Annotated in this window: 49 protein-coding genes (1 of these 49 only partly in view); 19 read left to right on the top strand and 30 right to left on the bottom strand. The window is 65.0% G+C overall.

What is annotated here, in order from left to right; genetic code table 11:
* Positions 1 to 117 precede the first annotated feature (117 nt).
* From J6525_RS03345 to J6525_RS03305, 9 genes are all read right to left on the bottom strand, one after another.
* Complete coding sequence (locus J6525_RS03345) at positions 118 to 513, bottom strand: RidA family protein (RefSeq protein ID WP_038382134.1); 396 nt, start codon at positions 511 to 513, stop codon at positions 118 to 120.
* Between the two features lies 1 nt (position 514).
* Entirely contained in the window at positions 515 to 1,354 is an 840-nt protein-coding gene (locus J6525_RS03340) for an enoyl-CoA hydratase family protein (protein WP_193375388.1), read from the bottom strand.
* Between the two features lie 11 nt (positions 1,355 to 1,365).
* Entirely contained in the window at positions 1,366 to 2,145 is a 780-nt protein-coding gene (locus J6525_RS03335; protein WP_225642053.1) for an SDR family NAD(P)-dependent oxidoreductase, read from the bottom strand.
* The gene (locus tag J6525_RS03330) at positions 2,142 to 4,457 is read right to left on the bottom strand and encodes a bifunctional salicylyl-CoA 5-hydroxylase/oxidoreductase (protein WP_225642052.1); all 2,316 of its coding nucleotides are present in this window, start codon (positions 4,455 to 4,457) and stop codon (positions 2,142 to 2,144) included. The genes J6525_RS03335 and J6525_RS03330 overlap by 4 nt, the downstream gene beginning before the upstream one ends.
* 350 nt (positions 4,458 to 4,807) lie before the next feature.
* Complete coding sequence (locus tag J6525_RS03325; RefSeq protein ID WP_225642087.1) at positions 4,808 to 6,343, bottom strand: sugar ABC transporter ATP-binding protein; 1,536 nt, start codon at positions 6,341 to 6,343, stop codon at positions 4,808 to 4,810.
* A gap of 11 nt (positions 6,344 to 6,354) precedes the next feature.
* The gene (locus J6525_RS03320; RefSeq protein WP_225642051.1) at positions 6,355 to 7,476 is read right to left on the bottom strand and encodes an SMP-30/gluconolactonase/LRE family protein; all 1,122 of its coding nucleotides are present in this window, start codon (positions 7,474 to 7,476) and stop codon (positions 6,355 to 6,357) included.
* Positions 7,476 to 9,608 (bottom strand): ABC transporter permease, encoded by a 2,133-nt coding sequence (locus tag J6525_RS03315; RefSeq protein ID WP_312009726.1) that lies wholly within the window; start codon positions 9,606 to 9,608, stop codon positions 7,476 to 7,478. The genes J6525_RS03320 and J6525_RS03315 overlap by 1 nt, the downstream gene beginning before the upstream one ends.
* 295 nt (positions 9,609 to 9,903) lie before the next feature.
* Positions 9,904 to 10,929 carry a sugar ABC transporter substrate-binding protein gene (locus J6525_RS03310; protein WP_028331499.1) on the bottom strand — a complete coding sequence of 342 codons (1,026 nt, stop codon included), beginning with the start codon at positions 10,927 to 10,929 and terminating at the stop codon, positions 9,904 to 9,906.
* Positions 10,930 to 10,999: 70 nt separating this feature from the next.
* On the bottom strand, positions 11,000 to 12,025 hold the full coding sequence (locus J6525_RS03305) for an ABC transporter permease (protein WP_225163682.1): 1,026 nt from the start codon (positions 12,023 to 12,025) through the stop codon (positions 11,000 to 11,002).
* Between the two features lie 79 nt (positions 12,026 to 12,104).
* Between J6525_RS03305 and J6525_RS03300 the strand changes: the two genes are divergently transcribed.
* The gene (locus J6525_RS03300) at positions 12,105 to 13,112 is read left to right on the top strand and encodes a LysR family transcriptional regulator (protein WP_225642048.1); all 1,008 of its coding nucleotides are present in this window, start codon (positions 12,105 to 12,107) and stop codon (positions 13,110 to 13,112) included.
* A 201-nt stretch (positions 13,113 to 13,313) separates the two neighbouring features.
* Here the strand turns inward: J6525_RS03300 and J6525_RS03295 are convergent, their stop codons facing one another.
* Both J6525_RS03295 and J6525_RS03290 read right to left on the bottom strand, forming a co-directional pair.
* Positions 13,314 to 14,177 carry an SDR family NAD(P)-dependent oxidoreductase gene (locus tag J6525_RS03295; RefSeq protein WP_225642046.1) on the bottom strand — a complete coding sequence of 288 codons (864 nt, stop codon included), beginning with the start codon at positions 14,175 to 14,177 and terminating at the stop codon, positions 13,314 to 13,316.
* A 4-nt stretch (positions 14,178 to 14,181) separates the two neighbouring features.
* On the bottom strand, positions 14,182 to 14,739 hold the full coding sequence (locus J6525_RS03290; RefSeq protein WP_225642044.1) for a carboxymuconolactone decarboxylase family protein: 558 nt from the start codon (positions 14,737 to 14,739) through the stop codon (positions 14,182 to 14,184).
* 218 nt (positions 14,740 to 14,957) lie between these two features.
* On the opposite strand from J6525_RS03290, the gene ilvD reads away from it, so the two are divergent.
* Positions 14,958 to 16,802, top strand: coding sequence for a dihydroxy-acid dehydratase (gene ilvD, locus J6525_RS03285; RefSeq protein ID WP_092079813.1), 1,845 nt, complete (start codon positions 14,958 to 14,960; stop codon positions 16,800 to 16,802).
* Positions 16,803 to 17,043: 241 nt separating this feature from the next.
* Here the strand turns inward: ilvD and J6525_RS03280 are convergent, their stop codons facing one another.
* From J6525_RS03280 to J6525_RS03265, 4 genes are all read right to left on the bottom strand, one after another.
* On the bottom strand, positions 17,044 to 17,256 hold the full coding sequence (locus J6525_RS03280) for a hypothetical protein (protein ID WP_028345217.1): 213 nt from the start codon (positions 17,254 to 17,256) through the stop codon (positions 17,044 to 17,046).
* Between the two features lie 656 nt (positions 17,257 to 17,912).
* Complete coding sequence (locus J6525_RS03275; RefSeq protein ID WP_050387005.1) at positions 17,913 to 18,962, bottom strand: hydroxyacid dehydrogenase; 1,050 nt, start codon at positions 18,960 to 18,962, stop codon at positions 17,913 to 17,915.
* Between the two features lie 15 nt (positions 18,963 to 18,977).
* Positions 18,978 to 19,874, bottom strand: coding sequence for an amidohydrolase family protein (locus J6525_RS03270; RefSeq protein WP_225642041.1), 897 nt, complete (start codon positions 19,872 to 19,874; stop codon positions 18,978 to 18,980).
* 3 nt (positions 19,875 to 19,877) lie between these two features.
* Positions 19,878 to 20,843 (bottom strand): Bug family tripartite tricarboxylate transporter substrate binding protein, encoded by a 966-nt coding sequence (locus tag J6525_RS03265; protein ID WP_225642039.1) that lies wholly within the window; start codon positions 20,841 to 20,843, stop codon positions 19,878 to 19,880.
* Positions 20,844 to 21,029: 186 nt separating this feature from the next.
* On the opposite strand from J6525_RS03265, the gene J6525_RS03260 reads away from it, so the two are divergent.
* Complete coding sequence (locus J6525_RS03260) at positions 21,030 to 21,581, top strand: thiamine pyrophosphate-binding protein (RefSeq protein ID WP_050405122.1); 552 nt, start codon at positions 21,030 to 21,032, stop codon at positions 21,579 to 21,581.
* 8 nt (positions 21,582 to 21,589) lie between these two features.
* The gene (locus J6525_RS03255; protein ID WP_225642038.1) at positions 21,590 to 22,192 is read left to right on the top strand and encodes a thiamine pyrophosphate-dependent enzyme; all 603 of its coding nucleotides are present in this window, start codon (positions 21,590 to 21,592) and stop codon (positions 22,190 to 22,192) included.
* Between the two features lie 165 nt (positions 22,193 to 22,357).
* On the opposite strand, the gene J6525_RS03250 is transcribed toward J6525_RS03255, so the two are convergent.
* The 4 genes from J6525_RS03250 to J6525_RS03235 all read right to left on the bottom strand — a co-directional run bounded on the left by J6525_RS03250 (position 22,358) and on the right by J6525_RS03235 (position 25,689).
* Positions 22,358 to 23,419 carry a ketopantoate reductase family protein gene (locus J6525_RS03250; RefSeq protein WP_225642036.1) on the bottom strand — a complete coding sequence of 354 codons (1,062 nt, stop codon included), beginning with the start codon at positions 23,417 to 23,419 and terminating at the stop codon, positions 22,358 to 22,360.
* A 331-nt stretch (positions 23,420 to 23,750) separates the two neighbouring features.
* The gene (locus J6525_RS03245) at positions 23,751 to 24,140 is read right to left on the bottom strand and encodes a DUF1236 domain-containing protein (RefSeq protein WP_016842369.1); all 390 of its coding nucleotides are present in this window, start codon (positions 24,138 to 24,140) and stop codon (positions 23,751 to 23,753) included.
* Positions 24,141 to 24,353: 213 nt separating this feature from the next.
* Positions 24,354 to 25,133 (bottom strand): NYN domain-containing protein, encoded by a 780-nt coding sequence (locus J6525_RS03240; RefSeq protein WP_057020277.1) that lies wholly within the window; start codon positions 25,131 to 25,133, stop codon positions 24,354 to 24,356.
* Between the two features lie 148 nt (positions 25,134 to 25,281).
* Positions 25,282 to 25,689, bottom strand: coding sequence for a hypothetical protein (locus tag J6525_RS03235; protein WP_092079786.1), 408 nt, complete (start codon positions 25,687 to 25,689; stop codon positions 25,282 to 25,284).
* A gap of 363 nt (positions 25,690 to 26,052) precedes the next feature.
* Here J6525_RS03235 and J6525_RS03230 point away from each other — a divergent pair, with 363 nt between their 5' ends.
* Complete coding sequence (locus J6525_RS03230; protein ID WP_225642034.1) at positions 26,053 to 27,465, top strand: MFS transporter; 1,413 nt, start codon at positions 26,053 to 26,055, stop codon at positions 27,463 to 27,465.
* Between the two features lie 105 nt (positions 27,466 to 27,570).
* On the top strand, positions 27,571 to 28,329 hold the full coding sequence (locus J6525_RS03225) for a GntR family transcriptional regulator (RefSeq protein WP_225642032.1): 759 nt from the start codon (positions 27,571 to 27,573) through the stop codon (positions 28,327 to 28,329).
* A gap of 6 nt (positions 28,330 to 28,335) precedes the next feature.
* Here J6525_RS03225 and J6525_RS03220 read toward each other — a convergent pair whose 3' ends face one another.
* From J6525_RS03220 to J6525_RS03195, 6 genes are all read right to left on the bottom strand, one after another.
* Positions 28,336 to 29,364 carry a zinc-binding dehydrogenase gene (locus J6525_RS03220; protein WP_225642030.1) on the bottom strand — a complete coding sequence of 343 codons (1,029 nt, stop codon included), beginning with the start codon at positions 29,362 to 29,364 and terminating at the stop codon, positions 28,336 to 28,338.
* On the bottom strand, positions 29,343 to 29,690 hold the full coding sequence (locus J6525_RS03215; RefSeq protein ID WP_225642028.1) for a DUF6166 domain-containing protein: 348 nt from the start codon (positions 29,688 to 29,690) through the stop codon (positions 29,343 to 29,345). The genes J6525_RS03220 and J6525_RS03215 overlap by 22 nt, the downstream gene beginning before the upstream one ends.
* A 40-nt stretch (positions 29,691 to 29,730) precedes the next feature.
* Positions 29,731 to 29,928, bottom strand: coding sequence for a hypothetical protein (locus J6525_RS03210; RefSeq protein ID WP_225642026.1), 198 nt, complete (start codon positions 29,926 to 29,928; stop codon positions 29,731 to 29,733).
* Between the two features lie 12 nt (positions 29,929 to 29,940).
* A complete protein-coding gene (locus J6525_RS03205; RefSeq protein ID WP_225642024.1) occupies positions 29,941 to 30,318 on the bottom strand; it encodes a DUF4175 domain-containing protein in 378 nt (125 codons plus the stop codon).
* Positions 30,305 to 31,102, bottom strand: a complete 798-nt coding sequence (locus J6525_RS03200) for a sterol desaturase family protein (protein ID WP_225642085.1) — start codon at positions 31,100 to 31,102, stop codon at positions 30,305 to 30,307. The genes J6525_RS03205 and J6525_RS03200 overlap by 14 nt, the downstream gene beginning before the upstream one ends.
* Positions 31,103 to 31,318: 216 nt before the next feature.
* Complete coding sequence (locus J6525_RS03195; RefSeq protein ID WP_057020270.1) at positions 31,319 to 33,448, bottom strand: acetate--CoA ligase family protein; 2,130 nt, start codon at positions 33,446 to 33,448, stop codon at positions 31,319 to 31,321.
* A 217-nt stretch (positions 33,449 to 33,665) separates the two neighbouring features.
* On the opposite strand from J6525_RS03195, the gene J6525_RS03190 reads away from it, so the two are divergent.
* The 3 genes from J6525_RS03190 to frc all read left to right on the top strand — a co-directional run bounded on the left by J6525_RS03190 (position 33,666) and on the right by frc (position 37,521).
* Positions 33,666 to 34,361 (top strand): GntR family transcriptional regulator, encoded by a 696-nt coding sequence (locus tag J6525_RS03190; RefSeq protein WP_050387017.1) that lies wholly within the window; start codon positions 33,666 to 33,668, stop codon positions 34,359 to 34,361.
* A gap of 89 nt (positions 34,362 to 34,450) precedes the next feature.
* Positions 34,451 to 36,184 (top strand): oxalyl-CoA decarboxylase, encoded by a 1,734-nt coding sequence (gene oxc, locus J6525_RS03185; protein WP_225642022.1) that lies wholly within the window; start codon positions 34,451 to 34,453, stop codon positions 36,182 to 36,184.
* A 59-nt stretch (positions 36,185 to 36,243) separates the two neighbouring features.
* The gene (frc, locus tag J6525_RS03180; RefSeq protein ID WP_057020269.1) at positions 36,244 to 37,521 is read left to right on the top strand and encodes a formyl-CoA transferase; all 1,278 of its coding nucleotides are present in this window, start codon (positions 36,244 to 36,246) and stop codon (positions 37,519 to 37,521) included.
* Between the two features lie 101 nt (positions 37,522 to 37,622).
* Here the strand turns inward: frc and J6525_RS03175 are convergent, their stop codons facing one another.
* Together J6525_RS03175 and J6525_RS03170 are read right to left on the bottom strand one after the other, a co-directional pair.
* Positions 37,623 to 37,865 carry a helix-turn-helix domain-containing protein gene (locus J6525_RS03175; protein ID WP_026192543.1) on the bottom strand — a complete coding sequence of 81 codons (243 nt, stop codon included), beginning with the start codon at positions 37,863 to 37,865 and terminating at the stop codon, positions 37,623 to 37,625.
* An 11-nt stretch (positions 37,866 to 37,876) separates the two neighbouring features.
* Positions 37,877 to 38,434, bottom strand: coding sequence for a DUF2975 domain-containing protein (locus J6525_RS03170; protein WP_225642012.1), 558 nt, complete (start codon positions 38,432 to 38,434; stop codon positions 37,877 to 37,879).
* Positions 38,435 to 38,567: 133 nt separating this feature from the next.
* Between J6525_RS03170 and J6525_RS03165 the strand changes: the two genes are divergently transcribed.
* Positions 38,568 to 39,074: a DUF2147 domain-containing protein gene (locus J6525_RS03165; protein WP_376708418.1), complete on the top strand. Its 507-nt coding sequence runs from the start codon at positions 38,568 to 38,570 to the stop codon at positions 39,072 to 39,074.
* Positions 39,075 to 39,357: 283 nt separating this feature from the next.
* Here the strand turns inward: J6525_RS03165 and J6525_RS03160 are convergent, their stop codons facing one another.
* Positions 39,358 to 40,155 carry a helix-turn-helix transcriptional regulator gene (locus tag J6525_RS03160; RefSeq protein ID WP_225642007.1) on the bottom strand — a complete coding sequence of 266 codons (798 nt, stop codon included), beginning with the start codon at positions 40,153 to 40,155 and terminating at the stop codon, positions 39,358 to 39,360.
* 268 nt (positions 40,156 to 40,423) lie between these two features.
* On the opposite strand from J6525_RS03160, the gene J6525_RS03155 reads away from it, so the two are divergent.
* From J6525_RS03155 to J6525_RS03115, 8 genes are all read left to right on the top strand, one after another.
* Entirely contained in the window at positions 40,424 to 43,831 is a 3,408-nt protein-coding gene (locus tag J6525_RS03155) for an autotransporter outer membrane beta-barrel domain-containing protein (RefSeq protein WP_225641997.1), read from the top strand.
* Between the two features lie 325 nt (positions 43,832 to 44,156).
* Complete coding sequence (locus J6525_RS03145; RefSeq protein ID WP_283848608.1) at positions 44,157 to 49,121, top strand: autotransporter domain-containing protein; 4,965 nt, start codon at positions 44,157 to 44,159, stop codon at positions 49,119 to 49,121.
* A 211-nt stretch (positions 49,122 to 49,332) separates the two neighbouring features.
* On the top strand, positions 49,333 to 49,470 hold the full coding sequence (locus tag J6525_RS03140) for a hypothetical protein (RefSeq protein ID WP_167350443.1): 138 nt from the start codon (positions 49,333 to 49,335) through the stop codon (positions 49,468 to 49,470).
* 258 nt (positions 49,471 to 49,728) lie between these two features.
* Positions 49,729 to 51,021: an oxalate/formate MFS antiporter gene (oxlT, locus tag J6525_RS03135; protein WP_057020267.1), complete on the top strand. Its 1,293-nt coding sequence runs from the start codon at positions 49,729 to 49,731 to the stop codon at positions 51,019 to 51,021.
* Positions 51,022 to 51,258: 237 nt separating this feature from the next.
* On the top strand, positions 51,259 to 52,575 hold the full coding sequence (oxlT, locus tag J6525_RS03130; protein WP_225641990.1) for an oxalate/formate MFS antiporter: 1,317 nt from the start codon (positions 51,259 to 51,261) through the stop codon (positions 52,573 to 52,575).
* A gap of 299 nt (positions 52,576 to 52,874) precedes the next feature.
* The gene (locus tag J6525_RS03125) at positions 52,875 to 53,309 is read left to right on the top strand and encodes a CBS domain-containing protein (RefSeq protein ID WP_028331534.1); all 435 of its coding nucleotides are present in this window, start codon (positions 52,875 to 52,877) and stop codon (positions 53,307 to 53,309) included.
* A 246-nt stretch (positions 53,310 to 53,555) separates the two neighbouring features.
* Positions 53,556 to 54,551 carry an NAD(P)H-dependent flavin oxidoreductase gene (locus J6525_RS03120; protein ID WP_225641987.1) on the top strand — a complete coding sequence of 332 codons (996 nt, stop codon included), beginning with the start codon at positions 53,556 to 53,558 and terminating at the stop codon, positions 54,549 to 54,551.
* Positions 54,552 to 54,723: 172 nt separating this feature from the next.
* Entirely contained in the window at positions 54,724 to 55,692 is a 969-nt protein-coding gene (locus J6525_RS03115; protein ID WP_225641961.1) for a zinc-binding dehydrogenase, read from the top strand.
* 93 nt (positions 55,693 to 55,785) lie between these two features.
* Here J6525_RS03115 and J6525_RS03110 read toward each other — a convergent pair whose 3' ends face one another.
* Entirely contained in the window at positions 55,786 to 56,280 is a 495-nt protein-coding gene (locus J6525_RS03110; RefSeq protein ID WP_176936751.1) for a septal ring lytic transglycosylase RlpA family protein, read from the bottom strand.
* A 209-nt stretch (positions 56,281 to 56,489) separates the two neighbouring features.
* On the opposite strand from J6525_RS03110, the gene J6525_RS03105 reads away from it, so the two are divergent.
* Positions 56,490 to 56,720 (top strand): zinc-binding dehydrogenase, encoded by a 231-nt coding sequence (locus J6525_RS03105; RefSeq protein ID WP_092079742.1) that lies wholly within the window; start codon positions 56,490 to 56,492, stop codon positions 56,718 to 56,720.
* A gap of 120 nt (positions 56,721 to 56,840) precedes the next feature.
* Here J6525_RS03105 and J6525_RS03100 read toward each other — a convergent pair whose 3' ends face one another.
* On the bottom strand, positions 56,841 to 57,671 hold the 3' portion of the coding sequence (locus J6525_RS03100) for a DMT family transporter (RefSeq protein ID WP_225641959.1). 21 nt of this gene lie beyond the right edge of the window; 831 of the gene's 852 nt are visible here — the last part of the coding sequence; its start codon lies off the right edge, out of view; its stop codon occupies positions 56,841 to 56,843.

The following is a 57,671-nucleotide window of genomic DNA, read 5'->3' as shown; positions in this document are numbered from 1 at the left end:
CCTGAGGAGCGCGGAACGCGCGTCTCGAAGGGTCGACGGCCACCAGCCGGGCCGTGCATCCTTCGAGACGCGCTGCGCGCTCCTCAGGATGACGGGGCTGGCGGAACTGCGTCACCCTCAATCCGGCACCACCGCAATCGCCTGGATTTCCACCTTGGCGCGGTCCTCGATCAGGCCGGCAACCTGAATCGCGGTCATCGCCGGAAAGCGCCGGCCGATGATGTCGCGATAGACCGTGCCGATCTCCTTCAGCCGCGCGGAATATTCCTTGCGGTCGAGCAAGTACCAGGTCATCGACACGATGTGCTCGGGGCCGGCGCCGCCGGCGGCGGCGACCGCGACGATGTTGCGCAGGGTCTGGCCGATCTGCGCCACGAGATCGTCAGTCTCAAACACACATTGTCCGTTCCAGCCGATCTGGCCCGCGATGAAGAGCTGTTTGCCGCGCGCGGCCATGCCGTTGGCGTAGCCGATCGGCTTGGCCCATCCTTGGGGTTGCAGGATCTCGATCATCTCAATTGCCCTCGAAGGCCGGTTTCTGCTTGGCGGCGAACGCCTCGAAGGCGCGGCGGAAATCGCCGGTGACCATGCAGATCGCCTGCGCCTGCGCTTCCGACTCGATCATCTCGTCGACGCCCATCGCCCATTCCTGGTTGAACATCGTCTTGGTCACGCCATGCGCAAACCAGGGCCCATCCGCGAGCGAGCGCGCCAGCTCCTGCGCGGCACCGGCGAGCTCCGCCGGCGGAACCAGGCGGTTGTGGAAGCCCCACGCAAAACCTTCCTCGGCACTCATCGCACGCCCCGTGTAGAGCAGATCGGCCGCATGGCCCTGCCCGATCACGCGCGGCAACAACCCGCACGCGCCCATGTCGGCACCGGCGAGGCCGACGCGGGTGAACAGGAACGCGGTCTTGGCCTGCGGCGTCGCCAACCGCAGGTCGGACGCCAGCGCCAGCATCGCGCCGGCCCCGGCGCAAATGCCGTCGATCGCGGCGACGATGATCTGCGGGCATTTGCGCATCGCCCGCACGACCTCGCCGGTCATCCGCGTGAAGGCGAGCAGGTCCGGCATCGCCATCCGCGTCAGAGGCTCGATGATCTCGAACACGTCGCCGCCGGAGCAAAAATTGCCCTCGGCGCCGGTCAGCACGATCGCGCGGACATCGGAGGCGTATTTGAGATTGGTGAAGAGATCGCGCAGCTCCTCATAGGACTCGAAAGTCAGCGGGTTCTTCTTGTCCGGCCGGTTCAGCGTGATGGTCGCGACACGGCCGCTCGCATCGACCTGCCAGCGGAAGTGCTTTGCGGGATAATCCTTGAACGGCCGGAGCTTTGCTTTCATCTCGGACATGACATGTTCCTTCACCCGGTAAAGACTTCGCCGCCGGCGACCGCGACGGCTTGTCCGTTGATTGACGATGCAGTCTCGGAGGCAAGCCAGAGGATGGCATCGGCGACCTCCTCGGGCGTGACCAGCCGCTGCATCGGATTGACTTTTGCCAACGCGGCGCGCGCTTCCTGTTCGCTGCGGCCGGTCTTGGCGACGATGTTCGCGGCGGCATCCGCCACCAGCGGCGTATCGGTATACCCCGGGCAGACCGCATTCACGGTGACGCCGCGCCGTGCATATTCCAGCGCCAGCGAGCGCGTGAGGCCGATGACGCCGTGCTTGGCCGCGACATAGGCCGAGACGTAGGCATAGCCGGTGAGACCCGCGGTCGAGGCGACGTTGATCACGCGGCCGCGGCCGCGTTGCGCCATGCCCGGCAACACCGCATGCGTCACCAGGAACACGCTGGAGAGATTGCTCGCCAGCATGTCCGCCCACAGCGCCGCACCCGTCTTGTCGAACGGCGCACTTCCGGCCTTGCCGGCATTGTTGACGAGGATATCGATCGGGCCAGCCTCGGCCTCGATCTGCGCGATACCTTTGGCGACCGCAGCTTCATCCGTCACGTCGATCGAAACCACGGCGCCAACCTGCTTGTCGAGCGATGCCGCCGTCGCTTTTAGCGCGTCGATCCGCCGTCCGGCGATGCTGACGCGCACGCCGGCTTTTGCCAGCGCGATCGCCGTCGCGGCGCCGATGCCGGAACCGGCACCGGTCACCAGCGCATGTGCGTTGGGCCAGAACCTCATCATGCCTTCACTCCCGCAGCCGCGCGTTCGAGATTGGCCTCGTATTGCGACTTGCCCGACAGATATTGCTTCGGCCACGCGACCTGCTTGACGCCGATCTTCGCGGCTTCATGCAGCGTCCAGGCGGGGTCGGCGAGATGCGGCCGCGCGATGGCGCAGAGATCGGCGCGGCCGGCGGCGATGATCGAGTTGGCGTGATCCGCCTCCGAGATCGCACCGACCGCGATAGTGGCGATGCCGACCTCGTTGCGGATCTTGTCGGCGAACGGCGTCTGGTAGAGCCGGCCGTAGACCGGATGGTCGTCGGCCCAGACCTGCCCCGAGGAGCAGTCGATCAGGTCGGCTCCCGCCTGCTTGAACAATTTCGCGAAGGCGAGCGCATCCTCGGGCGTGTTGCCGCCCTCGGCCCAGTCGTGACACGACAGGCGGACCGACATCGGCTTGTCCTCCGGCCACACCGCGCGGACGGCGCGGAACACCTCCAGCGGATAACGCGCGCGGTTCTCGATCGATCCGCCATAGTTGTCGGTGCGGCGGTTGGTCAGCGGCGAGAGGAAGCTCGACAGCAGATAGCCGTGCGCGCAGTGCAGCTCCAGGATATCGAAGCCGGCGCCCACGGCGCGCCTGGCTGCGGCGACGAACTGGTCGCGTACCTCGTCCATCTCGGCGCGGCTCATCGGCTCCGGGATCTGGCCGTCGGGCAGATAAGGCACTGACGAAGCCGACACCAGCGGCCAGTTGTGGTCCGGCAGCGCTTCGTCCATGCCTTCCCAGGCGACGCGCGTCGAGCCCTTGCGGCCGGCATGGCCGAGTTGGATGCCGATCCTGGCTTGCGAATTGTGGTGCACGAAGTCGACGATGCGCTTGTAGGCCGCCGCCTGCGCGTCGTTCCACAGGCCGCAGCAGCCGGGCGTGATCCGCGCCTCCGGCGAGACGCAGGTCATCTCGGTAAAGAGAAGGCCGGCGCCGCCGAGCGCGCGAGAGCCAAAATGCACCAAATGGAAGTCGGTCGGCACGCCCTCCTCCGCCGAATACATCGCCATCGGCGAGACGATGATGCGGTTATGAAGCGACAGGCCGCGAATCTGGAACGGCGTCAGCATCGGCGGCGTGACGCGGTCGTTGGTCGCGGCCACGCCGCTGCGCTCCGCGAACCAGCGCTCATAGCCCTCGAGCCAGGTCTTGTCGCGCAGCCGCAGGTTCTCGTGGCTGATGCGCTGCGAGCGGGTCAGCAGCGAATACATGAACTGCTCCGGCTCCAGCGTGTCGGCATAGCGCGAGCCGACCACCTCGAACCATTCCATCGCGTTGCGCGCAGCATTCTGGATCCGCGCCACGTCGACCCGGCGCAGCTCCTCGTAAGCCTTGAGCACCGCGGGAATGCTGTCCCGCGTCGCGCCGTGGATCTTGAACTGGTTGGTCAGCTCGATCGCATCCTCCAGCGCGAGCTTGGTTCCCGATCCGATCGCGAAATGCGCGGTGTGGGCGGCGTCGCCCATCAGCACGACATGGCTGTTGCCGTTGAACGCGGTCCATTTGCCGCAGATCAGCCTGGGAAACGACAGCCAGGCCGAGCCGCGCAGATGCCGCGCGTTGGAGACGAGGTGATGCCCCTCGAGGATTTCCGCGAACACATTCTCGCAGAACGCGATGGAGTCGCCCTGCTCCATCTTGTCGAGACCGTGGGCGAGATAGGCCTCCTCGGTGGTCTCGACGATGAAGGTCGCCGCGCCCTCCTCGAACTTGTAGATGTGCGCCTGGAACCAGCCGTGCTCGGTCTTGCGGAAGTCGAAGGTGAAGGCGTCGAACGGACGGTTGGTGCCGAGCCAGATATAGCGGTTCGGCCGCATCAGCATGTCGGGCTGGAAGGCCTCGATGTATTTGGTGCGGATCTTCGAGTTCACGCCGTCGCATGCCACGATCAGGTCGGCGTCGGGAAACTCGAGATCGGAATTCACCTCGCGCTCGAAGATCAATTCGACGCCGAGCTCCTCGGCGCGCGCCTGCAGGATGTTGAGCAGCCGCTTGCGGCCGATGCCGACGAAGCCGTGGCCGGTGGTGCGCATGCGCCGGCCCTTGATCAGGACCTCGATGTCGTCCCAGTGGTTGAAGGCCTGCTCGATCGTGTCAGCGGTGACCGGATCCCATTTGCGCATGTTGTCCATGGTCGCATCTGAAAACACCACGCCGAAGCCGAAGGTGTCGTAGGGCCGGTTGCGCTCGACCACCGAAATGACGTGCGCAGGATCCAGCATCTTCATCAGGATGCCGAAATAAAGCCCGGCCGGCCCGCCTCCAATGCAAACGATACGCATGGCGTTCTCCCGTTGGCTTCGGCGGGTTGGGGGTGCGGACGAGACGCGTTCCCCCAGGAGCCGACGGGGGATATTATTTTATACTTAAAATAATTGTCAAGGGCGGTTCGGGCCCACCCAACGCTGTCGTCCCGGCGTAGGCCGGGACCCATACGCCGCAGCAGATGTTGTCGACGGGACTCGCCGTTCCAACGACGTACAACAATGACAATCTGTGGTTATGGGTCCCGGCCTGCGCCGGGACGACACTGAGCTTGTTGCTGCTGATTTGCCCATCGAAGGCGTGGCAAGATGGCGGATTGCGCTGCGCTAATCCGCCCTACGCCGACGACAGGCCGCGCTGCGCGACCTCAATGCACCGCGGCGTACAGGATCTTGTCCTGCGTCGCGTCCGCCGCGTCGAACTCGGCGACGATGCGGCCGGTGCGGGCGACCAGGATGCGGTCGGACACCGCGAGGATCTCCGGCAGGTAGGACGAGATCACCACCACCGCCTTGCCCTCGTCGGCGAGGCGGCGGATTTCGCCGTGGATGTGCGGGATGGTGCCGACGTCGACGCCGCGCGTCGGCTCGTCGAAGATGATGATCGAGGGGTCCTGCACCAGCGTCTTGGCCAGCACCACCTTCTGCTGGTTGCCGCCGGACAGCTCGATGATCCTGGCCTTGCGCTGCAATGCGCTGATCTTCAGCCGATCGACCCAGTAGCTGGCGAGCTTGCTGCGCCGCGCCCGCGACAGCAGGAAGCTCCAGCCCTTTCCGGTGGCGAGACTGCCGATATAGACGTTGTCGTCGACCACCATGGTCTCGAAGAAGCCGTTGGCCTTGCGGTCCTCGGTGATGTAGGCGATGCCGTCATTGATCGCCTGCCGCGGCACGCGGTAGCGGATCGGCTTGCCGCGCAGCCGGATGGTGCCGCCATTGACCAGATTGCGCTTCAGCGCGCCGTAGACGATCTTGGCGATCTCGGTACGGCCGGAGCCGATCAGGCCGGCGATGCCGACCACCTCGCCGGCATAGACCGAGAACGACATGTTCTTGACCGCCATGCCCATGGTGACGTTCTCGACCGTCAGCACCTTCTCGCGGCGCTGATGGGTTTTCGCCTTGCCGCCATAGACCGCCTGCGCCACCTCGCGGCCGACCATGTGCTGCACCAGCGCATCGCGGGTGAGCTGCCTGGCCGGCGCCGTGATCACCAGCTTGCCGTCGCGCAGCACGGTGATGCGGTCGGCGATCTGCAGCGACTCCTCCAGCGCATGCGAGATGTAGATGATCGAGACGCCGCGAGCGCGCAGGTCGCGCACCAGATGGAAGAAGTGGACGATCTCCTCCGGCGTCAGCGACGCGGTCGGCTCGTCGAAGATGATGATGCGCGCCTTGTTGTAGATCGCGCGCGCGATCTCCACCATCTGCTTCTTGGCGGTGCCGAGCAGCGCCACCGGCGTTGCCGGATCGACGTGGAAGTTGAGCGACTGCAGCAGCTGCTGGGCCTGGATGTTCAGGGTGCGGAACCGGGTCAGCAGCTTTTCGTTGCCGAGCTCGATGTTCTGCGCGGCGGTCATGGTCGGCACCAGGCTGGTCTCCTGATAGACCATGCAGATGCCGGCATTGAGCGCGTCGCGCGGCTGCTCGAAACCGGTCGGCTTGCCGTCGAGCAGATAGTCGCCGGAGGTGAGCTGGATCGCGCCCGCGATCGCCTTGCACAGCGTCGATTTGCCGGCACCGTTCTCGCCGACCAGCGCATGCACCTCGCCGGGATAGAGGTCGAAATTGACGCCCTCGATAGCGTGGACGCCGCCGTAGATTTTCGAACCGTTGGTGATCCGCAGCACCGGCTCGCGGGCGGCGGAGGTCTCTGCCGTCTTGGCGCCGGGGGCCGCCTGCATCACACCGTCATTCATCGCAGCTCTCCCGTAGTGCGCAGCAGGCGTCCGGCGCCGCGCGCCGCGATCACGACGCCCGAGGGCGTGGCGCAGGCGGCGGTGATGCCGTGGAAGCGGCCGCCGGCGCGGCTGTGCAGGCTGTCGGTCGCATCGCCCTCGGCATCAAGATGCACCAGCAGACCGTAGGAGCGCGGCGGCGCCCACGGCTTCTGGATGCCGAGCGCCTTGACGCTGCCGATCTGCATCGGCTCGAGGCAATCGCTGCCGCCGGCGAGCGCCGGCGCGACCCAGTAATCCGGCGGCATCGTCGCCATCATCTCCTCGCGGAAATCGTCTTCCTTGAGCACGAACTCGATCAGATGGGTGCGGCGGGCGAAGATGCCGAGCAGCATGCCGCCGTGGCCGTCGGGATGCAGCCGCGCCGGATAGCCCGGCATGTTGGCGGCGACGGTCTCACGCGGACCAAGCCCGTTGCCGCCAAGCGCGAACCGGCTGAGGCGATGCGCCCAGCTTTCGGTGAGCCAGAGGCTGTTGCCGTCGGCCGAAACACTCACGCCATAGGGATAGGGCAGATCACGCAGCAGCACCTGCGGATTGTCGAAGCCGGCGCCGCAGCTGATGAGCCGGCCATTGGCGCGCTTCTCCATCAGATCGTGCCGCCATTCGCCCGGGCGTCGGCCGGTGCTGCCTTCGACGGCATAGATGCGGCCATCGGGCGCCGCCGTCACCGACAACAGCCCGGTGAGCGCGCTGCCGCCGGCGGACTCCAGCCAGCGCGGATCGGGCTTCGCCGGATCGATCGCGGCAAGGCCCCTGCCCGCGACGCAGACCAGCAGGCGGCCGTCCGTATGCAACGCGAGCCCGCCGGCATCATCCTCGAACTCGGCGACGACTTTACGCGTCGACAAGTCATTGCCGCCGAGCTTCAGCACCCGGCGTCCGGCCGAGACATAGACCGTGCCGTCGGCGGCGGCGATCACGTCGTCGACGCCGGGCAGCGGCTCGCCGATCGGGGTGGCGGTGTCGAGCCGGTCGTTCGAGCTCAGCGCGCCGTCGAGCGGCGGGATCGCGTTCTGGCCGCCGTCGCGGTCGATGACGCTGCGGATGTCGCGCAGCAGATGATCGAAGAATCCCATTACGTCGTCACCCTGCTCTTTGCGCCCCAATAGGCATCGTAGCCGGTCCAGCTGTCGTCGACGCCGTCGAGCTTGATGCGGCCGATCCGGTTGTTCTCGAGCCCGCCGAGATAGAGATAGCCCTGGTGCTCGCGCATCGAGGTCAACGTCGAATGCGAGATGCCGGTCGGGTCCCACCAGGATTCCAGCGCCTCGCCCTTCTCGTTGAATTTCAGCACGCAGCCATGGTTGAGCGCCGGCGCCAGCCATTCGTCGGTCGGCACCTGCTTCACCATGCGCAGTCGGAAGCCGGGTTTTCGCGCGGCAAGGTCGAATGTCGGCGTGCGGATGCCGACCAGTGCCAGCCAGTAGGTGCCGTCGGAGGCGCGGTTGATGTTGTCCGGGTTGCCCGGCAGTTCGTCCATCAGCACCTCGGTCTTGCCCTTGTTCGGCCCGTCGATCCAGTGGCGGAACACCTTGCACAGCGAGGTCGACGCGATCAGGATCGACTTGCCGTCATGCGAGACGCAGATCCCGTTCGGGAAATAGAAGTGGTTGATCACCGTGCGCGTGGTCCTGGTCGCCGGGTCGTAGCAGACCACGCGGCCGTTCGGCCGGCCCTCGAGGATGTCGAGGGTGTTGGTGGTCATCTCGTAGCGCGTGGTGCAGTCGCTGAAATAGATCTTGCCGTCGGGCGCGATGTCGAGGTCGTCGGCCATCCGCAGGCGGGAATCGTCATTCAGCTTGTACCAGGTGCGATTGGTCTCGTCGGTGACCTTGAAGATGCGGCCGTCGGGCGCGACGCCATAGACGCCCATGCCGGCGACCGCGACGATCAAATTCTCGTCGCGATCGAACTGCATGCCGAGCGGCCGGCCGCCGATATGGGCGAACACCTCGCGGGTCTCGAAGTTCGGCCCGGAGAAACGGATCACATTGCCGTCGCGGGTCGAGCCGTAGAGCCGGCCCTGGCGGTCGAGGATGACGTCCTCGGGCCCCTCGACCTGATCGACGCCGATCGCCTGCGCGTTGATCAGCCGGTCGTTCTGCGCGTAGGGCGAGGCCGCGCCCGGCTGCACCGCGGGCGCCGAAGCGAGCGGCACAAAGGCCGGATTGACATAGATCTTCTGGATCGCCTTGCCGCGGTTCTTCGACCATTTGACGTCGATGCCGACGGCGGCGAGCAGGATCATGCCCGTCACCGCCGAGGTGACGTAGCCCGGGATGCCCATCCGCACGAGGCCGTTGATCAGGAGAAAGATGATCAGCGCGCCGATCATCGCCCGCCACACCGTACCCTTGCCGCCGGCCAGCGACACCCCGCCGAGCACGACGGCGGTGAGCGCCTGGAATTCCCACCCCACACCGGTGGTGGAATCCGTCGAGGCCTGCCGCGCCGCGTAGAAGATGCCGCTCGCCGCGCACAGCGTGCCCGACAGCACATAGGTCATGAACAGCATCACGCGGACGCGGATGCCGGCGTGGCGCGCCGCCTTGCGGCTGGCGCCGATTGCGGTGAGATGCCAGCCGTAGCGCGAGCGCGACAGGAAGATGTGGCAGATCAACAGCACCACGAACAGCGTCGCCGCATTGACGGGAATGCCGAGCACGCTGCCGCCGCCGATGAAATCCCAGGCGTCGCTCTCGACCGAGTTGGTCGCGAACACCTGGGCGTAGCTGGTGTTGAGCAGGTTGACCGAGGCGCGCAGGATGATCAGCGTCACCAGCGTGGTCAGGAACGGCCGTGTCTTCAGGAAGCCGATCAGGAAGCCGTTGATGCTGCCGAGCAGCGCGCCGACCAGAAGCGTCGCCGGCACCGCGAGGCCGACCGGCCATTCGCGCACCAAGAGGAAGTACAGTGCCGCGAAATTGCACAGCGCAAAGATCGCGCCGACCGAGAGGTCGATGCCGCCGGTGACGAGGCAGAAGCCCATCGCCAGCGCGACGAAGCCGAATTCGGCGAACAGCCGCAGCAGCGACACCGAGTTCTGCACCGAGGCGTAGTCGGGAATGGTGAGCGCGAAATAGCCCCACAGCCCGATCATCACGGTGAAGGGAACCACCGGCTCGAACCACTGTTTCAGCAACAGCTCCGACAGCAGGAGCCGGGGTGAAAATCGCCGCACCGATGCGGCAAAGGAATCAACGGCCATCGACATCGCCAAAGCACCCTCTTGATTGAGCACGACCTTGCGGAAAACCGGCTTCCACTTTTCCGGATCGTGCTCGTGATCGCGCACGATCTTGCGGAGAGCCGGCTTGCACGTCCCGGATCATGCTCCTGGTCATGACGCGATCGGCCATCGCATCGCGACCTCGTCCCTTGATGAACACGCTCTCCGTGAACGCTGCGCGTCGGTCGGAGAAAAACCGGCTCCACCTTGCCGGATCGTGCTCTTTGATACAGCCGGCGCGGGAATGCCCCCCGCGCCGGCTGTCCGCGCCTTGTTAATTTTTCTTGGGTAGCGCGAAGCAGTTGGCGCCCGAGGCGTTCGACTTATCCAGCCAGATCGGACGCGTGTAATAGACGAGATTGCGGCTGCCCGGCTTCTCGCCCGACACCAGCAGGGTTTCGGCCGCGAACATCAGGTCGTGGCCCTGCTCGGTCGCCTTGTAGCTCAAGAACTTGTAGAAATTGCCCGAATTGACCTGGTCGCAATCGAGCTGCGAGCCTTCACCGGAGGCGAACACCTTCACATCGTCGATCTTGCCGGCATTGCGGATCGCCTGCGCCGCGCCCGACTCCATGATGCCCCAGAACCCGATCGAGGCGCAGAGGTCGGGATGCTGCTGGATCACCGTCGCGGTGACGTTGAGCGCAGTGTTGGCGTCCCAGTTCGCGGCCTGGTTCGAGACCACCTTGATGTTCGGATCCTTGTTCAAGACCTCCATGATGCCGCCGACCTGGTCGACGCTGGCGGCCGCGGTCAGTTCGCCCTGCACGATCTGGACCTTGCCCGACTTGCCGGAGCCGGTGCCGCAGGCCTTGACGGCCTCGTTCGCCAGCATCCTGCCGATCTCGCGCCAGTCGGCGCCGACAAAGGCGCCGGATTTGTAGTTCGAGGACATGTTGATCTGGATCACATGCGTGCCCTGGCTTTCGGCGCGCTTCAGATCCTTCATCAACAGCGTGACGCTCGGATTCTGCACGATCAGCACGTCGGGCTTCTGGTCGACCAGCGCGGTCAGGGCCTGCTGCATTGCCGAGGGGTTGTTGTTGGGATCGCGCACGACATATTTCATGCCGCGCCACTCGGCTTCCTCCTGCACCACCCGGCCCCATTCGTCGGACAGCGGCACGCCGAGCGCGATCGGCAGATAGGCGATCGTCTTGCCCTGCAGCGCCTTGTCGTAGACGGCACGCAGCTCGCGCGCGGTCTTGGTGCCTTCCTCCTGCGCCGATGCCGCAAACGGCATCGCGGCCAGCGTCACGCCGGCCAGCAGGATCGTCCAGAATTTTGTCGTCGTCTTCATCGTCTCCCTCCACAAAGCAATTTCTTTTGATTGATTTATTTGGCGCGGCGGCCGGCTCGGTCGCCTCGTCTCAGTCCCCTTGCCGCGCGGTCTCCTCGTCGCGGGGGTGCAGCCAGTTGTCGAGCACGATGGCGGCCAGCAGCACCACGCCCTTGATGATGTTCTGCACCTCGCTGTTGACGTCCATGATGGTGAAGGCGTTGAGCAGCGTGCCGATCAGGATGCAGCCGACCACGACGCTGAACACGCTGCCGCGGCCGCCGATCAGGCTGATGCCGCCGATCACGACGACGAGCACGACATCGAAGATCATGGTGCCCTGGGTGATCGCCATCTGCATGCTGCCCGTGGTGCCGACCCAGACCAGGCCCGCAATCCAGGCGAGCAGTGCAACCAGCACGTGCTCGAGCACGATCAGCGGCCGCAGCGCGACGCCGGTCAGCCGAGCGGCCTCCGGATTGTCGCCCTGCGAATAGATGAAGCGGCCGATCGAGGTGCGCGACAGGAACAAATGCATCGCGATTGCACAGGCCGCGAACACCAGGATCGGAACCGGGATGCCGAACAGCCGTCCGGCGCCGAGATACATCAGGCCCGGCGCATCCTTCGGCGCATAGACCACCCAGGCCGGCGCGATCCAGAAGGCGAGGCCATAGATCACGAAGCCGGCAGCCAGCGTCACGAACAGCGCCGGCGCCTCGACGAAGGCGACCATCACGCCGTTGACGACGCCGATCAGCACCGCGACCGCCAGCGCCAGCAGCACTGCCGTGAAAACGGGCATGCCGTTCTGCATGTAGATCAAAGCGATCGCCCAGGAACCCGCCATGATCGCGACCTCGGAGAGGTCGATGCCGCGGCTGATCACGATCAGCCCCATGCCGAGGCCGAGCACGCCGAGGATGGAAATACTCCGCAACAAATTCAGGAGATTGGAGACGGTGGCGAAGCCGTTCAGCGTCAGGCCAAACACGATCAGGAGCGCGATGGTGATCAGGAGCACGATCTGCTCCTGGCTCGGCTTCGCAAACATTGCGCCCAGGCGAGATGATGCCGCAGGGACAGCAACGCCGCGCGATGGCGATTGCACGCTCATCGTTTCCTCCAGGTATTATTTTGCTTGAGACTTTAAGAGTGCCGATTAGTATTCGTCAAATGCATTCGACGGATACGGATTGATCATTTTCATGCATGTACGCGACGTCGATCTGAACCTGTTCGTCGTGTTCGACGCGATCTATTCCGAGGGCGGCGTCAGCCGCGCCTGCTTCCGCCTCAACCTGACGCAGCCCGCGGTCAGCCATGCGCTGAGCCGGCTGCGCGCGATGTTCAACGATCCGCTGTTCGTGCGCCGCAACCACGTGATGACGCCGACCCCGCTGGCCCGGCAGATCATCACCACGGTGCGCCAGGCGCTCAACGGCCTCGAGACGACGCTGACCCACACCCACCGGTTCGATCCGGCGCAGACGCCGAAGCGGTTCGTGATCGGGCTGCGCAACAATCTCGAGGCACCGATGCTGAGCGCGCTGGTCAACCGGATCAGCACCGTGGCGCCGCTGGTCGAGATCGCCACCGTGCGCAGCGAGCGCAACAATCTCGAGCGCGAGCTTGCCGCCGGCACCCTCGACGTCGCGATCGATACGCTATTGCCGCTGTCGGCGGAGGTGCGGCGCGAGCAGATCCTGACCGAGCATATCGCGGTGTTCGCGCGGCGCGGCCACCCCGAGCTCGGCACCCGGATCGACAAGAAGGCTTATTTGCGCATGGAGCATGTCTGCGTGACGTCGCGGCGCAGCGGGCTGTCGTTCGAGGATTTTCAGCTCCAGCGCCTCGGCCTGACCCGCACTGTTCGCCTGACCTGTCAGAATTTCGCAACCGCCTGCCACGTCGTGAGCCGCAGCAACATGCTGCTGACCGCCTCGGAGAGCGCCGCCTCCGTGCTGGAAGATCCCGGGCTGCTGCAGTGCTTCCCCTGCCCGTTCCCGATCAGTCCGCACGTCAATTATCTCTACTGGCACGCCACCGCCGAGGACGATACCACCAATCAATGGCTGCGCGAGCAGCTGCGCGCGGCCGCGGCGCTGCTGGCCGGCAGCCGCTTCAGCAAGAAGAATCGCCGCGCAGTGAAAGCGCGCCCCAGGGTCGGCATCCCGCTGCCAACCAGCCTCGCTGCGGAATAGTGAGCGACGCTGCGCACTCTCCACCTCGCCCCGCGTGCGGGGAGAGGTCGGAACGCATCGTTAGATGCGTTCCGGGTGAGGGGGAGTCTCCGCAAACGCAGCCATCACCGCATACGCGGCGAGAGCCCCTCACCCCAACCCTCTCCCCGTAAGAACGGGGCGAGGGAGCGCACCGCCGTCGTGGCCGCTATTCATCAGAGTCTAGAGCCCGCTCAGCCCACTATCCACCGCGAGCGTCTGCGCGGTGACATAGACGCCTTCATCCGACATGAAGAACAGCACCGCATAGGCGATCTCCCACGCCGTCGCCTGACGGCCGAACGGGATATGCCCCTTGCCGCGCGACGGCCGGCCCGCGCCGGCCTCGCGGCCGTTCGGGGTGTCGACCAGCCCGGGATAGACCAGATTGGCGCGGATGCCGCGCCGCGCGCCAGCATGTGCGATGTTGCGCATCAGGCCGCCGAGCGCGGCCTTGGAGGAATCATAGACCGCCATCTGCGATCCCGCCTTCAGCGCCGCGATCGAGGAGATGAACACGATCGAGCCGCCGTCTTCGAATTTCGGCAAGGCGGCGCGGCAGCACAGCATCGGGCCGCGGACATTGACGTCGTAGATCCTGTTCCATTCCTCCGCGCTGACATTGTCGAGCCCGGTCTTGCCGAAGGTGCCGATGTTCAGCACCATGCCGTCGAGCCCGCCCATCGTGCGATGCGCCTCGTCGATCATCCTGATGACGTCGGCTTCCTTGGTGACATCGGCGGCGATCGCGAAAGCGCGGCCGCCGTCAGCGGCGATGCGCGCAACCGTGTCCTCGGCCGAGGCACGGTTGAGGTCGGCGACCGCGACATGCGCGCCCTCGCGCGCGAACAGCAGGCTCATGGCGCGGCCGTTGCCGATCGGATCGGTCGCGGCATCGAACACCCGCTGGCCGCCGCCGACCACGAGGATGCGGCGGCCGGTGAGGCGTCCCCTGCCCGGCGCGGTGCCGGACGATTCCGCGCTCAGCGGACGGACATAGCGCTCCGGCTTCGTGTCTTTATTGGCCTCTTGCGAAGTCTCCGACATCTCGTCAATCCCGCTTCTTGCCGCCTTCGAACACGGCCATGCCGGCGGCCGGATCGAGATCGGTCTCGGTCGCCTCGGTCAGCCGCGCCATCATCATGTAGAAGCCGAGCGCGACGATCGCCTCGACGATCTCCTGATCGCTGAAATGCTCGCGCACCGCGGCAAAGGCCGCATCGCCGACGCGGACCTTCTCGACCACCTCGCGGCCGAAGCGAAGCAGCGCGCGCTCGGCTGCGTTGAGTGCAGCATCGTCGTAATCGCCGCGCTCGACGGCATCGATCTGCGCCTGGGTGACGCCGACACCGAGCGCGATCGGCACATGTTGCCGCCATTCATAGGCGCCGCCCTCGAGCTGCGCGGCCTGCAGGATCAAGAGCTCGCGGTTAACCGCCGACAGCTTCTGCTTGTGCAGGATCGAATTGGCGAGCCGCATCGCCGGGATCATATTGGCCTCGGCATGGGCCATCATGCGGAAGATGTTGAGCTTGACCGGCATGCGGTCGAATGAGGCGCGGATCTCTCCGCTCGTCGTCTCCGGATCAATCAGGGGCAGCCTTGCCACGTGTGTCTCTCCCTTTTTGCTTGTTCGTTATTCTTGCCGTCGGTGCGATCAGCTAATGCACCGGGCCGACCGAGATCAAGCCGACCGGCTCGACATTGCCCGAATTGCGGGGTTCAGCCATGCGGTTCCGCGCTTGAATCCGCATCCACGGGCAGGCATAAGGAGCGCCAACTCCCCTAAAAAATGCCCTTAGCCCAAGGATTTGAGAAGGATTTACGATGCCCGCCTATCGCTCCCGCACCACCACCCACGGCCGCAACATGGCGGGTGCACGCGGCCTCTGGCGCGCCACCGGCATGAAGAACGAGGATTTCGGCAAGCCGATCATCGCGGTGGTCAATTCCTTCACCCAGTTCGTGCCAGGCCACGTCCATCTGCAGAATCTCGGCCAGCTCGTGGCCCGCGAGATCGAGAAGGCCGGCGGCGTCGCCAAGGAGTTCAACACCATTGCGGTCGATGACGGCATCGCGATGGGTCACGACGGCATGCTGTACAGCCTGCCCTCGCGCGAGCTGATCGCCGACAGCGTCGAATACATGGTCAACGCGCATTGCGCCGACGCGATGGTCTGCATCTCCAACTGCGACAAGATCACGCCCGGCATGCTGATGGCGACGCTGCGGCTCAACATCCCGACCGTGTTCGTCTCGGGCGGACCGATGGAGTCGGGCAAGATCGTGCTCAAGGGCAAGAAGCGCGCGGTCGACCTGATCGACGCGATGGTCGCGGCCGCCGACTCCAACGTGTCGGACGAGGACGTCGCGGTGATCGAGCGTTCGGCCTGCCCGACCTGCGGCTCCTGCTCCGGCATGTTCACCGCGAATTCGATGAACTGCCTGACCGAGGCGCTCGGCCTCGCGCTGCCCGGCAACGGCTCGGTGCTCGCGACCCACGCCGACCGCAAGAGCCTGTTCGTCGAGGCCGGCCATCTGATCGTCGACCTCGCCCGCCGCTACTACGAGCAGGACGACGCCAAGGTGCTGCCGCGCAATATCGCCAACTTCAAGTCGTTCGAGAACGCGATGACGCTCGATATCGCGATGGGCGGCTCGACCAATACCGTGCTGCATCTGCTCGCCGCCGCGCGCGAGGGCGAAGTGCCGTTCACGATGACCGATATCGACCGCCTGTCACGCAAGGTGCCGGTGCTCTGCAAGGTCGCGCCCTCGGTGCAGGACGTCCACATGGAGGACGTGCATCACGCCGGCGGCATCATGGCGATCCTCGGCGAGCTCGACCGCGCCAAGCTGCTCACGACCGACGGGCCGACCGTGCATGCCGCAACGCTGGACGATGCGCTGAACCGCTGGGACGTGGTGCGGACCACAAGCGACAAGGTGCGCAACTTCTATTGCGCCGCGCCGGGCGGCGTGCCGACCCAGGAAGCCTTCAGCCAGGACCGCCGCTTCGACGAGGTCGATCTCGATCGCGAAAAGGGCGTCATCCGCGACGCCGAGCATGCCTATTCCAAGGACGGCGGCCTCGCCGTGCTGTTCGGCAACCTCGCCGAGGACGGCTGCATCGTGAAGACCGCCGGCGTCGACCAGAGCATTCTGAAGTTCTCCGGCCCTGCCCGCATCTTCGAGAGCCAGGACGCATCGGTCGACGCCATCCTCACCAACAAGGTGAAGGCCGGCGACGTCGTGCTGATCCGCTATGAAGGTCCGCGCGGCGGCCCGGGCATGCAGGAAATGCTGTACCCGACCAGCTATCTGAAATCGAAGGGCCTCGGAAAGGCCTGTGCGCTGATCACCGACGGCCGCTTCTCCGGCGGATCGTCGGGCCTGTCGATCGGCCACGTCTCGCCGGAAGCCGCCGAAGGCGGCCTGATCGGCCTCGTCGAGGAAGGCGATATCATCGAGTTCGATATCCCGAACCGCAAGGTCAACCTCGCGGTCGACGACGCCGAATTGAAGCGTCGCCGTGCAGCGATGGAAGCCAAGGGCAATGCGGCCTGGAAGCCGGCGGCGCCGCGCAAGCGCGCTGTCTCGACCGCGCTGAAGGCCTATGCGGCGTTCGCCAGCAGCGCTGCCAAGGGTGCGGTTCGCATCCTGCCGGAGTGATCGGGGCGAGCTGAACTCGGCCGTTCACTTCGCAAGAGCGAGTTGGCTTCTCTAGTGTCATTGCGAGCGCAGCGAAGCAATCCATCTGTCCGCACATGCGGAACCATGGATTGCTTCGTCGCTTCAGCGCAAAATTGCTCTGCAATTTTGTCGCGAGCTCCTCGCAATGACGGCACCATTGGATCGCGCCCCAAACTCCCACAGGGAGAGGTCGGATGCCGCCACACGCGGTCCATCTGGTTCAGGCGTGCAAGTCGGCCGCCTCGATCCGAATGCGGTCGGCATGCAGTGACCAGTCGCACAGCGATTGTTCCTGGCAAAACTTGACCTTGGCCATCTCGGTGGCCTGGCCCTCGCTCGAGGCGTCGATCTCAAGCGCGCCCTGGCAGACTTCGCGCTCGCGGCCATTGCCGCCGAGCACGTCCTTCATGAAATGAACGACGAAGCGTGACATGGAACCCTCCCTGCTGCACCGGCAGAGCCCGGGGTACCACGCTAGCACTAACACGAAAGGGTAGTGAGTTAATTCGGCTGATACGCGTGCGACTGTTCGCAGCGGGGAAAGCTACGCGCCGGCCTGCGGCAGGCTGGCGGCAGCGATCGCGACGATCTGCGCAAGACGGCGGCCGATCCTGGCGGGCGCGTTGCGGAGCAATGACTGGACCTGTCGCATGAACCTCTTCCTTCCGTGCCCACAATGGACGGGCACCAACGGAAAATGGCGATTTCAGGCTAAGTCGTCGATATCTCAGGGAAAATAACAACGGACGCGTTGCGAGGCGGTCGTCCGGCAGTGGATTTATTGCCCCGATCGAGGCTACGACGAAGGAGATTTTCTCCGGTGTTTTGGCGCGCGCAACAGCACTCGCACGGCTGGCCGTTTTGCGTGAGGGACGCACCGGCGGAACCGTTCCCCTCCGCCCTTGCGGTAGATCTCCCCCGCAAGGCCTGGCGCTGCACGATTTCTGAATATTGGAAATGCACCCCTGAGTTGCCCGACGCGTCAAGTTGCCTGCTCGAACGCCAGCAGCCGCCAGCTCCTTTGCATGGGGTTGTTTTCGATATTTTTGGCCGCGCGCAGCCGCGGCCCCCGCAGGGGCAGGGCTGACCCTACCCCGGCATGAACCCGAACGCCTTCTCGAACCGTCTTGCGTAGACCGGCCACACCTCGGGATTGATGATGCGCGGCGGGCGCTTGCCGTCGAGGGCGTCGAGGATCTGCTCGGCCGCGATCCGGCCCATGTTGATGCGCGCCTCGCGGGTGACGCCGGCGGTGTGCGGGCTCGCCAGCACATTGTCGAACTGCAGCAGCGGATGATCCGGCGGCGGCGGCTCCTTGTCCCAGACGTCGAGCCCGGCGCCGGCGATGCGCTTGTCACGCAGCGCTTCCTCCAGCGCCTTCTCGTCATGGATGAAGCCACGCGCGGTGGTGACGAAATAGGCGTGCGGCTGCATCAGCGCGAACTGGCGCGCGCCGATCATGCCGCGGCTGTTCTTGTCCAGCGGACACGAGATCGAAACAAAGTCCGCGCGGCGCAGGAGATCGTCGAGCTCGACCTTCTCCCCGCCCCGCTTCGCCATCTCATCCGCCGTGAGATAGGGATCGTAGGCGATCACCTTCATGTGCAGGAGGCCCCTGCACAGTTCGGCGATGCGGCGGCCGACATTGCCGAGACCGACGATGCCGACGGTCTTCTCCTTCAGCTCATTGCCGATCAGGTCGTTGCGGTTGACGTTGGCCTCGCGCCGCAGCCTGCGGTCGGACTGGATGATCCGCTTCGACAGCGTCAGCATCATGCCGAGCGCGTGTTCGGCGACCGAATTGGCGTTGCCGCCGGACTGGTTGACGACCAGCACGCCCGCCGCGGTGCAGGCATCGACATCGACGGGATCGAAGCCGGCACCATTCGACGACACGATCAGAAGATTCGGCGCACGCTTCAACAGCTCGGCATGGGCATGGAAATGCGGCGCCAGCTCATCGCGGGCCGCGCCGATCTGATAGGCATGCGCGTCGGCGAGAACCGGCGCGAAGGTCGCCTCCGGCGTCTCGTTCTCGAGACGGTCGAGCCGGACATCCGGCCGCTTCTTCAGGATATCGACGTAGATCTCGTGGGCGAGGTATTTGACGTAGAACACGCGCTTGTTGTTGACGGTCATGTCTTCGAGCAGCTTTCAGTTTGGGAAGCCATAGAGTCGTGCGGGATTGTCGACGAGGATACGGTGCCGGGTCGCTGCATCCGGCGTCCAATCCTGGAACAGCGTCAGCAGATGGCCGGCGTCGGGCATTTCGCCTTCGACCCGCGGATGCGGCCAGTCGCCGCCCCACACCAGCCGTTCAGGATTGGCCGCGACCAGCGCCTCGTGGAACGGCCGCGCATCCGGATAATCGGGCGCCCGCTGGCTCAGGCGATGCGCGCCCGAGAGCTTGGCCCAGCACCAGCCTTCGTCCACCGCACGCAGCAGGCTCTGAAAGCCCGCGGTGTTGATGCCGGCGCCGGCGTCAGTGCGGCCCATGTGATCGACCACGACCGGCAACCCGAGCGCCTTCAGCGTCGGGATCATCTCAGGTAAATCCCTCACGTCGATCCAGAGCTGCAGATGCCAGCCGAGCTCGGCCATCACGCCCGCATGCGTCTCGGCAACGTTCAAGGGAATGCCGCCGCGGTAGTGCAACTGCCCGCCGCGGAAGAAATGGTTGAAGCGCAGGCCGCGGACGCCGAGCACATGCCATTGCCGGAGCGTGCCCGCCGCCACATCGGCATCGGCCACCGCGACGCCGCGCAGCCGCGCGGGCTCGCGCTGCAACGCATCCAGCATCGCCGAATTGTCGTGGCCATGCGCGCTGCCCTGCACCAGCACGCCGCGGGCGAAACCGAGTGTATCGAGCATGCCGAGATATGTTTGCAGCGGCGCGTCCGGCGGCGTGTAGCTGCGATCGCCGGCATAGGGGAAGCGGTCGGCCGGACCGAACACATGCGCATGCGTATCGCAGGCCTTCGGCGGCAGCTTGTCTCTGGGCGGCGTCACCCGACGCGGCGGCAGGCAGGCGGGAATTTCTGACGCAGCCATGTTCTATTCCGCTTTCATGCCGGCGGCCTTGATGATCGGCCCCCATTTGTCGTAGTCGGCCTTGATCTTGGCGGCGAACTTGTCCGGCGTGGAGCCGATCGGGATCGCACCGAGCTTGCCGAGCCGCTCCTTCACGGCATCGGTGTTCACCGCCGCGACGAAATCATGCGAGATCTTCGCGACGAGGTCGGCCGGAATGTTGCCGGGCCCGAGCAACCCCCACCACACCTCGGTGTCGTAGCCCGGCACGGTTTCCGACATGCTGGGCACGTCAGGCAGGAACGGCGCACGCGAGCCCGTCGTCACCGCCAGCGCGCGAACCGTGCCGGCTTGCAGCTGCCCGACCGATTCCGGCCCGTTGTTGAACGACAGCGGAATTTGTCCGCCGAGCAGATCGTTGATCGCGGGCGCACCGCCCTTATAGGGGATCGCGTCGAGATCGATCTTGGCGAGGCTCTTGAGCAGCTCGCCGGCCAGATGGGTCGAGGTGCCGTTGCCGGCATGGGCGAAGGACAGGCTGCCCGGCTTCGCCTTCGCCGCGGCGATGACGTCGGCGACCGATTTGAACGGCGAATCCGCGCGCACCAGCAGCACGTTCGGCGACGACGCCAAGAGCGAGATCGGCGAGAAATCCTTGAAAGTGTCGTAGGGCAGCTTTGGATAAAGGAACGGATTGGTGGCGTGGCCGCTCGCCACCATGATCAGATTGTAACCATCGGGCGCGGAGGTCGCGATCGCCTGCGAGGCGATCACCCCGCCGGCGCCGGGCCGGTTCTCGACCACGATCGATTGCGTCCAGGTCTTCGACACCGCTTCGGCGAGCGTGCGCGTCAGCACATCGACGCCGCCGCCGGGCGGATATGGAACGAGAATGTGAACGGCCTTGGCCGGGAACGGCTGCGCGGACGCAAGGCCGGCCACAACCATGGCCGCTGCCGCAATGGCGGTCCGCCAGACCCATCCGGCCATCGACGCCTCCCGTCCCTTGATCGATACCGTCCCTTTTTCGTTACGCCTGTATCGCACGTTGGTTCGGCGCTGCGATGGCCGAATTCCGCAGATCGCGTTGCGGCCGCGACATGTTGACAATCGCAGGCACCGCGTCAAGTTTCGTGCGGCAAGCGGCCATAGCGTCGCGCGAGCAGGGAGAACAGGATGGCGGCCGCGGAACAAGCCTCGTCCCAGAAGACGGCGACCACCTGGCACGGCATCGTGCTGCAGACGCTGAAGCGGAACGAGATCAAGCTCGTGCCCTATGTGCCCGACCGGGTGCTGACCACGCTGATCAAGGACCTGCACGCCGATCCCTATTTCACGACATTTCCGACCGCGCGCGAGGAAGAAGCGGTCGGCATCGTCTCCGGTGCCTGGATGGCGGGCACGCGCGGCGCGGTGCTTATGCAAACCTCGGGCTTTGCCACGCTGGCCAATGTGCTGGCCTCGCTCGCGGTGCCCTACCAGATCCCGCTGATCATGTTCGTCTCCGAGCGCGGCACGCTAGGCGAGTTCAATTACGGCCAGGCGCTGGTCTGCCGCACCATGCGCCCGGTGCTGGATTCGCTCGCCATGGAGCATCACACCATCACCCGGCTCGACGAGCTCGAATTCATTGCCGACCGCTCGATCAAGCAGGCCGTCACCACCCAGGCGCCGGTGGCGCTGATCCTCTCGCCGCTCTTGACCGGCGGCAAGACCTTCGACAAGTGAGATCAGCCATGACCAGCACCCACGCGCGCAACACCAAGGTGATGAACCGCTTCGAACTCACCCAGCGCCTCGTCGCCGGGCTGAAGGACGAGGCCGTGATCGGCGGCATCGGCAACACCAATTTCGACCTCTGGGCCGCCGGCCATCGCCCGCAGAATTTCTACATGCTGGGGAGCATGGGCCTTGCGTTTCCGATCGCGCTCGGCGTCGCGCTGGCGCAGCCGAAGCGCCGCGTGTTCGCGCTCGAAGGCGACGGCTCGCTGCTGATGCAGCTCGGCTGCCTCTCGACCATCGCGACGCTGGCGCCGAAGAATCTCACCATGGTGGTGATGGACAACGGCATCTACCAGATCACGGGCGCGCAGCCGACGCCGGCCGCCGGCCATACCGATATCGTTCAGGTCGCAATCGCCAGCGGCATCGCGAGCAGCTCATGGGCCGCCGACGAGGACGATTTCGAGCGGCTGATCGAACAGTCGAAACAGACCTCCGGCCCGACCCTGATCGGCGTCCGCATCGACGACAAGCCCGGCACCGGCACCACCCGCCGCGACCCCGTGCAGATCCGCGAGCGGTTCATGCATGGGATGGGGGTGAGGCAGCTGCTGTAGGCAAGACCCGGCGGCCGCGCATCCGTCATTGCGAGGAGCTCGCGACAAAATTGCAGAGCAACTTTGCGCTGAAGTGACGAAGCAATCCATGCATCCGCGCATGCGGTTGGATGGATTGCTTCGCTGCGCTCGCAAAGACGGCAGTCGGGCCCGTATGAGTTCGACTCAATTCAACCTCAGCTCCGTGATGTGCCGCGGATCCGGCGCGAGTTCGCCGCGTTCGACGCGTTTGACGATGTCGGTCAGCGCGGCATTCGCCGCGCAGGTGATGCCGAGCTTCTCGCCCTCGCGGACCACGAGGCCGTTGAGGAATTCGATCTCGGTGCGGCGGCCCTTCTGCATGTCCTGGCCCATCGAGGGGCGCTGCGCCCATGAGGTGCGCTTGGCATCCTTGAAGTGCTGCTCGTCGCACGCGCGCGTTGCGGCCTCGTCGCCCTCGCCGGCGCGGGCGATGGTCTCGGGCGGCAGGTGCAGGATCTCCTCCAGCTGATAGCCCTGCGCCTGGCCGACGCGGATCGCCTCGCTGCCGAGCCGCGTCGAGAAGCGGCGCAGCGGTTCGCTTTGCAGCACTTCGCCGCCCGTTAGACCAGTGCAGGCCGAGAGCCCGTTGCCCATCACGTTGGCGACGAGCTTGGACCAGCGCTCGCCCCAGAGATTGGAGGTGACCTTGGCGCTGTCGGAATAACCGACCAGGCGGCAGACTTCCTCCGCCCGCGCCGTGATGCGGCCATGCACCTCGCCGGCGCGAAACACGGTGTGCGCTGCGCCGCCCTTGCCGGCGCCGCGGTGGATGTGGCCGGGCTCGGGCAGATTGACGGTGATGCTGCTTGCGATGCAGCCGAGCGCCTTGCCCCAGCCGACGATGCCGGCGATGGTCTCCTCGTTCATGCAGTTCTGCAGCGACACGACGTAGCCGTCCGCCGCGAGATATTGCCGGATCAGCATGGTGGCCCAGGCGGTGTCGTAGGACTTCATGCAGACGAAGGCGATGTCGACCGGTTTTTCCTTTGCCAATTGCTGCGCGTCGGTGACGTCAAGCGCGCGCACCGGCACCGAGAATTCCGCGACGTCCATCGCGTGCGTGACGCGCAGCCCGTGCTTGCGCATGTGCTCGACATGCGCGGGCCAGGGATCGATGAAGGTGACGTCCTCTCCCGCCTGCACCATATGCGCACCGGCATAGCCGCCGACAGCGCCCGCGCCGACGATCGCGATCTTCCGACCCATGCTTCCATCCCCTGCTCTTGATTGAGACGAACGCTGGCTGCGTCCATCCGTTGCGGATCAGTTTAGGGGATTGCGGCGTCAGGCCAACCGGTCGCTTCATGAAAAAAGCTGGGCGGTGCCATGCCGGTATTCATGGGACCCAAGAAAATCCCCGCGGGCGATGGGCCCGCGAGGATGTCATTTCCTTACTTCCGTCATTGCGAGCGAAGCGAAGCAATCCACGCTTCAGCATACGCGGCGCGATGGATTGCTTGGTCGCTTCAGCGCAAAATTGCTTGCAATTTTGTCGCGAGCTCCTCGCAATGACGGTGGAACAGGCACGATCACGCGATCAGTCGATGATCTTGACGATCCGGCGGGTGCGCGGCTCCACGATCACGCGGCGATCATTGACGACCGCATAGCGATACTCGGTGTAGCGCGGCACCGGGCGCAGCACGACGGTGTCGGGCAGCGGCTCGCCGACGACGACGCGTTCACGCACCACCACCGACGGCTCGTTGCGCGGGATCGACGTGATCACCGCATTCGGAATCTCGAGGCCGGCGCCGACCGCGGCACCCACCGTGCCGCCGACGATCTCGCCGACAGGCCCCGCGATTTCGCCGCCAGCCCGCGCGCCGTTCGCGGCACCCGCCGCAGTCGTGGACTGCGCGAAGGCCGAGCCGGACGCGAGCAGCGACGCAGCAGCGACAAGGGACACAGCAAAACGCTTGTTCATGATTCTCCTCCTCCGATTGATCGATGCCCCCTCAACATCGCAAGCAACGAGAACGTTCCAGTTCCAACGCTGCAACCCGCGCAACGCCAGTTCCGCGCGCAATTCGCTTGATTCCGGCACGAACGAAAATGCTGCTCCGAACAACCTTCGAAGCAGCATTCATCCTGGGTTCAGATTCAGAGATCGTGCAGAACAGACCGCACTGCGCGCCGTTCATTCCGGCGATTTTTGATCGGCTCGCCGTCTCGGAGCTCGCCGTCTTGGCGGCGGTGCAGCCGCTGGCTTGATGCGAATTCGCATCGTCCCGCCTTTCGACTCGATCTCGAAAGCGTTGGTCCTGCGCACCAGTTCGCCGAGGGTGCGGAAGCCGTAGGTCCTCTGATCGAAATCCGACGCGAAATTGGCCAGCTGCCGTCCGACCTCGCCAAGCGTGACCCAGCCGTCTTCGCTCGCCATCTGGCTGATGACCTTCTTGATGATCGGCGTGGCGGCCTCGGGCGGCTGCAACGGCTGGGCCCGCACGGCGGCATCCTGATTGCTCGGCGCGCCGCCGCGCAGATTCTCGGTATAGACGAACCGGCGGCAGGCCTGCCGAAAACTCTCCGGCGTCTTCTGCTCGCCGAACCCGAACACGTCGATGCCGTGCTCGCGGATGCGGGCGGCAAGCCGGGTGAAATCGCTGTCCGACGACACCAGGCAGAAGCCGTCGAACCGTCCGCTGTGCAGCAGGTCCATGGCGTCGATCACCAAGGTGATGTCGGATGCATTCTTCCCGGTCGTATACGCGAATTGCTGCTGCGGAATGATGGCGTGCTTCGACAGGATGTCGGCCCAGCCCTTGGACCTCGGATTGGAGAAGTCGCCGTAGATGCGGCGCACGCTGGCCTCGCCGATCTTGGCGATCTCCTCGAACAGCCCATCGGCGATCTTTGCAGATGCGTTGTCGGCGTCGATCAGGACGGCCAGACGAGGCGAACGGAGTTCGGAAGGCATGGCATTTCTCGGCTGGGACAGGATGAATGGACAATTCCGCAGACAGCCGCGGAACCGGCGCAGCTGCCGTATCGGAGCACATCGCGCGTCCCAAGCATAGGCGGCATCGCCAAGACGTCGCGGCGATGGCGGCCTTGAGGCGGCGAGGTCAGATCACCTCGCCCAAGTCGATCGCCCGCCTGGCGAACTCGATGGCCTTCTCGGCGGTGATCGCGTCCGCTGTGGTCGTTGCCTCGTCGCGCACCGACGGCGGCGAAGCGATCCGGATCTTCTTGCCGTTCGAACGGCGGATGGTCGCGCGCCAGCGATCCACATCGCGCCGGTAGGCATCGATGACAAAATCCCGATAGGCGACGCCGCTCATGAGCGGCTGAATCGATGCCGCTTCGACAGTGAGCGGCCGGCTTGCGATGTCGCGCACCATCTCGACAATGGTCTCGACGGCATGCTCACGCGCGACGCCGGTCGCGTCCCTGAGCAGATAGTTCACCGCCGCGCCGATCTGCGCCCTCGCGCGATCGTCGCTCGCAAAACCCAAATCGGCCTGAACTGACATATGGGGAAAACGCCTCCGCCCGACGCAACATCGGATACCTCCAGGCATCCGGTACCTTGTAACCACGTGACGTTTAGTCGGCTCCCCATTAAAGCCGGATTATCCGTTAGCCCCCGATTTCTCGGATGCCGTTAACCGGCACTTGATGCCGCTTCGCGGATGCCCGACGCGGCAGGGATGGTCGACCGGATCACGGAAGGACCGGGCTACGCGCCGATGTGTTCGCGGCCTCACCCGCTGCCGCAGCCCGGTCCGTGCCGCCAATTCGCGCGTGATCAGCAATTGACATATCACTGCTATCCGTGTGACATTTTATTAAAAGGGCCGACAAGAGCCCATCAATCTCTACTTGGGGAGGCAGCAATGACCATTTCCGACGTCACCGCAGCAGCCGGAAGCCGGGCTCCGGCCGCCGTTGCGCGAACCGCGCAGGCGCAGCAGGTCGCCGATATCGCGGCACGGCTCGAACGCCTGCCGCTGACCTCCTATCAGCGCTGGATCTTCGGAATCATCGCGACCGCGTGGTTCTTCGACAGCATGGACCTGGCCGCGCTCACCTTCGTGCTCGGCTCGATCCGCCAGACCTTCGGCCTGTCGACGGCGGAAGCCGGGCTGCTGTCCAGCATGAGCTTCCTCGGCATGTTCGTGGGCGCCGCGTCCGCCGGCCTGCTCGCCGACCGTTTCGGCCGCGCCCGCGTCTTCCAGGTCAGCATGATCTTCTGGGGCTTGGGCAGCCTGTGCTGCGGTCTCTCGACGACGGCCACCGCGCTCGGCGCGTCCCGCCTTCTGCTCGGCTTCGGCATGGGCATGGAGTTTCCGGTCGCGCAGTCGATGGTCTCGGAGATCATGCCGGCGCGCAACCGCGGCCGCTACATCGCGTTCCTCGAAGGATTCTGGCCGCTCGGCTTCATCGCGTCGGGCCTGTTGACCTACTTCGTGCTGCAGGTCGCCGACTGGCGCTGGGTCTTCATCCTGCAGGCGATCCCGGCCGTGTTCGTGCTTGTGGTGCGCCGCTACGTTCCGGAATCGCCGCGCTGGCTCGCCTCGCACGGCTATTCCGAGCGGGCCGAAGTGACCGTGCGCAATATCGAAAGCAAGGTCCGCGACCGTCTCGGCGGCAAGGACCTGCCGCCGGTGGTGCGCCAGGTGGCTGCCCCCGTCTCCGAAGTGACCGGCCTGAGAACCCTGTTTTCGGGCATCTACGCCAAGCGGACCACGATGTTGTGGACCCTGTGGTTCTTCGCGCTGCTCGGCTTCTACGGCCTGACCACGTGGCTCGGCGCGCTGCTGCAGGCCAAGGGCTTCCCGATCACCAAATCGGTGTTCTACACCATCCTGATCTCGCTCGCGGGGATCCCCGGCTTCCTGGTCTCGGCGTGGCTCGTCGAATCCTGGGGCCGCAAGGCGACGCTGGTGATGAACCTGCTCTGCGGCGCGATCGCCTGCCATTTCTACGGCTCGGCGGCGGACCAGACCCAACTCATCATTGCCGGCCTCTGCATGCAATTCTTCCTGTTCGGCATGTGGTCGGCGCTCTACGCCTATACGCCCGAACTGTACCCGACCCATGTCCGCGCGACCGGAACGGGGTTTGCCTCCGCGGTCGGCCGAATCGGTTCGCTGATCGGCCCCTATGTGATCGGCGTGATCCTGCCGGCGGCCGGACAAGGCGGCGTGTTTGCGCTCGGCGCCGGCGCGTTCGTGATGGCGGCGCTTACGGTGCTGTTGCTCGGCGAGGAAACCCGCGGCCGGACGCTGGAAAGCATTTCGCACTGATGGGCGCGCGGCGCGCCGTCCGATTCGGCTTAGGCCGATCGACCGGCCTTGTCATTACCATCGGGCGTGTGAGATATCTGTTGTACAGCAGCACTCACGATCCTGATGGTAAATTCGAGCAAACGATCCAGCACGGTGCGCGCGCGCACAGCAGGGAGCCGCCGGCCGGCACGGCAATCGTCCGCCACCGGCGACAAGCCGCGCGGTTCCGCACCGGCCCCTCTCCCGCAAAGCGACGTCACGCTCACCGATCGCGCCTATGCCGAACTGGAAGAGCTGATCGTGACGCTGCAACTGCCGCCGGGCACCGCGCTCTCCGAGCTCGTGCTCGCCAAGCGGCTCAACATCGGCCGAACCCCGATCCGCGAAGCCTTGCAGCGCCTGTCGCGCGACGGCCTCGTCAACATCCTGGCCCGCCGCGGCGTGCTGGTGTCCGAGATCGACCTCAGGGCCCAGCTGCGCCTGCTCGAAGTCCGGCGCGAGCTGGAACGGCTGATGGCGCGCGGCGCCGCCGAGCGCGCCACCAGCGAGCAGCGCACGCAGTTCTCCGAGATCGCCGCCGGCATGCGGCGCGCGGCGGAGAAATCCGACGATCTGCTGTTCATGCGGCTGGATCACCAGTTCAACACCCTGATCTCCACGGCGTCGCGCAACGAATTCGCCTCCCGCGCGATGGGCCTGATGCATGGCTTGTCGCGCCGCTTCTGGTACCAGCATTACAAGGAAGCGGCCGATCTGCCGCTCGCGGCGCGGCTGCATGCCGACGTCGCCGAAGCCGTCGCCGAGCGCCGCGTCGACGCCGCGGGCGCGGCCTCCGACAGCCTGATCGACTACATCGAAAGTTTTGCGCGTTCGACGCTGTAACGGCTCTCAGAGTTCGACGACCGTGCGGATCGAACGTCCGCGCCGCAGCGCCTCGAAGCCGTCATTGATGCCGTCGAGGCTGCAGCGGCCGGTGATCAGTTCGTCGAGCTTGAGCCGGCCGTCGAGATAGGCCTGCGCCAGCAAGGGAAAGTCGCGCCGTGGCCGCGCGCCGCCATAGCTCGAGCGGCGAAATCGCTTCTCGCCCATCAACGCGCCCCAGCGAAAACTCACGTCCTGCGTGACGTCGATCTTGCCGAGCCAGATCACCTCGCCGCCCGGCCGCACCGCCTCCGCGGTCTGCCGAAACGCTTTGGGATGGCCTGCCGCCTCGAGGATGACGTCGGCTCCCCGGCCGCACGTCGCCTGCTTTGCGAACTGGACCGGGTCCTCGCGCGCCGCGTTGACGACGTGCGTGGCGCCGAGCTGCCGCGCCAGCGCCAGCTTTGCATCATCGAGGTCGACCGCGATAACAGCACCTGCGCCAGCAAGCCGGGCGCCCTGCACCGCTGCCAGCCCGACCGCACCGCAGCCGGTGACCATCACGGTATCGCCGTGGCCGATGGCGGCGACGTTCAGCGCGGCGCCGACGCCGGTCATGACGCCGCAGCCGATCAGGCACGCGCGGTCGAACGGGATGTCATTCGGCACGACGATCGCCTGCTGGGCCGGCAGCACGACATATTCCGAGAACGCGCCGAGGAACATCAGGTGCGCGAGGTTGCAGCCATCCGCGAGCCGCGCTCTCGACGCGCCGTCGAAATGCACGCCTTCCGCGCCCCTCGCAAGGTAGGTCTCGCACAGGATCGGCTGCGCGCGGTCGCAGTGAAAGCAGTGCCCGCAATGCGGATTCCAGGACAGGATGACGCGATCGCCGACGCTGATGTCGCGCACCGCGTTGCCGATTTCCTCGACCACGCCTGCCGCCTCGTGCCCGAGGATCATCGGCAAGGGATAGCGCAACGATCCGTCGATGACTTCGAGATCGGTGTGGCAGAGCCCCGCGGCACGCACCTTCACCACGACGTCGGTCGGCATGGGCGGCGCCAGCGATATGCGCTCGACGGAGAGCGGCGCAGCGCCGCGACCGCCTCGTCGAGATCGGCCGAGGAGAGCTCCCATTCATTGTCGAAATTGGCGACGACGCGCCGCATGAAGCTCTCGTGCAACGCTTTCGCGGCAGTGGCATCGTGCAGATGGTCATAGAGCAGCGCGAAGGCCAGTTGTGCCGGCTCGGGCCCCTCGTAGCTCCATTCAAAGCCGTGTTCGGTGAGACGAAGCTGGTCGTAATGCGGTGACAGCGGCTTGCCATCGACCAGCACCGAAATGCCGTCGATGGTGCGGTCCCCGGTATAGCTCGCCATCGGATCCTCCCTGTGCTGCAGCATCATATCAGGAGCTCGGTCAGGATCCCGGCGGACGCATCTTGAGGTCCTTCTTGACGACCTCGGGGAAGATCCACATCGCGACGGTGGCGAACACGCCGAGGAAGGCGACCGCATAGCTCGGTCCCTGCTGTCCCAGATAAACCATGAAAAAGTGTCCGCAGGCTGCCGTGGCGAGGCATGCCAGCGACAGCATGAGCTTGATGTGGCTTGGCATCGAGACCTCCCTTCAAGTCATCCACGTGTACAACGACGGCGCCGCCACGCGGACCAGCAGCGCGAGCGCGGCGATCATGGCGCAACAGGACAGCCGCAATCCCGCGCGTCCATCGCGCCACCATTCCGGCAGCGCCTGAAACAGCCCGGGCAAGAACAAGAACAGCACGCCGCCGACGACAACAATTGTGGTCCAGCGCAATTCGGCCAGCGCGAATGCCAGCGTGCCGGCGAGCAGCACCACCCATAGTGCGGTCGTCATCGTCACCGGCAGAACGGTGCGCCCGCGCAGCGGGTACATGCCGGCCAGTTGCAGGAAGCCGATGCAGCACACGCTCCACAGCAGGCCGAACCAGGCAAGGCCGGCGAGATTGGGTTCAAGCTGCGGCATGCGGCACCGATTGCTCCTTCGCCACGACCCGCGGCGTCCGCGCCGTGCGGCGCATGTCGGTCTTCACGTAGCGCGTGCTGTAGCCATTGAAGACGTGGCCAAGCAGGCCGCGATTGAGGTCGGAGGTGCCGAACACATAGTCCATCACCGGGAAGGTCAGATTCATGTTCCGCTCCATCATGATCGACTGGTTGTGATGGGCGGTATGATGCCGGCGAATGGTGTTGACGAACGGCATGTTGCGCACGAAGGCATTTTCCTCGACGTGGCAGCAGAAATGCATGAACTCGTAGATCAGGTACATCGAGGTCGTCGTGGTGATCAGCAGCCAGCCGGTGTTGGCCGAGATCACAAGGCCCGCGATGATTGCCGGCGGGATCGACATCAGGGTGAACACCACGAGCGCATAGGGCGGGAAGAAGGTGACGCGCCAGTCGTGATGATCGGCGAAGCGCATCTCCTCCTCGGTGAAGAACTGATGGTGCATCAGCGTGTGGCGGCTGTAGACCGCGCGCAGCAAGGGCACATTCGAGGGCCGGTGCATGACGAAGCGGTGCACCGCCCATTCGAAGAAGTTTGCGATCAGGAAGACCACGGGAATGGTGAGGTATTCCCACCATTTCACGTCGTGCACATTGGCCAGATAGACGTACAGCGCCGTGAATCCGATCGTGTAGATCAGCACCACATGCAGCCAGCCATTGTACCAGCCCACCACGCGCTCGCGGTAGGTCGCGCGATATTTGCGCTGGCGGTCGGTCATCCCTGTTGCAGCCAACTCCATCGCGGGTCCCTCCGTCATTCTTGATCTGATATATCAGTACCACATCAGATGCGGAAGGCAAGCTTCGTCAGTCGCGCGGGTCCGGAAAAGAAGGTGGCGCACGGAACCCGCTCAGGACCTCAGGAAAGCTTGGGATGATCTCGAGAACGGCCAATAACAAAAAAGCCGCCCCGGACGGTGTCCGGGGCGGCATGTGGTATTCGACAGATCAGAAGATCAGAGCAGGCCCGCGCCGCGCGCCCACTTGTACTTGGCGCCGAGCACCTCGACCGGGAGTTCGGTCGAATAGGCGTAGGCCGGGATGCCGTTCTGGTAGAGATATTCGGCGGCTTCCTCGACCTCGACGTCGCCGGCGAGCGAGGCGACGATCGGCTTGACGAAGCCCTTGGCCTCCATCTCCTTCTTCACCTCGACCATGTTGCGCGCGAACACCATCGGCGGCGTCACGATGGTGTGCCAGTAGCCGAGGATCAGCGCGTGGATGCGCTCATCCGACAGGCCGAGCTTGACCGTGTTGACGTAGGTGATCGGCGGCTCGCCGCCGGTGATATCCACAGGATTTCCAGCCGCGCCGAACGGCGGGATGAACTTGCGGAACGCCGCATCAAGATCCGGCGGCATCTGCATCAGCGACAGGCCGTTGTCGACCACGGAGTCGGAGAGCAGCACGCCGGAGCCGCCGGCGCCGGTGATGATCAGCACGTTCTCGCCCTTCGGCGTCGGCAGCACCGGCACGCCGCGGGCGAATTCGAGCAGCTGCCGCAGGCTGCGGGCGCGGATCACGCCGGACTGCTTGAACACGTCCTCATAGATCTTGTCGTTGCCGGCGAGCGCGCCGGTGTGCGACGAGGCCGCCTTCGCACCCGCCGAGGTGCGGCCGGCCTTGAGCACGACCACCGGCTTCTTCTTGGAGACGCGTTTGGCGGCCTCCGCGAAGGCACGGCCGTCCTTCAAATCCTCGCAGTGCTGCGCGATCAGGTTGGTGTTGGGGTCCTGCTCGAAGAAGGCGAGCAGATCGTCCTCGTCGATGTCGGACTTGTTGCCGAGGCCGACGATCGCCGACACGCCCATCTTGGCCGAGCGCGAGAAGCCGATGATCGCCATGCCGATGCCGCCCGACTGCGACGACAGCGCGGCGTGGCCCTTGACGTCATAGGCGGTGCAGAACGTGGCGCAGAGATTGGCCGGCGTATAATAGAAGCCGTAGATGTTCGGCCCCATCAGGCGGATATTGTACTTCTTGCCGACCTCGACGATCTCGGCCTGCAATTCCGGCGCGCCGGCCTCGGCAAAGCCCGAGGGAATCAGCACCGCGCCGGGGATTTTCTTCTCGCCGCATTCGGCGAGCGCGCCGGCGACGAATTTCGCCGGGATCGCGAACACCGCCGTGTCGATCACGCCGGGCACGTCCTTGACGCTCTTGTAGGCCTTGTAGCCGAGGATCTCGTCGGCCTTGGGGTGGATCGGATAGATCTCGCCCTTATAGCCGCCGTTGATGAGGTTCTTCATCACGGAGTTGCCGATCTTGCCGTCCTCGGCGGAGGCGCCGATCACAGCAACGCCCTTCGGCTGCATGATTCGGTTCATCGCGGCGACGATCTCTTCGGTCGGACGCGGCGCCGGGCGCGGCTTGTAGTTGAAGTCGACGACGATGCGGACGTCGGCCGCGATCGCGTTCTTGCTGGTGGCGAACACCGGGTTGAGGTCGAGCTCGACGATCTCGGGGAAATCGCTGACCAGCTGCGACACCTTGACGATGACGTCGGCGAGCGCCTCGCGATTGACCGCCTCGCCGCCGCGCACGCCCTTCAGCATCTCATGCGCCTGGATGCCGTCGAGCATCGACAGCGCATCATCCTTGGTCGCGGGCGCGAGGCGGAAGGTGATATCCTTGAGGATCTCGACCAGCACGCCGCCGAGACCGAAGGCGACCAGCTTGCCAAACGAGCCGTCGGTGATCGAGCCGACGATCACCTCGGTGCCGCCGCCCAGCATCTGCTGGACCTGGATGCCCTCGATCTTGGCGTCGGCCTTGTACTTCCTGGCGTTGGCGAGAATCGTCTCGTAGCTCTTCTCGGCCTCGGCGGCGCTCTTGACGCCGACCACCACGCCGCCGGCCTCGGTCTTGTGGAGGATGTCGGGCGAGACGATCTTCATCACGACCGGGAAGCCCATGTCGGAGGCGATGCGGGCGGCCTCGGCCGCCGACTTGGCGACACCCTCTTTCGGCACCGGAATGCCGTAGGCGTCGCACACCACCTTGCCTTCGGGCGCGGTGAGGCTCGTGCGCTTGTCGGCCCTGACCGCATCGAGAATTTTGCGGACCGCATCCTTCGAATTTGACATTGGCTTCCTCCTGGGACAGATTTCGTGGCATTTGGTATGCCAAAAACGCAATTGTCAAGGTCGGCCGAGGTCCAAAAAGATCGAAAAATATAGGCAGCTTGACATTCTGGTATTTGGCATGCCAAAAATCTAAGGTAATTTCTTCTGCTAAGAAGACGTCTCCAAGAGGAGGAGACGAGTCGTGCCAGAACCGAAACAGACCAAGGCGTCGCCCACCATGGCTGACACAGATATCGCCATCGTCCGGATCGCGCCGGAGACGAGCTTCAAGAACAAGGCCTATGAGGCTTTGAAGGAAGCGATCCTGAAGATGGACATCTACGCGACGCCGGAGCCGGTGATGCTCGACGAGCGCGCACTGTCCGAGCGCCTCGGCGTCAGCCGCACGCCGATCCGCGAAGCGATCGCGATGCTCGAGCAGGACGGATTCGTGAAGACCGTGCCGCGCCGCGGCATCGTCGTGGTCCGCCGCACCAAGGCGGAGATCGTCGACATGATCCGCGCCTGGGCGGCGCTGGAGAGCATGGCGGCGCGCCTGATCACGACCACCGCGCGCAAGAAGGACATCTCGGCGCTGCGCGACTTCTTCAAGGACTTCAGCGACGATCGCCTGCCGCAGGATCACGTCGAAGAATATTCCAAGGCCAACATCGCCTTCCACCAGGCGCTGATCTCGCTGTCGGAATCGCCTGTTCTGGTCGACCTCACCAATGACCTGCTGCTGCATGTGCGCGGCTATCGCCAGCTCACGATCGGCCGCAAGGACCGCACCGCGACCTCGCTGCCCGAGCATCTCGGGATCATCGAGGCGCTGGAAGCGCGCGACACCGAGCTTGCCGAGAAGCGCGCGCGCGACCACACGCTTGGGCTTGCCGCCTATGTCGAGGCGCACGGCCAAGAATTATTCACGTAGAGAACCGTTCACTTAAGTTTGAGAGTCCACACCCGCTTCAGACGACAATCAGATCGTCCGAACAAAGAACGATCAGGGAGACGATGCCGATGCTGAATACCGCTACGAAGTCCGAGGCACCGGGCACCGAGCAAGAACTGACCGATGGCTTCCATCTCGTCATCGATGCGCTCAAGCTCAACGGCATCGACACCATCTACGGTGTGCCGGGTATCCCGATCACGGACCTGGGCCGCATGGCCCAGGCGGCGGGCATTCGCGTGCTCTCGTTCCGCCACGAGCAGAATGCCGGCTATGCGGCGTCGATCGCCGGCTTCCTGACCAAGCGGCCCGGCGTCTGCCTCACGGTGTCGGCGCCCGGCTTCCTCAACGGCCTCACCGCGCTCGCCCACGCCACCACCAACTGCTTCCCGATGATCTTGGTCTCGGGCTCGTCCGAGCGCGAGATCGTCGACCTGCAGCAGGGCGACTATGAAGAGATGGACCAGCTCGCGATCGCCAAGCCGCTGTGCAAGGCCGCGTTCCGCGTGCTGCACGCCCAGGACATCGGCATCGGCCTCGCGCGCGCGATCCGCGCCGCGGTGTCGGGCCGTCCGGGCGGCGTCTATCTCGACCTGCCCGCAAAGCTGTTCTCGCAGGTGATGAACGCCGACGCCGGTCAGAAGTCGCTGGTCAAGGTGATCGACGCGGCACCCGAGCAGATCCCCTCCCCGTCTTCGGTCAAGCGCGCGCTGGACGTCCTGAAGAGCGCAAAACGCCCGCTGATCATCCTCGGCAAGGGCGCGGCCTACGCGCAGGCCGACGAGGCGATCAAGAATTTCGTCGAGAAGAGCGGCGTGCCGTTCCTGCCGATGAGCATGGCCAAGGGCCTGCTGCCCGATCTGCATCCGCAATGCGCGGGTGCGGCGCGCTCGACGGTGCTGAAGGAAGCCGACGTCGTGATGTTGATCGGCGCCCGCCTCAACTGGCTGCTCTCGCATGGCAAGGGCAAGACCTGGGGTGAAGCTCCGAAGAAGTTCATCCAGGTCGACATCGAGCCGAAGGAAATGGATTCCAACGTCGAGATCGTCGCCCCCGTGGTCGGCGACATCGGTTCCTGCGTCTCGGCATTCCTCGACGCCATGGGCGCGAACTGGACCGCGGCGCCGTCCGACTGGCTCTCGACCATCGCCAAGAAGCGCGACGACAACGTCGCCAAGATGGCGCCGAAGCTGATGAGCAACGCTTCGCCGATGGATTACCATGGCGCGCTCGGCGCGCTGCGCGCCATCATCGCGGAACGTCCGGACACCATCTTCGTCAACGAGGGCGCCAATACGCTCGACCTCGCCCGCGGCGTCGTCGACATGCACAAGCCGCGCAAGCGGCTCGACGTCGGCACCTGGGGCGTGATGGGCATCGGCATGGGCTATTCGATCGCCGCTGCGGTCGAGACCGGCCTGCCCGTGCTCGCGGTCGAGGGCGACAGCGCGTTCGGGTTCTCGGGCATGGAGGTCGAGACCATCTGCCGCTACAGGCTGCCGATCTGCGTCGTGATCTTCAACAATGACGGCATCTATCGCGGCACCGACGTCAACAGCGCCGGCGACGATCCGGCGACCACCGTGTTCGTCAAGGGCTCGCGCTACGACAAGATGATGGAAGCCTTCGGCGGCGTCGGCGTCAACGCCACCTCGCCGGACGAGTTGAAGCGCGCGGTCAATGCGGCGCTGGATTCCGGCAAGCCGACGCTGATCAACGCGGTGATCGATCCGGCGGCGGGCTCGGAGAGCGGCCGCATCGGCAACCTCAATCCGCAGAGCGTTCTGCAGAAGAAGAAGTAACCCCTAACCCCCATCACTCCCTGCGGGTGCAGGGGCAGACAGAGTACGGAGCAAACATTATGACCAAGGCGCTGAAGGGCGTTCGCATTCTCGATTTCACTCACGTCCAGTCGGGTCCGACCTGCACGCAATTGCTGGCCTGGTTCGGCGCCGACGTGATCAAGGTCGAGCGTCCCGGCGTCGGCGACATCACGCGCGGCCAGCTGCAGGACATCCCGAACGTGGACAGCCTGTATTTCACCATGCTGAATCACAACAAGCGCTCGATCACGCTCGACACCAAGAACCCGAAGGGCAAGGAAGTGTTGACCGCGCTGATCAAGCAGTGCGACGTGCTGGTCGAAAACTTCGGCCCCGGCGTGCTCGATCGCATGGGCTTCCCCTGGGAGAAGATCCAGGCCATCAACCCGAAGATGATCGTCGCCTCGATCAAAGGCTTCGGCCCCGGCCCGTATGAGGACTGCAAGGTCTACGAGAACGTCGCGCAGTGCACCGGCGGCGCCGCCTCGACCACGGGCTTCCGCGACGGCCTGCCGCTGGTCACCGGCGCGCAGATCGGCGACAGCGGCACCGGGTTGCATCTCGCACTCGGCATCGTCACCGCGCTGTACCATCGCACCCACTCCGGCAAGGGCCAGCGCGTCACCGCCGCGATGCAGGACGGCGTGCTCAACCTTGCCCGCGTCAAGCTGCGCGACCAGCAGCGCCTCGCCCACGGTCCGCTGAAGGAATACAGCCAGTTCGGCGAAGGCATTCCGTTCGGCGATGCCGTGCCGCGCGCCGGCAACGATTCCGGCGGCGGCCAGCCCGGCCGCATCCTGAAGTGCAAGGGCTGGGAGACCGACCCGAACGCCTACATCTACTTCATCACCCAGGCCCCGGTCTGGGAGAAGATCTGCGACGTGATCGGCGAGCCGACCTGGAAGACCGATCCGAACTACGCCAAGCCGCCGGCCCGCCTGCCGCGCCTCAACGAGATCTTCGCCCGCATCGAGCAGTGGACGATGACCAAGACCAAGTTCGAGGCGATGGAGATCCTCAACAAGGACGACATCCCCTGCGGTCCGATCCTGTCGATGAAGGAGATCGCCGAAGACCAGTCGCTGCGCGCGACCGGCACCGTGGTCGAGGTCGATCACCCGACCCGCGGCAAGTACGTCTCGGTCGGCAACCCGATCAAGCTGTCGGATTCGCCGAGCGACGTTCAGCGCTCGCCGCTGCTCGGCGAGCACACCGACGAGATCCTGCGCGAGGTGCTCGGCTTCAGCGATCACCAGGTCGCCGAGATCCACGACTCCGGCGCGCTCGACCCGCCGCGCAAGCAGGCGGCCGAGTAAGGGTCGCACTCAAGCACAAACACCAACGGCCGCGGGCAACCGCGGCCATTTTGTTTTGATAGGAACTTGCGGTCCCGCGCCGCTGTCGACCGCACGCCGGATCAACCACCCTCGCCGCTCTCGCCGTCACCGCCCTCATCCCCCGGCACATATTCCAGGATATCGCCCGGCCGGCAGTCCAGCTCGCGGCAGATCGCCGACAGCGTCGAGAAGCGCATCGCTTTCGCCTTGCCGGTCTTCAGGATCGACAGGTTCTGGATCGAAATGCCGATCGCGTCCGCGAGGTCTCCGAGGCGGCGCTTGCGCTTTGCGAGCATGACATCGAGGTTCACCACGATGGGCACAAGCATCACCCTCAGATCGTCAGATCGTTTTCGGACTGCAACAGGATGGCCTGCTCGATCACGAATTTCAGCGCCATCAGGAACACGCCGCCCGCGACCGTGCCGACGTCGACGCCGTAGCTCGGCAGGAAGAACTTGATGTCGCCGAACTGATACAGCGCATAGGTCACCGCGATGGTCGTGATCGTATCCACAAACGGCCAGACCACCAGGAAGATCCCCATCCACCAGACACCCTGCAGCGTTTCGGACACGAAGATCCGTCCGTTGGCGAATCGGTTCACCATGCGATGTAGGATGCCGATCAGCACGGCGTAAAACGATACCCCAAGCGCGAACAGCGACCAGAACAGCACCTGGCCCTTGGCGGACATGGTCAGCGGGTTGGCGACGATGCTGGCGCACTTCGCCTGCTCGCCGATCAGGCTCTCGGCGATCGTCGCCGACGCCGTGGTGGTGCGGTAATAGGCCAGCCACAGCACCACCGGCAGTGCCGCCCAGATCAACCAGAACGCCCGATCGAGCCTGCGAAACCAGAGCTGGCGCTGCTCACGAACCGATTTCCCCATCGCACCCATCCGAAAAATTCTTTGCCAAAAAGCCGGTACGGCCGGATTGCATCATGCCTAGGCAATGTCATTGACTCAACCTTAAACGTGATTTATTTCATGTTTATCATGAAATTTTTCATGAAGAAGGTGGATGATGACGGTATTCCCAGACCAAAACGGCCTGCGCAAGGCCCTGAAGCAATTGATCCACGCTCACCTCACGCGCCGCTTGATCGTGGCCGCGTTCCACATCCCGCTGCTCGGCAGCCCCGCCGATGCCGCCAAGGCGAGCGACAAGGCCAACGATCCGGCCGGCGTCTGGCTGACCCAATCCGGCGACGCCAGGATCAAGGTCCACCGCTGCGGCAGCGCGCTGTGCGGCCGCATCGTCTCGTTGAAGGAGCCGACAGACAGGGCCACCGGCAAGCCGCAGCTCGACGACAAGAACGCCGATCGCGCGCAGCGCACCCGACCGGTCATAGGCATGTCGCTGTTCATCAACATGCAGCCCGCCGGCCCGAACAAATGGGCCGGCCGGATCTACAACGCCGACGACGGCAAGACCTATGAGAGCTCGGTGACGCTGGTCTCGCCGGGCACGCTGAACGTTCGCGGCTGCATGGGAACGCTGTGCGCCGGCGAAGACTGGATGCGGTGAAGGGTACGCGGTGAAGGGACTTGGCCCCGACCCTTCATCGGCCAAGAAGAAAAGCAAACCCGCTCACTCGAGGCCGCCGCATTTGGGCGGCCTTCTTTTATGAACTAGTGTGCTGAATGCGAAGTTCGTGCGATTTCGCGGCAGCCACTTTCACGAACTTCGCATTCATAAAGCACACTGGAATCATAAGTTTGCTAGTGTCCTTATCGAATCCGAAGTTCGCTCCGAAGGTGCGGCAAACGATGCGAACTTCGGATTCGATAAGGACACTAGCCGCCCGCGCTCAACCTTCGAGGCCGAGCTTCCACAGCGGCGGCAGATCGGCGAAGGGCGGCGTGGTGTGGGCGATGACGATCGCGGCGCGCCGGCTGTCGGAATCGGTCTTGCTGTTGATCGCCTTGACGTGCGCCTTCACGGCATCGAGCCCGACGCCGAGGATAGCAGCGATCTCCTCGTTCGACTTGCCCTGGGCGATCCACGACGCCACCTCGATCTGGCGCGGTGTCAGCGCGGGAAATGCCAGCCGCAGGCGGTCGCTCGGCGTCAGCGCCGCCAGCGTTCGCTCCTGCGCCTGGCGGTAGCCGCGTAGGATGTGCGGACGAAAACCCTGCATCCGGTCGCGCTCCTCGTCGCTGAACGCTGGCCGTCCCACCACGCGATGCCCGACAACCGTGACCACATAACCGGCGTGCTCGAACGCGATCCCCATGATCCGCCGCGCCCCCGACGGAAGGAACACCTCCTTGGCAATCGGCAGCTCGACGAATTCCTCGTCGCTGAAGAAATCCGACTCGCGCAGCGCGCGTTCGCCATAGAACGCCGGATCGTGCTGCCAGAACGGATGCGAATGCATGTGCTTCGCAAACGCCTGCATGCCGCGGGCACGAACCTCCGGATCGTCGCCGACCGAAATCAACGACCGGAAATCCCAGCTCGGACGATGGAACTCGGTGAAGCTCACCACCTCCGCATCGACCAGGCGGCCGACGCCGGCGAACAGGACACCAGGCAGCGTGTGCAGGTTGGACTCAGATTCGTAGAGACGAATGATTTCGTCGTCGAGTGTGCTGTCCCGTTGCATGGGATTCTGATCGACCAGGTTTGATTTGATTTTTTGGCGATCGCTGCAACGTCACGACGTGCCCACATGTTGCAGTAAAGCCTCGCTCGCCGTCTTATCGTTCGTGCGCGCGTTGGTATACCCCTTAGGGTAATGGCCAGATCGCATTCGAATACGGAATCTCTGCGCTGTGTCGAGTCCGACACATCGCGCGACGTAGTCTGGGGCAGCAACACGCATGGCCCGGCGAAAGTTGCAACAATTCGAGTTACTATCGGGACTGAATGCGGTGACCCCATTGGAAGACGCAGCGGAACGTCCCGCTGTAGGACAGCTCGAAGATACACGTAACGGTTGCTTTGAAGCGAGACTGCGCGCGCGGCACCAGCAAGCATTATTCCGCGGCGCGCTGCTGGGCACGACATCGCTGGTCGCGCTCGCGCTGCTCACGGTAACGCCGGTACCGTCCCATGCGGCGGACATCGTCTGGACCGGCGCCAACTCGTCGACCTGGACCGACCCGACCAACTGGCTCCCGAACACCCTTCCGGCCTCCCCCAACAATGCGGTGATCGACACCACCTCGCCGCATGCCACGACGATCGCGGGGACCGCGGGGCAGGCCACTAACCTCTATATCGGCCAAAACGCCATCGGCGAGCTGACGATCAGCGGCGGCGGCACGATGAACAACGTCAATGGCTTCATCGGAAACAATGCCGGTTCGAACGGCACCGTGACGGTCGATGGCTTCGGCTCGGTGTGGTTCAGTGTCGGTGTCAATGTCGGCGTGGCCGGCACCGGCACGCTGACGATCCAGAACGGCGGCACCGTGGCCGGTACCAACGGCCTGATCGGGTCCTTGCCTGGCTCGAGCGGGACCGCAACGGTCACCGGACCCAACTCGTCCTGGAACATGACTGACGATCTCTCTGTCGGCACAAACGGAACCGGTGTGCTGACAATCAAGGCTGGCGGCACCGTGAGCGATCGCAACGGCCGCGTCGGCTTTGTTCCCGGTTCGAGCGGCACCGTCACCGTCACCGGCCCCGGCTCGTCCTGGACCAACTCCGCCGAGCTCTATGTCGGCACCGCCGGTACCGGCACGCTGAACATCGAGAACCGCGGCGTCGTGAGCAACGGCGCCGACTCAAATGCCTACCTTGGCTATATCTTCGGATCCAACGGCAACGTAACCGTCGATGGCGCCGGTTCATCGCTTCTCGTCGGCAAGGAGCTTCATGTCGGCTATGTCGGCACCGGCGTCCTCAACATCCAGAACGGCGGCGCGGTCAGCAACGACACGACCTTCATCGGCTCCAATGTGGGCTCCAACGGCAACGTTGTCGTCACCGGCGCCGGTTCGTCGCTGAGCAGCGCTGACTTCCTGTATGTCGGCTACTCCGGCACCGGCACGCTCGACATTCAAAATGGCGCCACGGTCACCACCGCCCCCAGCGCGACTCGCGGGATTGCCGGTATCGGCGTCGTTGCAGGCTCGAACGGCACGGTGACGATCGACGGCGCCGGGTCGTCCTGGACCCATGGCGGCATTCTCAATGTCGGAGGTGGCGGCACCGGCACGCTGACCATCCGGAACGGCGCAGTGGCCAGCATGATCGGCAGCGACATCGGCTTCCTCGCCGGCTCGAAAGGCACGGCCACGGTCACCGGCTCCGGCTCGTCCTGGACCAACAGCTTCGCCCTGTTTGTCGGCGATGCCGGCAGCGGCACGCTGACGATCCAGAACGGCGGCATCGTAACGACGCCGCTTTTTGGTGTTGCCAATCAGGCCGGCTCGACCGGCACCGTCAACATCGGCGCCGGGCTCGGTCAGGCCGCCGCGGCGCCGGGCACGTTGAACACGCCGACCGTCACGTTCGGCGCCGGCACCGGCAGCATCGTCTTCAACCACACGTCTGCGAACTACAGCTTCGACCCGGCCATATCAGGCGCAGGGTCGGTGCTGGTGGAGGCCGGCAAGACCATCCTGACCGCAAACAGCACCTACACCGGCACCACCACGGTCGACGGCGGCACGCTCAGCGTCAACGGCTCGATTGCGTCCTCGTCCCTCACCTCAGTCAACGCGGGCGGCACGCTCGGCGGCAACGGCACCGTCGGCAACCTCACCATTGCCAGCGGCGGCACCGTGGCGCCGGGCAATTCGATCGGCACGCTGAACGTCTCGGGCAATGTCAGCTTCGCGGCCGGCTCGATCTATCAGGTCGAAGCCAATGCCGCCGGCCAGTCCGACAGGATCGTCGCCACCGGCAAGGCGACACTCGGCGGCGGCAGCGTGCTGGCGCTGGCGCAGAACGGCACCTATGCGCCGCAAACCACCTACACCATCCTCACCGCGAACAGCGGCGTCACCGGCAGCTTTGCCGATGTCACCAGCAGCCTTACCTTCCTGAACCCGTCGCTGACCTATGATCCGAGCAATGTGTATCTGACCTTGGCGCGCAACAGCACGACCTTCCCCGACGTCGCGCAGACGCCGAACCAGCTCGCGGTGTCGAACGCACTCGAAGCGAGTGCGCAGACCAGCCCGTTGGTGGTCAGCATCCTCAATCAGAACGCCGCCGGCGCACGGCAGGCGTTCGATGCGCTGTCGGGCGAGTTGCATGCCAGCACACAGACCGCAATGCTCGACGATTCACGCTATCTGCGCGACGCTGTGCTCGGCCGGTTGCGGCAATCCGCGTTTGCCGGCGATGCAGGGCCGATGGCCGCGCTCAGCGCCGGCGGTCCGCAGCTGGCGGCGATGGATTCGATGGCGGCCTCCTCCGCCCTCGCCTATGCCGGCGCGAGCCGTCCCGGCTTCCCGATCAAGGCGCCGCCGCTCGCCGCGCCCGCGCGGATTCCCGACACCGCATTCTGGGCCCAGGGCGTCGGCGCCTGGGGCCGCTTCGGCGGCGACGGCAATGCGAGCGGCATGACGCGCGACCTCGCCGGGTTCTTCAGCGGCGTCGATCATCGCTTTGCGCCGAACTGGATCGCCGGGATCGCCGGCGGCTACACCAATTCCTCGTTGCGCATCGGCGACCGCACGAGCTCGGCCAACATCGACACCGCGCATCTCGCCGGCTATGTCGGCGCGACCTACGGCGCGCTCAGCCTGCGCGGCGGCGCCGGCGCCAGCTTCAGCACGCTCGACACCAGCCGCTCGATCATCTTCCCGGATTTCTTCGACACCACGCGTGCGCGTTACAACGCCACGTCAGCACAGGTGTTCGGCGAGGTCGGTTACGGCTTCAACCTCGGCAAGGTCGCGCTCGAGCCGTTCGCCGGCCTCGCCTGGGCGCATCTCGACACCGACAGCTTCAACGAGACCGGCGGCAGCGCGGCGCTGTTCGGCGGCCGCAGCAACCAGGACGTCGGCTATTCCACTGTCGGCGCGCGCTTCGCCAGCAATCTTGCGCTCGGCAACGGCATGTGGCTGACGCCGCGCGCCTCGGTCGCCTGGCAATACGCGTTCGGCGATGTCTCGCCGACCGCGGCGCTCGCGTTCCAGAGCACCGGCGCAAGCTTCATGGTGAACGGCGTGCCGCTCGCGCGCAACGCGGCGCTGGTGGAAGGCGGGCTCGACCTGCGCATCACCGCACAGGCAACCGTCGGCATCTCCTATGTCGGACAGCTTGCCGATCGCGTGCAGGATCATTCGGTGAAGGGCAGTTTCAGCTGGAAGTTCTAACGACGGTTTTGAGTTCGTCGCGGAAGCCGAACAGTTGCAACCATCGCTCTTCCCGCTAGCGGGAAGAGCAGCAGCTTTGATTCGATTTTACGCGCAATTCGCGGCGATTGCGGACCGCTCTGTTGCAGCTATGCCTCGCTTGGCGACTGATCGTACGCGCGCACGTTGATGTACCCTTTCGGGTAGTGGCCAGATTGTGGTCCATTGCGGAATCTGTCGACGGTGTCGACTCCGACACATCGCGCGACATCATCAGGGCCTGGCACGCGCAGGCCCGATGAAAACGGCGACATCCTAAGTCTGGCAAGGCTGGAATGCGGTGACAATGCGGGAATACGCGGCGAAGGATTTCGCTGTAGGACAGTTCGGTGGCGCGCAGACCGCCCGTCTCGATGCGAAGTCGCGCGCGAGTTATTTTCGTACCCTCGCCACGGTCTCGCCGCTTGCGCTGATCCTCGGCACGACCGGCCTGACATTGCCGGCTCACGCCCAGGCGGCCTGCACGGCCGACACCACGGCGTGCAGCGCTGCCGGTGGTCCCAACTCCGGCGGGCGTGGCGGCTTCGGCGGCAACGGCAATGGCGCCGGCGGCAACAGCACCAACCTGGTGGGCGCCGACACCGTGCAAGTGCCTGGCAGCCCCAGCAGCGGCGGCACCGGCGGGATCGGCGGTGCGGGGGAGAACGCTGGAGGAAACGGCGGCGCGCCGGGCTCGGCACTAACCGGAACGGCTGTCGTGACGACACCAACCACCGGCGTGACCGGCGACACCGGACCGGACGGGTTTCATTTTGGGTCAGGCGGCGGCGGCGGCGGCACCGGGGTGTATTTTTCGGGCACATCCCTGACCGTCAATGGCGGAGTGACAGTCAACGCCGGTAACGGCGGTGCTGGCGGAAATTCTCCCGGCGCCGGTGGCGGTGGTGGCGGCGGCGGCGGTGGCGCCGGCGTGGTCTCCACCGCAGCCGGCGCCTTCGTCTCGAATGCGGGGACGATCACGGGAGGGCAAGGCGGGACCGGAGGCGGCGGGACCGGACTCGGCGGCGGCGGCGGGGGCGGCGGCGATGGCTTGCTGGTGCTCGGCGATGGAACGTCGATAAGCAACGCCGGCAGCATTACCGGAGGCGGCGGCGGCAGCGGCGGGATCGGCTCCCTTGGCGGAGCCGGCACCGGCGGCAGCGGCGCCGGCGTCAATCTGGTCAGCAGCGATAATACACTGGGCAACACCGGCACCATCACGGGCGGTGCCGCGACCGGCACAGGTACGGCCGGCGTCGGTGTCATGACCAATGGAAACAGCACCATCAACAATGCCGGCACGATCAGCGGCGGGCTCAACGCCGACGGCGTGACCCATGCGGCCGCGATCCGTTTCGGTGGAACCAGCAACGTCCTGAATTTGCTGACCGGCTCGACGCTTGTCGGCGATATTCAATTGATTACGGGTGCCGCTGCAACGATTGCAGCACAAAACAACGGGTTCGCGCTCGGCAACAACATCGTGCTCGGCTCCGGCTCCCTCGTCGCCTTCAACACCACGCCGGCCAATTTTTCAGTCACCGGTGTGGTATCGGGCGCCGGCAGCGTGGCCGTGACCGGAATAGGCACGCTCACACTCTCCGGGACCAACAGCTACACCGGAGGAACGACGCTGGCGGGCGGAACGCTGTCGGTGTCGTCAGAGGCCAACCTCGGCGCGGCTTCGGGCTCCCTGACCTTCAACGGCGGCACGCTCCAGGTGACCGGCACGAGCTTCACCGGTACGTCACGCACCATCAATTGGGGCGGCGGCGGCTTCGAGATCGTCGATGGCACCAACAATTTCGTCGTCAGCAACTCGTTCACGGGCAACGGCGGGCTGACCAAGTCCGGCGCCGGAACGCTGACCTTCACCGGCAGCAACAACTACTCCGGCGGCACCACCATCTCCGCCGGCACGCTGCAACTCGGCAACGGCGTCAGCTTCGGATCCATCACCGGCAACGTGGTGAACAACGGCATTTTCGCCGTCAACCGATCGGACATCTATACCTTCGGCGGGACGATCTCGGGTAGCGGTGCGTTCGCGCAGATCGGCATCGGCACCACCATCCTGACCGGCACCAACAGCTATGGCGGCGGCACGACTATGTCGCGTGGCACAGTGCAGGTGTCATCGGACACCAATCTCGGCGCCGCGTCGGGCGCGCTGAATTTCGACGGCGGTGGCACGCTGCGGGTCACCGGCACAGCCTTCACCGGCACCACGCGCGCCATCAACCTGGGCAGCGGCGGCGGAGCGTTCGATATCGCCGATGCCGCCAACAATTTCACCCTGGGCCAGTCGATCAACGGAAACGGCACCCTGTTCAAGTTCGGCGCCGGAACGCTGACCTTGACCGGCAACAGCAGCCTGACTGGCGGCATCGCAATCAGCGCGGGCACGCTGCAACTCGGCAACGGCGGCACCTCCGGCTCCATCCTGGGCCAGGTGATGAACAATGGCACCTTCGCCATCAACCGCTCCGACACCTATACTTTCGGCGGCGACATCTCGGGCAGCGGCGGGTTCGTGCAGAAGGGCAGCGGCACCACCATCCTGACCGGCACCGGCCGCTATGGCGGCGGCACGACGATCGCGAACGGCACGCTGCAGATCGGCAATGGCGGCACGTCGGGCGCGCTCACCGGTAACGTCTTCAATGACGGACGGCTGATCTTCAACCGCTCCGACGACAGCACCTTTGCCGGTTCGATCAGTGGCGGCGGCCTCTTCACCAAGAGCGGGACTGGCACGCTGACGCTCTCCGGCAACAACACCTATACCGGTGGCACGCAGCTTCTCGGCGGCACCTTGGTCGTGCAAGGTGGCAACGCCATTGGCGACAATTCCAGCGTCATCGTGCTCGGCAACAGCACGCTGCGCCTGCTCAGCAACGAGAAAGTCGCAACGCTGTCGTCCGGCGCCACCGATTTCGGCACCGTCGATCTGGCCGCCGGCAATCTCACCACCAGCCTGAATTCGACCATCACCACCGCGCTCTACTATGGTGCCATCACCGGCGCGGGCGGGCTGGTCAAGGACGGCACCTACAAGCAGGTGCTGGCCGGCACCAGCAACTACACCGGCGGCACCACGATCCAGTCCGGCACGCTGCAGCTCGGCGATGCGACGCATCAGGCCAACCTCATCGGCGGCGTGCTCAACAACGCCACGTTCGAGATCGTCAACGCCGATACCTCGGGGCTCACTACGATCACGAACAACAGCAAGCTGAATTTCCGCAACGCGACCTCGGCCGGCGCCGTCACGCTCACCACCACAGCGAGCGGCCAGACCGCGTTTGCCGGCAGCAGCACGGCGGGCAATGCCCGTCTCGTCACCGACGCCGGCGGCGTCGTGGATTTTTCCGCAAGCACGGGGCCGGCCGGAAACCGCGTTCTCTCCGCCGGCTCGATTGAGGGGGCCGGCCGCTATAATCTCGGCGCGAACGCACTCACCGTCGGCGGCAACGACCTGTCGACGATCGTCAGCGGCGTCATGGCCGACGGCGGCGCGAGCGGCGGCACCGGCGCATCGCTCACCAAGATCGGCGCCGGCACGCTGACCCTGAACGGCCAAAGCACCTACACCGGCGCGACCAACGTCAACGCCGGCAAGCTCGTGGTCGGCGACGACAGCCACGGCGGCGCAAGCCTTGCCAGCGCCGTCACGGTGAACAATGGCGGCACCCTCGGCGGCATCGGCACCGTCGGCGGCATCACGGCCAATGCCGGCGGCATCGTCGCGCCCGGCAATTCGATCGGCACCTTGAACGTCGCCGGCAACGTTTCCTTCGCGGCCGGCTCGATCTACCAGGTCGAGGCCAATGCGGCCGGCCAGTCCGACAAGATCATAGCCACCGGCACCGCGACGCTCGCCGGCGGCAATGTGCTGGCGCTGGCGCAGACCGGCACCTATGCGCCGCAGACGGTCTACACGATCCTCACCGCGAACAGCGGCGTCAACGGCACCTTCACCGATGTCACGAGCAGCCTGACATTCCTCACGCCGACGCTGAGCTACGACGCCAACGACGTCTTCCTGACGCTCGCTCGCAACGCCACCTCGCTCACGAGCGTCGCGACGACACCGAACCAGATCGCCGTGGCCGGCGCACTGGACGCAAGCGGGCAACAGCGCGATCCGCTGATGATCGCGGTGCTGAACCAGAACGCCGCCGGCGCGCGACAGGCGTTCGATGCGCTGTCGGGCGAAGTGCATGCCAGCGCGCAGACCGCGATGCTCGACGACTCGCGCTACCTGCGCGATGCCGTGCTCGGCCGTCTGCGGCAAGCTTCGTTCGCCGGCAGCAGCGGGCCGATGGCGGCGCTCGGTTCAGGTGGCCCGCAGACCGCTGCGATGGATCAGCTGTCGGTCAGCACCGCGCTCGCCTATGCCGGCACCGAGCGGTCCGCGTTTCCGGTCAAGGCGCCGCCACTCGCGCGTGCTGCGCCGATCGCGGACACTACATTCTGGGCACAGGGGGTCGGCGCCTGGGGCCGGTTGAACGGCGACGGCAACGCCGCGGGAATGACGCGCGACCTCGCCGGCTTCTTCAGCGGCGTCGATCATAGATTCGCGCCGAACTGGATCGCCGGCATCGCCGGCGGCTACACCAGTTCGTCGGTTCATATCGGCGATCGCGCGAGCTCGGCCGATATCGAGACCGCGCATCTCGCCGGCTATGTCGGCGCGAGCTACGGCGCGGTCAATCTGCGCGGCGGCGCCTCGGCAAGCTTCAGCACGCTCGACACCAGCCGTTCGATCGTGTTCCCGGGCTTCTTCGACGCGGCGCGCGGCCGCTATGACGCGACCACCGCGCAGGTGTTCGGCGAGATCGGCTACGGGCTATCGCTCGGCCGCGCCGCGCTCGAGCCGTTCGCCGGCCTCGCCTGGGCCCACCTCAGCACCGACAGTTTTGCCGAGACCGGCGGCAGCGGCGCTGCCGCGCTGCGCGGCGCCGGCAGCGATCAGGATGTCGGCTACTCCTCGCTCGGCGCCCGCATCGCCACCAGCTTCGCCCTCACCAACGGCATGCAGCTGACGCCGCGTGCCTCGGTGGCGTGGCAGTACGCCTTCGGCGACGTGACCCCGACGGCGGCGCTCGCGTTCCAGGGCCTGGGAACCGGATTCACCGTGGCCGGCGTGCCGCTGGCGCGGAACGCGGCACTGGTCGAAGGCGGGCTCGACCTGCGGGTCACACCGCAGGCCAGCATCGGCATCGCCTATGTCGGCCAGCTTGCCGCCCGGTCCAGGACCACTCGGTAAAGGCCAGTTTTAGCTGGAAATTCTGACCCGCCGCCGCCGAGCCCCGCCCCTTCCACGCCAATCCGGGATGCCGATCAGCCGATTTTGCTGCATTGCACAGTCATGCATGCTGCTATGCAAACAAGCCCGTTGTATCTGGCATCTGGTATACATAGTTTGGCTGCAGATGATGAGCCGGCCCATTGCTGGCCTCCAATGAAAGGGGACACCAATGTCCAAGACCACTGTACTGACGCTCGCGCCCTCCTCCACCCTGTTCGGCCGTCTGCTGGCCTCGATCGACCGCCTGCTGATGAAGAGCGCGGAGATTTCGAATCGCAACGGCGACCTGCCGCGCTTCGGCCTCTAAGCCAAGGGATTTCCGGCGCTCTCCGCCGGATGCAGCTTTCGTCGCAAGATGCGACCTGACATTGAACCTTCGACCAATGGCCCCGATTTTCGGGGCCATTTCCTTGCGCGCTGAACTAGTCTCCCGGGGTGCCCGGGCTGAGTCCTGTGCGGCATAAGCGCGCGCTGCCCCTGCGACAGCTTGAACCTTGGCATATCGGATACCAAGATGGCCATCGCGCGCTCATAAGCAACGACAAGGGGCGCACTGGGAGGATCTATGTCGGACATGGTTCAGGCAACTGCGGCCCCTGCGGCCGCGCGTGTCAGCGACACCTATCGCTGGACGCAACTCGCGATCGGCGTCGCCGCGATGGTGATGATCGCAAATTATCAATACGGGTGGACATTCTTCGTCCCCGACATCCAGAAGAAATTCGGATGGGATCGCGCATCGATCCAATGGGCCTTCACGCTGTTCGTGCTGTTCGAGACCTGGCTGGTGCCGGTGGAAGGCTGGTTCGTCGACAAATACGGTCCGCGCATCGTCGTGCTGGTCGGCGGCATCCTCTGCGCACTCGGCTGGGCGATCAACGCGCAGGCGACGACACTGAACGGCTACTATCTTGGCATGATCATCGCCGGCATCGGCGCCGGCGGCGTCTACGGCACCTGCGTCGGCAATGCGCTGAAATGGTTTCCGGATAAACGCGGACTTGCCGCGGGCATCACCGCTGCCGGCTTCGGCGCAGGCTCGGCGCTCACGGTCGCGCCGATCCAGGCGATGATCAAGGACTCCGGCTTCCAGACCACCTTCCTGTATTTCGGTCTCGGCCAGGGCATCATCATCGTGCTGCTCTCCTTCTTCCTGCTGGCGCCGAAGGCCGGACAGGTGCCGGCCGTCGTGGCGAACGCCAACATCATCCAGACCCGGCGCAACTATCAGCCGACCGAAGTGCTGCGGCAGCCGATCTTCTGGCTGATGTACTTCATGTTCGTGATCGTCGGTGCCGGTGGCCTGATGGTGACGGCGAACCTGAAGCCGATCGCGGTCGACTGGAAGGTCGACAGCGTGCCGGTCACGCTGATGGCGGTGACGATGACGGCCGTCACCTTCGCGGCAACCATCGACCGCGTCCTCAACGGTCTGACGCGTCCGTTCTTCGGCTGGATCTCCGACATGATCGGCCGCGAGAACACGATGTTCATCGCCTTCGGCATGGAAGGCATCGGCATCTGGATGCTCTACCTCTGGGGACACGACCCGGTCTGGTTCGTGCTGCTCTCGGGCTTCGTGTTCTTTGCCTGGGGCGAGATCTACTCGCTGTTCCCCTCGACCTGCACCGATACGTTCGGCGCCAAGTTCGCCACCACGAATGCGGGCCTGCTCTACACCGCGAAGGGCACCGCGGCGCTGTTGGTGCCGATCGCCAACTACATGCAGCAATCGTCGGGCAACTGGGACAAGGTGTTCATCATCGCGGCAGGCGCCAACATCCTCGCCTCGCTGCTCGCGATCATGCTGCTCAAGCCCTGGCGAAAAATCGTGGTCGCGAAATCGGCTACGGCGTAAGCAACCGCCCTTCACCACAAACTGCGAAGCGCCCGGCCAAAAGCCGGGCGCTTTTCATTTTGCCGTTAAGAAGAGGCCGTCCGGAGCGGCGCGTCGGAGGGCAGATTTGCTGCATTGCAGCAGAATGAAGGGCTTGCTTTCTGGAATATAGTATACCAACTTCCGCCGGCGCTTGCGACGATACGCCACAATAATTGCGACACTCGGTCACAAGACCAGCGCGCTCGGGAGGACTTGATGGTTTCCAGCAATACTGCCGTCACACAAGCTCAACCTTCGTCCAGCGGCTTCCGCTGGCTGCAGCTCGTCATGGGCATCGTCTGCATGGCGATGATCGCGAACCTGCAATATGGCTGGACGCTGTTCGTCGATCCGATCGACGGCGCGCATCACTGGGGCCGCGCGGCGATCCAGTTCGCCTTCACGATCTTTGTGGTGACCGAGACCTGGCTGGTGCCGGTCGAGGCCTGGTTCGTCGACAAATACGGCCCGCGGCTCGTCATCATGTTCGGCGGCATCATGATCGCGCTCGCCTGGGTGTTGAACTCCTATGCCGACTCGCTCGCCTTGCTCTACACCGCCGCCGTGTTCGGCGGCATCGGCGCCGGTGCGGTGTACGGCACCTGCGTCGGCAACGCGCTGAAGTGGTTTCCCGATCGCCGCGGCCTCGCCGCCGGCGCAACCGCGGCCGGCTTCGGCGCCGGCGCCGCGCTCACGGTGGTGCCGATTGCAAAGATGATCGCCGCGAGCGGCTATCAGACCGCGTTCTTCGATTTCGGCATCGGACAGGGATTGATCGTCTTCCTGCTCGCCTTCTTCATCCAGCCGCCCGCGGTGTCGATCCCGCCGAAGAAGAAGCAGCTCAATCTGCCGCAGACCAAGGTCGACTTCACGCCGCCGCAGGTGCTGCGCAGCCCGATCTTCTGGGTGATGTATCTGGTGTTCGTGATGGTCGCCGCCGGCGGCCTGATGGCGGCGGCGCAGATCGCACCGATCGCGCACGACTACAAGATCGCGAACACGCCGGTCACGCTCGCCGGCTTCCAGATGGCCGCGCTGACCTTCGCGATCTCGCTCGACCGCATCTTCGACGGTTTCGGACGGCCGTTCTTCGGCTGGGTCTCCGACAATATCGGCCGCGAGCACACCATGTTCATCGCCTTCGGCACCGGCGCGCTGATGCTGCTCACGCTGTCGACCTGGGGTCACAACCCGGTGGTGTTCGTGCTGGCGACCGCGATCTATTTCGGCGTGTTCGGCGAGATCTACTCGCTGTTCCCGGCGACCTGCGGCGACACCTTCGGCTCGAAGTTCGCGACCACCAACAACGGCATGCTCTACACCGCGAAGGGGACCGCAGCGCTCTTGGTGCCTGCCGCCAGCATCGTTGCCGCCAGCTATGGTTGGCAGGCGGTGTTCGTGATCGCGGTCGCCCTCAACGCCACCGCGGCGCTGATGGCGCTGTTCGTGATCAAGCCGATGCGCCGCGCCTTCATCAACGGCAACGAGGCTGCCGCTGCGGAAGAGACCGCGACGAGCGCCAAAACGGCTTAACAAGACGGCTTAACAAGACGGCTTGGCTAAAGACCACCCGATCAGGACCGCTTGGTCCTGACATTTCGCCGGAGACTGATGGAGGCGCATTTCGGTGCGCCTCTTTTCCTTTGCCAGGCAGGGATGCCAGATACCAGATTGCTTAGTGCGGCAGATCGCCCTCACCGCTCACAATCGTCGGAAATGTCAGCGAACCTGCCTATTTAAGCCGATTCCTGATGGTAGATTCCGCGACAGTCGCGTTGACAATTGGCATTTTGTATACCAGACTCCAGTCAACGATAACCAAGGAGGTTGCCATGCAAGTCGGAGATATCCTGCGCAAGAAGACCCCCCGCGTCGCCACGGTGCGCATGAACGAGACCGTTGCGATTGCCGCGCAACTGATGCGGGCCAGCAATATCAGCGCGCTCGTGGTCAAGGATGTCGTTCGCACCGAGGGCAACACCGCCGTCGGCATGTTCACCGAGCGCGACGTGGTGCGCGCGATCGCCGAGCACGGCGCGGCCGGTGCGAGCATGAAGGTGTCGCAGTTCGTCTCGGTGCAGCAGCTGGTCTCCTGCACATCGAGCGACACGCTCGAGCACATCCGTCATCTCATGACCAAGCACCACATTCGCCACGTGCCCGTCATCGACAACTACAGCCTGATCGGCGTCGTCAGCATGCGCGACATCGCGGCCGCATTCGACGAGGAGACCGCCGCGTCGAAGAAAGACGCCGTGCCGGCGTAACACGCGCCTGCTTTGCCTTGCTCTCAGCCAGGCGCTGCGTGTTCGATCACCAGCGCCTGAACAGATGACGAAAGACTTCCGTCCCGCCCTCGCCTGACCGCCGCGGCCCGTCATTTCCGCATGGGCGCGCCGCAGGTCGCCGGTAGACAATTGCCGGACAGGACTGCATCCTTCCCTCGACATCCCATAACAACACCGTGCGCCGCCGTCCGCGCCACGGAAAATTTTGATGGAAACGAGGGCAGAATGATCAAGACACGTTTCACCGAAATGTTCGGCGTCGATCACCCGATCGTGCAGGGCGGCATGCAATGGGTCGGACGCGCCGAGCTGGTTGCCGCCGTCGCCAATGCCGGCGCGCTCGGCATGATCACCGCGCTGACGCAGCCGACGCCGGACGATCTGCGCAAGGAAATCGCGCGCTGCCGCGAGCTGACCGACAAGCCGTTCGGCGTCAACCTGACCATCCTGCCCGCGATCAAGCCGCCGCCCTACGCCGAATATCGCCAGGCCATCATCGAGAGCGGCATCAAGATCGTCGAGACCGCCGGCAACAAGCCGCAGGAGCATGTCGACGAGTTCAAGAAGCATGGCATCAAGGTGCTGCACAAATGCACCAGCGTGCGCCACGCGCTGTCCGCCGAGCGGATGGGCGCCGACGCGATCTCGATCGACGGTTTTGAATGCGCCGGCCATCCCGGCGAGGACGACACCCCCGGCCTGATCCTGATCCCTGCCGCCGCCGACAAGGTGAATATCCCGATGATCGCCTCGGGCGGCTTCGGCGATGCGCGCGGCCTGGTCGCAGCGCTGGCGCTCGGCGCCGAAGGCATCAACATGGGCACGCGCTTCATGTGCACCAGGGAGAGCCCGATCCATCAGCTGGTGAAGGAACGCATCGTCGCCAATGACGAGCGTGAGACCGAGCTGATCTTCCGCACCATGCGCAACACCTCGCGCGTCGCCAAGAACGCGATCTCGACCAAGGTCGTGCAGATGGAGAAGGAAGGCGCAAAGTTCGAGGATGTGCGCGAGCTGGTCGCCGGCGCCCGCGGCAAGATGGTGTACGCGTCAGGCGACGCCGACGAAGGCATCTGGTCGGCCGGCCAGGTGCAGGGCCTGATCCACGACATTCCGTCCTGCGCCGAGCTGGTGTCGCGCATCGTCCACGAAGCGGAAGCGATCATTCGCGAGCGGCTGGAAGCGATGATGTCTGGCGGCAAGCGCCAGGCCGCGGAATAGGGCGGAGCGGAGCACGAGTGTTATCCGTCACCCTGAGGAGCGCGAAGCGCGTCTCGAAGGGTCGACGGCCACCAGCCGGGCCGTCCATCCTTCGAGGGCCGCTGAAAAAGCGGCCACCTCAGGATGACGGAATTCAAGTCATCTCGCGTTAGACACAAACGAGAAGAAGCCCATGAAAGCCTATGTCTACGGCCCTAACGGCCCTGAAATCACCGACGTTGCGAAGCCCGTGCCGAAGGGCACCCAGGTGCTGGTCAAGGTTCATGCCTGCGGGCTGAACCGCGCCGATCTCGGCATGACCAAGGGCCATGTCCACGGCGCGGCCGGCGGCGTCGGCACCGTGCTCGGCATGGAATGGGCCGGCGAGGTCGCCGAGCTCGGCCCCGATGCCAAAGGCGTCAAGGTCGGCGACAAGATCATGGGCTCCGGCGGCGCGGCGTTCGCCGAATACACGCTGGCCGATCACGGCCGGCTGTTCCGCGCGCCCTCCAACATGAATTTCGACGAGGCCGCAACCCTGCCCGTCGCGCTCGCCACCATGCACAACGCCGTCGTCACCAATGGCGCGCTGCAGCCGGGCCAGAGCGTGCTGATCCAGGGCGCAAGCTCCGGCGTCGGGCTGATGGCGATGCAGATCGCCAAGCTGAAGGGCGCCAAGCTCGTGGTGGGCTCATCGACCGACGCGATGCGCCGCGGCCGGCTGAAGGAGTTCGGCGCCGATCTCGCGGTGGACTCGAAGGATCCCGGCTGGGTCGATCAGGTGCTGCAGGCGACCTCAGGCGAAGGCGTCGACCTGATCGTCGACCAGGTCTCCGGACCGGTCGCGAACCAGAACCTCAAGGCGACCAAGGTCAAGGGCCGCATCGTCAATGTCGGCCGGCTCGGCGGCACCCATGGCGACTTCAACTTCGACCTGCACGCGGCGCGCCGCATCCAGTATATCGGCGTCACCTTTCGCACCCGCTCGATCGAGGAGATCCGCGCGATCTTCGACGAGGTGCGCAAGGACATCTGGCCCGCGGTCGAGGCACGCAAGCTGCAGCTGCCGATCGACCAGGTCTACAAATTCGCCGACATCGGCAAGGCGTTCGAACACATGGAAGCCAACAAGCACCTCGGCAAGATCGTGGTGACGCTGTAGCAGCAGGCTCCGGCGATTTGCGAGTGAAGGGCGGATCAGCCAACGGGTCCGCGCTTGCCGCGTGCTATGCCCTGGCTCTTTCGCGTGCGATGTTCAGCCGACAGGTCCTGGAATCCAATAGTCCCCCGCAAGCGGGCTGACCTTGACGCCACTGATGACTCCGAGCTCCAGGCTTGGATCGAAATAGCGCATCGTCCGCTCATTGAGGTCAATGATGCGGCCAGGCCTGAGTGGCCCCACGTCATTTATCTTCACGATGACCTTCTTGCCGACGGCCTCGACGAGGGCATATTTCGGCCTCGCGCCAAATTGGACCCCACCAAACTTCCGGCGCAGACTCGTCTTGATGGCAGCCGCCCAGACCGAGTGATCATAGCGCTCGCCGGAGGCTGTGCTCGGACCGCCCTCCTCCTTGCCGGGCTTGAACGGATTGTACATGGATGCCGCGCCAACGATTGCATCCCCACACGCGGCATTGACGACGGCGCTTGAATGAACCGCAGCGATTTCACTTCGAGCAGCGGTGCCAGAAAAGGCGAGCGCAACCACGGCGCCGCAAATCGCGGCGCTCGAGCCGAACAGCATCATAACTCCTTGATTGATTTTCTTCGATCGTCCGGTTCCCGATGCCGCATAGCATGGTCAAGCGAACGCGGAGGCGTTTACGCGTGCCAATTCCTTGCGGATTCGTGCCAGTTCCGGCGGTGGAACCATCGTGAGAACCTGGGCGGCCCTCACACCGTGTTTTTCAGTTTCTCGCTCGACTAAAACAGAGATTGCGTCAGCAAAATGACTGAATGGAGCTGTCTTCGACAGCGCGTGAGGAGTGTATCGTCACCTTCCGCACCCGATCGATCGCGGAAATCCGCGCGATCTTCGACGAGGTGCGCAAGGACATCTCGCCCGCGATCGGGGCGCGCAAGCTGCAGCGGCCGATCGACCAGGTCTACAAATTCGCCGATATCGGCAAGGCGTTCGAGCACATGAGAGCCCACGAGCAACTCGGCAAGATCGTGGTGACGCTGTAGTCGGCACGCACTGCTGCGTAGGATGGGTAGAGCGAAGCGAAACCCATCGATGTATCCGGGCAGCGAGATGATGGGTTTCGCTGCGCTCTACCCATCCTACAGCTACCGCGTTGATCCGTCCTACGCACCCGGTCTCACCTGCGTGATGGCGACGCCGGAGATCGCAAGCAGTCCGCCGACAATCAGCTTCGGCGTCACGCTGTCGCCAAGGAACAGCACGCTCGAGATCAGCGCGAACACCGGAAGCAGCAGTCCGAACGGCGCGACGCGGGCCATGGAGCAGCGGGCGATCAGCCAGAACCACAGGCCGAACCCGACAATGCCGCCGATGAAGACGGTGTAGGCGAGCGCCAGCCAGCCACGTTGATCCGCCGTGCCAAGGCTCGCCAGCTGTCCATATTCGAGCAGCAACGACATCAACATCACCTGCGGCACGGTGAGCAGCGACGACCATCCCATCAGCATCAGGGGATCGAAAGGGCCGTAGCGTTTCGTCAGGACCGTGGACACCGCGAATGCGAACGCCGCGGCAACCACCAGCAGCAGCGGCAGCACGTTTGCCGACAGCCCCGGCCCCGCCGCCAGCACCACCACGCCGACGAACGCCAGCACCACGCCGGCGGATGTGATGAGCGACGGCCGCTCCGCGAGCAGCGGCCAGGCGAGCAGCACGGTGAACGGCGGGGCGAGTTGATAGGCGACGGCCGACATGCTCCCCGAGCCGAGCCCAAGGCCGACATAGAACAGCCCGAAGTTCAGTCCGCCGAGGAAAACCGAAATAGCTGCGACAGGGCCGAGCTGTTGGCGTGTCGGCCTTCTGACGAACGGAACAAGCAGCAGCGCGATGGCCAGGAAGCGCAGTCCGAGGAAGAACAGCGGCGGAAACTCGGTGACGCCGACCTTGATGACCACGAACTGATAACCCCAGAGCAAGGGAACGACCACCGCGCA

Origin of the sequence: Bradyrhizobium australafricanum (assembly GCF_020329495.1) — a bacterium.
GTDB lineage: Bacteria > Pseudomonadota > Alphaproteobacteria > Rhizobiales > Xanthobacteraceae > Bradyrhizobium > Bradyrhizobium australafricanum.
Note: the sequence above shows the minus strand (reverse complement) of the source record. Positions and strands in the feature narration are given on the sequence as shown.

Bases quoted from the DNA above. Each gene is read 5' to 3' on its own strand.
- J6525_RS03195 (WP_057020270.1), bottom strand. From the start codon at position 33,448: ATGTCAAATTCGAAGGATGCGGTCCGCAAAATTCTCGATGCGGTCAGG.
- J6525_RS03105 (WP_092079742.1), top strand. From the start codon at position 56,490: ATGGAGCTGTCTTCGACAGCGCGTGAGGAGTGTATCGTCACCTTCCGC.
- J6525_RS03335 (WP_225642053.1), bottom strand. From the start codon at position 2,145: ATGATGAGGTTCTGGCCCAACGCACATGCGCTGGTGACCGGTGCCGGT.
- J6525_RS03120 (WP_225641987.1), top strand. From the start codon at position 53,556: ATGATCAAGACACGTTTCACCGAAATGTTCGGCGTCGATCACCCGATC.
- oxc (WP_225642022.1), top strand. From the start codon at position 34,451: ATGCTGAATACCGCTACGAAGTCCGAGGCACCGGGCACCGAGCAAGAA.
- J6525_RS03270 (WP_225642041.1), bottom strand. From the start codon at position 19,874: ATGGCTGCGTCAGAAATTCCCGCCTGCCTGCCGCCGCGTCGGGTGACG.
- ilvD (WP_092079813.1), top strand. From the start codon at position 14,958: ATGCCCGCCTATCGCTCCCGCACCACCACCCACGGCCGCAACATGGCG.
- J6525_RS03115 (WP_225641961.1), top strand. From the start codon at position 54,724: ATGAAAGCCTATGTCTACGGCCCTAACGGCCCTGAAATCACCGACGTT.
- J6525_RS03275 (WP_050387005.1), bottom strand. From the start codon at position 18,962: ATGACCGTCAACAACAAGCGCGTGTTCTACGTCAAATACCTCGCCCAC.
- J6525_RS03240 (WP_057020277.1), bottom strand. From the start codon at position 25,133: ATGCCTTCCGAACTCCGTTCGCCTCGTCTGGCCGTCCTGATCGACGCC.
- J6525_RS03305 (WP_225163682.1), bottom strand. From the start codon at position 12,025: ATGAGCGTGCAATCGCCATCGCGCGGCGTTGCTGTCCCTGCGGCATCA.
- J6525_RS03260 (WP_050405122.1), top strand. From the start codon at position 21,030: ATGGCGGCCGCGGAACAAGCCTCGTCCCAGAAGACGGCGACCACCTGG.
- J6525_RS03320 (WP_225642051.1), bottom strand. From the start codon at position 7,476: ATGGGATTCTTCGATCATCTGCTGCGCGACATCCGCAGCGTCATCGAC.
- J6525_RS03245 (WP_016842369.1), bottom strand. From the start codon at position 24,140: ATGAACAAGCGTTTTGCTGTGTCCCTTGTCGCTGCTGCGTCGCTGCTC.
- J6525_RS03165 (WP_376708418.1), top strand. From the start codon at position 38,568: ATGATGACGGTATTCCCAGACCAAAACGGCCTGCGCAAGGCCCTGAAG.
- J6525_RS03125 (WP_028331534.1), top strand. From the start codon at position 52,875: ATGCAAGTCGGAGATATCCTGCGCAAGAAGACCCCCCGCGTCGCCACG.
- J6525_RS03330 (WP_225642052.1), bottom strand. From the start codon at position 4,457: ATGCGTATCGTTTGCATTGGAGGCGGGCCGGCCGGGCTTTATTTCGGC.
- J6525_RS03210 (WP_225642026.1), bottom strand. From the start codon at position 29,928: ATGCCAAGCCACATCAAGCTCATGCTGTCGCTGGCATGCCTCGCCACG.
- oxlT (WP_057020267.1), top strand. From the start codon at position 49,729: ATGTCGGACATGGTTCAGGCAACTGCGGCCCCTGCGGCCGCGCGTGTC.
- J6525_RS03205 (WP_225642024.1), bottom strand. From the start codon at position 30,318: ATGCCGCAGCTTGAACCCAATCTCGCCGGCCTTGCCTGGTTCGGCCTG.
- J6525_RS03200 (WP_225642085.1), bottom strand. From the start codon at position 31,102: ATGGAGTTGGCTGCAACAGGGATGACCGACCGCCAGCGCAAATATCGC.
- J6525_RS03140 (WP_167350443.1), top strand. From the start codon at position 49,333: ATGTCCAAGACCACTGTACTGACGCTCGCGCCCTCCTCCACCCTGTTC.
- J6525_RS03235 (WP_092079786.1), bottom strand. From the start codon at position 25,689: ATGTCAGTTCAGGCCGATTTGGGTTTTGCGAGCGACGATCGCGCGAGG.
- J6525_RS03280 (WP_028345217.1), bottom strand. From the start codon at position 17,256: ATGTCACGCTTCGTCGTTCATTTCATGAAGGACGTGCTCGGCGGCAAT.
- J6525_RS03230 (WP_225642034.1), top strand. From the start codon at position 26,053: ATGACCATTTCCGACGTCACCGCAGCAGCCGGAAGCCGGGCTCCGGCC.
- oxlT (WP_225641990.1), top strand. From the start codon at position 51,259: ATGGTTTCCAGCAATACTGCCGTCACACAAGCTCAACCTTCGTCCAGC.
- J6525_RS03215 (WP_225642028.1), bottom strand. From the start codon at position 29,690: ATGGCGAGCTATACCGGGGACCGCACCATCGACGGCATTTCGGTGCTG.
- J6525_RS03250 (WP_225642036.1), bottom strand. From the start codon at position 23,419: ATGGGTCGGAAGATCGCGATCGTCGGCGCGGGCGCTGTCGGCGGCTAT.
- J6525_RS03110 (WP_176936751.1), bottom strand. From the start codon at position 56,280: ATGATGCTGTTCGGCTCGAGCGCCGCGATTTGCGGCGCCGTGGTTGCG.
- J6525_RS03190 (WP_050387017.1), top strand. From the start codon at position 33,666: ATGGCTGACACAGATATCGCCATCGTCCGGATCGCGCCGGAGACGAGC.
- J6525_RS03145 (WP_283848608.1), top strand. From the start codon at position 44,157: ATGCGGGAATACGCGGCGAAGGATTTCGCTGTAGGACAGTTCGGTGGC.
- J6525_RS03265 (WP_225642039.1), bottom strand. From the start codon at position 20,843: ATGGCCGGATGGGTCTGGCGGACCGCCATTGCGGCAGCGGCCATGGTT.
- J6525_RS03315 (WP_312009726.1), bottom strand. From the start codon at position 9,608: ATGGCCGTTGATTCCTTTGCCGCATCGGTGCGGCGATTTTCACCCCGG.
- J6525_RS03170 (WP_225642012.1), bottom strand. From the start codon at position 38,434: ATGGGGAAATCGGTTCGTGAGCAGCGCCAGCTCTGGTTTCGCAGGCTC.
- J6525_RS03340 (WP_193375388.1), bottom strand. From the start codon at position 1,354: ATGTCCGAGATGAAAGCAAAGCTCCGGCCGTTCAAGGATTATCCCGCA.
- J6525_RS03345 (WP_038382134.1), bottom strand. From the start codon at position 513: ATGATCGAGATCCTGCAACCCCAAGGATGGGCCAAGCCGATCGGCTAC.
- J6525_RS03160 (WP_225642007.1), bottom strand. From the start codon at position 40,155: ATGCAACGGGACAGCACACTCGACGACGAAATCATTCGTCTCTACGAA.
- frc (WP_057020269.1), top strand. From the start codon at position 36,244: ATGACCAAGGCGCTGAAGGGCGTTCGCATTCTCGATTTCACTCACGTC.
- J6525_RS03220 (WP_225642030.1), bottom strand. From the start codon at position 29,364: ATGCCGACCGACGTCGTGGTGAAGGTGCGTGCCGCGGGGCTCTGCCAC.
- J6525_RS03325 (WP_225642087.1), bottom strand. From the start codon at position 6,343: ATGCAGGCGGCCCCCGGCGCCAAGACGGCAGAGACCTCCGCCGCCCGC.
- J6525_RS03310 (WP_028331499.1), bottom strand. From the start codon at position 10,929: ATGAAGACGACGACAAAATTCTGGACGATCCTGCTGGCCGGCGTGACG.
- J6525_RS03225 (WP_225642032.1), top strand. From the start codon at position 27,571: ATGGTAAATTCGAGCAAACGATCCAGCACGGTGCGCGCGCGCACAGCA.
- J6525_RS03255 (WP_225642038.1), top strand. From the start codon at position 21,590: ATGACCAGCACCCACGCGCGCAACACCAAGGTGATGAACCGCTTCGAA.
- J6525_RS03295 (WP_225642046.1), bottom strand. From the start codon at position 14,177: ATGTCGGAGACTTCGCAAGAGGCCAATAAAGACACGAAGCCGGAGCGC.